Genomic DNA, 57671 nt, shown 5'->3' with positions numbered 1-57671 from the left:
CGCCATGCGTATAACCTGTATGGGTGAGAAAGCCGACCAGCGCCTTGTTGAGTTGCACGCGCTCGGGGCTTTCCGGGCCGTCGGCGGATACTGCGCCCTTTGCTCCCTGCGCCGAGATGGCTCCCGGACCGTTGGTGAGCAGCAGACCGACGAGCGTCTTGAAGGCGAACAGATCGTTGGGCTCCGGCGCGAGGTTGAGCAACGCGGCAAAACAGATTTCGGTCAGGCTGCGTTCGTTCAGCAGCGCTTGCGTGGTAAAGCCGCAAAAGCCGTCGGGACAGTGTCGCGAGGCGTCCGCCGATGCACCGATCAGCGTCCCGAACAACATGGTCCACCAGGGCAGGCTCTCGGCCGTGACGCGCGAGATGCGCTTGCGCATCAGCGGTCCCCACGCGAGCGTCATGGAGATCGCGGCCAGAACAGCGTCTGCCGTCGGGTGAGCGGGCTGAGACGTGAGCCAGCGCACGAGGACCGATCTGACTCCACGCTCGGCGAGTCCCGCAAGCATCGCTTCGGCGCGCAAATCGCGCGTGTCGGCAAAGAGCGGCTCGCAGCCGCTGACGTCGATCCGGGCGATGTCAAAGTTCTCGTCGAGCGCACTCGTAAGGCCGGCTGCCGAGAAGCGTTCGATCATGCATTTCGCGGCGTCCCGCGCCGCGCGCTGACGATTCGGCCCGATGATCGAGGTCGCGGCGGCCAAGATGGCGTTGGGTGCATTGCCGGCCTCGCGTGCGGCTTGCGCTGCCGCGAGTTCCGGCGTTCCGTGCAGATTGACGGACGCAGCGATCGCGACATCGATGAGCTTCTCGTCGTTTTCTCCGCCGAACTCGTGAAGCAGGGCAAGGCTGACGTTCGCTTCGAGCGAATGCGTCGCCGCGTCGAGCATCGAGGCGCCATACAGGCTGCTCACTTGCGTTTTCGCGTCCATCTGCGATGCTCCCGACGCATCCTTCAACGCCTGACGTGGCGCAATCGCACCGACTTGTCGATTGACCTGCAAGACTTGCTCGTCGTAGGGCGCGACTGCTCCCACTACCGGGATCGCAAGGTCGGACGGAAGCCGAATTCCCTGGTCGGAGCCGAACCACGGCTTGAGCGCAAGGCTGCCTTCGGGCTCGAAATCAGGCAACGTCGCGTTGGCGCGCATGACGGCGGTCAGCGCCGCCGGGATATGCGCGATGTTCGTGACGACCGCGCCCTTGGCGGAGCAGCACGGATCGTCAGGCGTGAAGAGGCGGTCTACGCCGAACATTTCCATGAACCAGCGCTCCTTGGCTTGCGCGTCGTCGGAGCCGCCGGCCATCGCGCCCGCATGGCCGACCGCACGCGTGAGGCGGCTCTTCCACCGGCCCACCACACAGGCGACCACCGGTTTCGTGAAGGTCGCATCGGCCTCGTAGTAGCCACCCGGTTCGCAATAGAGCACAGCGGCCTTGCTTCGAGCATCGTTGGCGAGTGCGAACGCAAATTCCGGCGCGGCATAGTGGATGTAAACGTCCTTGCCGCTCGAGATGACGGTCGATGTGCCCCAGCCGCTCATGCGCAGGTACTGCGCGATCGTCGTACTGAAGCCACCGGAGTTCGAGAAGATGGCGATCGATCCCTTGCGCAATGAATCGTCCGGACTATCGCCGCCGAGTGCTCCGCCGATTCTTACGCGATTCCACGAGTCAGCGACGCCGAGCCCGTTCGCACCGAAGATGTCGATGCCCGCTTGCTGACCCATCGCGCGAATTTCGCGGGCGTCGTGTACGGTGATCTTTTCGGTGATGATGAAAATCTTCTTCAGATCGGGATTGACGCGGATCAGTTCGGCGACGCCGTCGCGGGCCGCCGATGGCGGCAGATAGACCACGCCGCAGTTGAACCGATGCCCCGCTTCCAGACCCTCACGAACGTTGTTGTAGACCGGGATATCTCCGATCGATGTGCCGAGCACTTGCCCGCCTTTCCCCGGCGCCGTGCCGAAGACAATATTCCCGCCTGAGAACGCGTGACTGACGGGCGTCACGTCCGAGGACTCACCGCCCAGGATATTGAGCACGCACACGCGATCGTCACGCGTGGCGATCTGCGCGAGCGAGTTGACACCCACGAAATACTTGAAGTGACTGCTGTTTTGCTTATACACGTTGCTCTCCTCAGGCTTGAGCCGTTTCGGTTTCCGACGCGGATGCGCCGACCCGTGCTGCGACCTCGGCCCGGCCACCGGCGCGCATCCAGGCGTCCGCCTGACGTGCGTACTGGATGACCTCGCTGATGTCAGAGTCGAATCCGAAGAGCCGATAGGGCAGACCGAGCGAGTCGCATGTGTCCCTCAGCGCGGCCATCCCGCGCACGAGGTTCGGACCTCCCCGGCCCAGCACCACGTAAAGTGGCGTCGGCCCATGCTCGCTGAAGTGTTCACGAAGAGCGTCGGCCATCGCTCGCAGCGTCTCGAAGATGTCGGTATTGTTCGACTTGCCGCCGATGATGAAGAGCACGTTCGACTGCTTGAGCCAGTGTTTGAAGCAGATACGGGCCACTTCCTTCATCTTGGCGTACGGGGGATTGCCGCCGAAATCCGACGAGATGATCGCGGCGTCGCCGAGCATTTCGGTCACGAGCGAGTTGGCGCCGCCGCCGAACGTCGGCGCGAGAATCGTGCCTTCCTCGTTGATCACATACACGTCGCTCTGGCCCTGGTGCGTGCGCAACTGATTGATCTCCTGCTCGAAGTCGGAGTAGTCCGCTGCGAACAGGTGTTGCGGCAGACCGAGGCGCGTCCATCGCGGATCGTCGCGATCGAAACCGCACTTAAAGTCGCAGGCGACAGGTGTAAGGCGCCCCTTATTGTCCTCGCGCATGCGGATCGGATTCAACTCCAGTGTCGTCATGCCGAAATCGTGGAAGAGCTCCCAGAGTTTCGGCAACTGCTGCACGAGCGGCGAGATGATCTCCTTCGGCGCACCAATCTCGCTCAGCGCGTTCGCCACGACAAACGCCTTTAAACCCGTCAACGCGTCGAAGGGCACCATCGCCACATGCTTCGGGTTGACCTCTTCGATATCCATGCCGCCCTTATGCGAGAGCGTCATGGTCGGCGCACGAAAACGCGTGGAGTCGGTGATCGAGAAATAGACCTCATGCTGGGCCGGAACGCCGGCTTCGAACGTCACGCCATTCGACTTTGCTTTCAGGTGGCCGACGGAATGCTCGGCGAAGTACAACCGCTCTTTTTCGATCAACGCCGTCTTGAGATCGGTCGCGCGGCCGAGTAAACCCGCCTTCCCCTTCTTTCCCACTCCGCCTTTGAAAACGGGTTTGATGAATATCTGGCGATGACGATCGATCAAAGTCTTGATCTCCTCCTCGCTGGCGCTCGGGCCGAGGATCTCACTCGCCGGGAATCCGACGAATTGCAAGAGGCGCGCGCCGTGCAACATACCGGTGATTTGCATGAAGTTGTCTCCTGAAGGGCATAGCGATATAAATAGAAACGGGTGTTCGGATTGGTCGTTAGGCGAAAGCGCCAGGCGTGACAAGCGGCCGTGACGCCGATGGCGTTCGGAATGCGTGGCTGATGTGTGTTGAGTTGTCCGGTGCTCGAACCGGCTGGGGCTCGAGACTACCCGCCCAAGGGGCGATCGTTAGGCGCTCCAGGTGCGCCTTGCGTTGTACATAGCCCTGTCTCCGATGCGTTTTACTTTCGTTCCAATCTCGCTGGAATCTTGAGTACAGATACTCACGCAAATGGAGTTACGCGATAAGTGCATTTTTTCGAAGCATTGATGTTTAGATGTTATCAATGCAGCTGGATGAAATGTGGCATCACCGCCACGTTCCTCTGCGCTGCCTGTCGGGGCAGACGGGTCAGCGGTCCAATCTGTGATGTGACTTCAGTTGATGGTCCGTCATGGGCGAATGAAGGGACGTTCGACATATGCAAGAGACCGTCCGTTCAGGGGCGGGTGCCGCCCTTCGCGACAGGCAGCAGGCGGAGAGACGCACACGTCTGGAGGAACTTGGCAGCGAGTCGCGCGCTGATGCACAGTGCAATTGCGTGGAATTTGCTGTGGGACGCGTTTCGCTCGGACCGCAAACAGTCCCTTTTTAGACACGGCCTCCGCCATGACCGGACGTTCAAATAGCCTAAAATTTACAGGAGACGCACCGGCTCGACGCTCGCTGGGTGATGCAGCGCGGCTCTAACGCGGAGCCGGCATCGCAGTTCCGCGCGCGGTCCGACTTGACCGCGATGGTACCGCATAAGAACGATCTCGATCTCGGAAGAAGTCTCGCCTTGCGCTTTGTCGCGCAAGAGTTGCCTGCGCGTTACGACCAGGTCGAAGGATTTTTCCGACGGCAAGGCGCTTACTCGCGCTTCAAGGATCTGCTGCAGCGCGAAGGCGTTCTGGAAGCCTGGTATACGTTTGAAACCGACTCTGTCGAAAGCGCGCTGAGGCAATGGTGTGCCGAAAACGGCATCGAGATTCTTGAGACGTGACTGGCGGTTTAGTCAGCGCGCGGTGAAATCGTGCACTCGGACCGCACGCCACTTCGGTAACCGCTGACCTACAATAAAACCATGGTCGCGACCTAATAAGGAGGCTGCCATGACCCAGTCTATGATCTACTTCGTTGTTGGCTTGGCGGTCTTATTGGTTGCCGGGTTGATGGTGGCACAACGTTACAGGCGCGATCACACCGCCGAGGGGATGGCCCAGTGGCTTGATTCGCACCATATGGGTTGGCTGCACCGGCACAAACATTGATGCGGCATCGCAAAATGAAATGCCCCGCAATCCAGCGCGGCTTCGTGCAATATATCGCAGCTCACAATCAGCAGCAGTGGTTTTCACAGCGGTGATACCCTTCCTCCTTGTCGCACTTCCCGCGACCCCGTGCGCGACAATCATCATCGTTCACAGCCATCTTTGCTGGGGTGGCACTTATGTCACGATATGAGCCGCACTTCGATTTCGGTCGCGACTCGGGCAGGGCACGCACCAATCACCGGCCCCGTCACGAACAGAGTACGGAGCGTGACGATGAGAGACTTCAACGTGCCGGACACCCGCCTCAAACGCTTTGAAAGAGCGGCCTGGGCATGGACCTCGCGTTCCTTGTCGACACTCTCGCTCGTCGTGTTGATCTTCACACCGGGGCTGTCATCCACCGTTGCCGCCGAGGAGCGCATCATGACCCTAACCCTAACATCGCAAGCCTTCCGACAGAACGGCGAGATTCCCGCGCAGCATACCTGCCAGGGCGCCGACGTATCGCCGCCGCTCGCGTGGTCCGGCGTGCCCGCCTGCGAGTAGCGCCGCTGGCGTCTGAGCCCCCCGCGCGCGAGCCGGATCAAGGCAATCCATACTGCACAGCCTTCTTTTCATCCTTGAACGCACTGACCGCTTGCGCACCCAACCGGATTGGCGCAAAACACGCTGCCTCCACATAGGCCGTATCGAAGTAAAACTGCAGACTTCCATCTGTCCGTACGGCCAACGTAAACGCCTTCGACATCAGATACTCGTCATTAAACGTCGACGCATCGAGGCAATCAGGTTTCCCAGCATTAATCCGCTTGAACTCAGCCATCACGGGGACAACCGATGCCTTGGTCAGAAACAGGCTACCGCTATCGCGATGTCCTACTGCATACACCTCGTTCAGATCGAATCGCTTGCCATCCTTGATGCGATATGAAATACCGTACTGGTACGCATTAGGATGCGCGCCGTCGCACTGCGAACCTCCGGTCACTTTGAATCCCACGATGCTCTGAGTCTCAACCGTCTTCTTTATATCGGCATGATATTGCGCCGTTGCGCCCATGCCACTCGCGTTGTCTGCACATTCCTTCGCGTCCTTAAGAATGCCGGCGCGCAACGATCGTAACGAAGCGTCCAGCGGCGCAGTGTGCTGCTTCAGCGACGGTATCGCCGATACTGACGCATTCATACCGTCGGCGTGCGCGACAGGAGTGAGCGAAGCGAGCACAACAGTCAGAGACGTGGCTATAAGGTTTCGACAATTCATGAGATGTCCGGATTTCTGGCTGGGGATCAAGAACGTTGAGGAGTGTAGTCGACTTGCACCTGAGTGCTCGTGGTGGCCTGGCCCCAGGTCGGCGTCTGGTGCGGATGAGTCACGATACGCTGTCGCGTGACAGTCACCGTACCGGTCGCGTCGGTGGCGGTCGTGTCGGAGCGATACCGGAAAATGAAGGCCGCATATTGCTGGCGATCGTTGTATCCGTTGCCCCCACCATTAACCAGAATCGACATTCTGCCCACCGACTCGGTCGAGATGCCGTCATCCGCTACGCGGTGAATGTTTGAGTGCCCCATATAGTGCTTCCAAACCCAGAAGAAGCCGGCGCTATCGCAAGCATTAAAGGTATCAGTTGCGACGATACCGTCCGGAGATTTGGCCGCGTTGACGTGCTGGTCAACAACGCGGGCAACTTCTATGGGGGTTTCTTCGAGAAGCTTAGCCCCGCCCAGGTGCGTAGCCAGCTCGAAACGCTTCTGTTCGGCCCGATGAATGTTGCCCGCGCCGTATTGCCGGTGATGCGCAAGCAGCGCTCTGGCCTGTTAGTCACGATCTCGTCGACGGCTGGCATTACTGCTGGCGTCTTTTGCAGTGCATATGCCGCTGCAAAGTTTGGCGTCGAAGGATGGATGGAGTCACTTGCCCAGGAAATTGCTCCCTTTGGCATTCGCACCATGCTGGTAGAACCAGGTTTTTTTCGAACAGATCTCCTCAGCGCTGACTCGACTACCTACGCCGAACTCTCCATTGATGACTATGCGTCCCGCACTCAGGAGACCGTGACTGCGCGGAAAGGCATGAACGGCAAGCAGGGCGGCGATCCGGCCAAACTTGCCGCCGCGCTAGTGGAGTTGACGGCACAGGAAGAGCTGCCCGCTCGCTTCGCTGCCGGCGCGGATGCAGTTGAAGCTTTTGAATCCAAGGCGAACACCTTGCTCGCTCAGGCGAATGCCCACCGCATGGGACTTGCACACCGGAGGTGCGATCGTAAGTGACAAACTGGACAAGATGTTCACCACCTGGGGCGATATCATTATCAAGAATGCAGACCTTCAGGCGGGCAAGACGGAGTCTCCTGTCGCTTCCTTAGTTGGTTTTCAACGGGACAGTCCCATTCGCACTTATAAGGATTAAGCGATGCGCCTGGTCACGTTGTTCCTTTTCGTCTCGCTTTCTCTTCTGACCGCCTGTTCCCACAAGGAGGATGCAGTGTCTTCTGCACCCGACATGGCTTCCGTCCGCGCAAATCTTGCATTTACCTGCGTACATGAAGCAGATAATCTTCCGCAACTCGATCCGGACGCGGACAAACTCTTCAAGTACGGTCGCTACCTGCAGACAGTTGACGGTCCTAAGGATTTTGATGAAATAACCCGCCTATACCGTATCGCCGCTGCCAACGGCCACTACAAGGCGAACGGTAACTTGCAAAAACTGCTCTCCGAGGGTTTTGCGAAGTCACCCGATGCTCAAACTGAATCGGTTGACCTAGCCGAACAGTTGATTAAGCAAGGCGTGCCCGGTGGTTACTACGACATGGGGCACTATCTTGAAACGGGTTATGGCGTAAAGCAAAACACGGAAGACGCATTGCGCCATTTCCGCAAAGCGGCCGATCTGTGCAATCCGGAAGCGCAATACTACATCGCGGAATTGCTTGCTCCGGCCGATAAGGCGCCGGAAATCGCAAGGCAAATGCGTCAATGCGCCGCCGATCAGGGCCATGGTGCGGCAGCCACAAAGCTAGGCGTGAACCTTCAGAGCGCCTCACTCTATTCTGATGCCGTAAAGGCATTCCAGAAGGGAGCAGCAGCAGGGGATGCGAATTCAACCTCATTCTTGGCCAACGGCTTTACAGGTCCGTCGGCAAGCAATCGGTTGTATTTCCTTGCGTTGTCCAATGACCCTGAACGCACAAAACGCTATGGTCTTGTGGGCGATTTCATCACCCGCAATGAGGGCCGCAACCCGAAGGTTCCGGACATCGACGGTATTGTTCCACTACCACCAGCGAAGCTACCGACTTGGGACGGCACATTCCAGTGGGAAAAAATACGCGCAGCGGCTACACCTCCGGAGAGGCCAACAGATGAGGTCATCGACAGGTTAAGCAAGGAAAAGAACCTCGATCCGGCTACGGGCCTGCCGTTGCCTGGGATGTCGGGTAAGACATCGCAGAACGAGCAGTCGGCAAATGTCTTGGCACGTGTACCGCTCGGTACTGTGGCGCGCACTGGTGAGCCGTGCCCCGAAGACGGCGTATGGTGCGCGAAACTGACTGGCGACGCGCAACGACGCTTCTTGAAGGGCGACGTGCTGCCCTCGCTCAACGTGCATGAACCTCGGCAATTAGCGTTCATTGACCGCTGGATGGGCACACGCCAGCACACTACGCAGGTGACATGGGAACTCGTCGGATATATCGACAAGACCTGATCCGGAGAAGCGCGGCCGAGGCCATGCAATCCATCCGAGCCCTATCGCCCGATCAACCACGCTCGAATTGCAAGGGCGGCAAATTGCGCGCGAAGGCGATGACGTCTCGTGCCCAGCGTGCCACTGGACCGGAAAGATCTAGTGCGCTGGGCCGCGTCTACCGATGACTGGACCTGACGGTCAACGGGCGGCACTGAGTGACGACCTGCGCATCTGCCAGCGCACTCCACCGCCGAAACTGGTCGCGTCTCAGAGTTCGGCTTCTATCGAAGTCTGACTCTGTAGGCTCGTAGATCGTCTTCCACCTTCACCTACCACTATGCGTGGCAAAAACCCTCAGTCCCAACAGATGCCGGCCGCGGCACCTCGAATAGAATGCCCCGTTCCCCTAATCGGCCACAAACACAGGCTTGCGATGTTCCCTCTCCAGCTTTCTGGGTAAGCTGACCATCACGAGATAGATGCGGACGAGCAGGCCAACAAACCAAAGCGACACTGGCATACCCAACACCGCCAAGACGAACAACACGCCGTCCGGCCCGAAGTTTGACGACAGTAGCCGATCCAGTATCAGATAGAGCGGAGCGATACCGAAGACGATATAAGAATAGATTTTTGGAAACGGCGAACGCTCTTTATTGAGCCGCTCGAACAGCGCCATTCCGGCTTGGGTTCGATAACGAAAGTCAGATGCGTTCTCTTCGAAGGCCCGTTTGACGAAAGAGGTTTTCGTGATCGTATGCATTACCGTTTGCCTCAACATGACTAACCAGTACAGCGTCAACGCAATTCCGCCCAGAAGACCCGGCCAACGCAGAACGGATGACATCGGTGCAAACACGAAATAGTAGAAGTAGGCAAATATGCCGAAGAAGAAATACGTGGCAAATGTCGCAATCGATAATATCAGGCCGCATACCCACAGCAAATTCGAACGGCGGTACATCATCGAGACAGCGAACGGTACGAAGAGGCAAACCAGCGTGACCAGTAGTCCGATTTTCCACGGCCATCCAGAAACCGCGAGATCGTCAGCATATGCAGCGTACGAAACGCCGGTGCCTAGTAAAGGCAACAATAGATTCATCGGTGCGGCTTTCTTCGTCATCTCCCAGACCGAGTCTTTCCGTTCTACCGGCAACTTCGTCGTCGGTTTTGATTTCGGCATGGAGGCTCACTTTCCGGAGATGCGCTGGCACGGCATGGACTTCATCCGATAGACATCGTGGAATTTGAGTATCCGCTGTTCAGGTATTTGGCCGTCGCATGTACTGTGAACTTGCCGCGCTCGAAACCTATCCGATCAGAACCACGGGTTTGCCCTGCGAACGCTCAAGCGTCAATGGAAGATGAATCATAACCAGGTATTGCCTTACCAGCAGTCCGGCGACCCACAGTGAGACAGGAAACATGATGACGGCTCCCACGAACAGAGCGCCATGTGATCCGAAGTATGGGGAGAGAATGCGGCCTAACACCAGCGAAAATGGCGCGACAAGCATGACAAGCCACATATGTAGCTTGCCCGAAGGACTTCTTGCCTTGATGAACGCCTCAAGCTTTGCCATATTTGCGAGTTTGTAGTGAAGTGCGTCGCCCACGTCTTCAAACGACTGTCCAACGAACTTCGAAGTTGCGAGTGCCTGGCGCACATCCCGTCCAGTCAACGTCATCCAGTACGCAGTCAACGCCAAACCGCCCCCAACACCTATCACATGAAAAATCATGGGCATCGGCGCAAACAGGAAATAGAAATAGTAGAAGGTCACCCCAAACGTGAAATAGACCGACCCAGTAGCGAAGATTCCGGCCAGACCCGCGAAACGCAGGCGAGATGCTCCCTTATCAGCAAGACCGAACACAACCGGAAATACGATGCAAGCAACAAGCATCACCACCGCCAGTTGGCCAGGCATGGGCGATGTTTTGAAAACGCGGTCGTAGAAAAAATATGCGATTGCTGCGCAGAAGACATTCAATACGATCGATATTGGAACAGACCGAAAGATTAGTTTCCAGACTTCACTGCGCGTTTTGGGCGACGTCATATTCAGGGTACAAACATCATAGGATAGCCATCGTAGTCTTTCGGGTAGTGTTCTTCAAGGTAATTCGCCGCGCTTCTCAGCGCTCCCGCCAACCGCTTCGTTATGTGAAATTCGTTATCAGCCATGCTGACGAAATACCCGATGACAATCGTCACTCCGACAGTCGCGGCGGCAATGGCCCACACTGGTGCCGTCGCGATCGCACCCGTAACAAGCAATGCCGTGGTGGCAAGTCCAACTACGGCGGTGGCTACTGCAGCCGTTAGGCCAGCCGCGATGAGATCGACGCCGATTTTGGTGAAGAGGTCGAAGAAGTCCTTTGTTGGGCGTCCATCCGGGCCCCTCTGCTCGTAGTCGTGGTACCACTCTGCCGTATCTAGCACGATGGTGAAAACTAGCGCCAATCCCCCCGCCTTTTTGAACGCGCCTTTCGTTGCCTCCCAGGAAGCTGCAGTTGCTGACTCGAGCGTACCGGTGCCTGCCGTGATCGCAAGAATCTTGGAGCTTTTCGCACCGTATCGCGTCCCTGTAATCACTTTCCTTAGAGCGCTGTTGCCCTTGAATGCGACGTAGGTCTTCACGCCGGCTTTCGGATGGGTCATCTTGATCAGCCTGAAACTTCGGTTCCAGAGGTCCCGCAACTCGCCAAAGTTATCCTTCGCGAACGCCGTACCACCGGCTAACTGACCGATCAACCAGTTGCGCGTGGCCACCTTGTTTGTATCGATTGCGGTATCTTCGCCCCCGCTCCCCAATGCATGCCAAACCTCAGCGGGCGCCGTGGACAGTTCCACCTCGAATACATGAACGACCGTCTCCTCTTCCGCGTGGCCTCGCGCGGCGGCAGGCGGGTTCGCGCTCGCCTGAGTTGGAGAACTGGGCGGAGCTAGCTTCAGGGGTAACAGTGGATTCCACCATGTACCGTCAACGCCCGCCGGATTCGCGCTACTACAGATAAGCGGAGCACTCTGGCCGAACATGCTCCCGGCCGTCTGCGATGTCGCAAACGGAGTAGAGGCGGTGTGTCCCGCGGCAGCGCTCGGATGCGACCCCAGTGTCAGAATAATCGGCGCAGGCTTTGCCTTCGGATCCGAACTGCCCTCCACAAGGTTCAGACCAGCCATCGAATAACGCTGCAGGACAACGCCGTTCAGTTTGAGCAGTAGGTGACCCTTGAAATCCCTGCTAATCCAGATGTGATAACGCTGACCGTCCTGGAACTGTCCCTGCTTGACGCGCTTTTTCTTGGCCACGTCGTAAATCCAGTCCTCAGTTGCTTCGACGGTATAGGTCGCACCCTTTTTCACCTGAATATCGAAGATCACGTCGCGGTGCTTGCGTAGCAGAACGGTGATATCAGTCTCGGCCCAGCATTCGACCGGTTCACCCGGTAAATCGATGCACACGGTATGTTGGATCAGGGGACGGTCGCCCATTGTTATTCTCCACTTCGCTTGACTTGGTCTGCCACGAACTTGCCGAAATCGATGCCCTTCAGTTCGCCTTTGCCCTCGCCATCGAGAACGACGTTATGCAGCGCGCCATCCTCCGACGCGAGCTTGATCGGTTCACCTTCGGGCACTTTGCCCTCCGCATCCATGTAGCGGATGCGCATGTCGGCTTTCTTGCCTTCCGCGTTGTAAGTTCGATCGAGACTCGTCGGGCCGCTGAAAGCGTGCTGGGCTCCTTTGATGTCAATCTTTCCCGGCGCATGAATCTCGATGTTGCCGCCGGAAATGCGCACGTACGCGCCACCCGACGTGAGAAGAATTTCCTGCTTGGCGGCCGCATCGATTTTCTCGGTCGCGGAGAGCAACTTCAGCGACTTCTGGGCGGTGATTTCAAGGTTATCGCCTTGCGCCTGGATTTCGACTTTTCCTTTCGCCGCAAAAAGCTTCATGCCCGCGTTCTGTGCGAACAGGCTGATCTTTTCGGCAACGCTCACGAGCAGCGACTTGCCTGTCGCAATGTGCGTGCTCTGGCCGCTGACGAGGTTGACATGCTCGGTCGCGGCGATGTGTGCTGACCGTTGTGTCGACATCCCGATGCCCGACGGCGTCGCGAACAGCATGATCGGCTCCTTGAAGCCGTTGGCGTTGCCAGTGCCACCGCCTGCGGTATTGCCACCGCTACCTGTTGCGCCCGCTACGCTGCTCTGTGTCGCATCGGTAAAAGTTTTGAGCGAGTCGTGACCGTCTTTCAGGCTTTCTGCCTGATGGGTTTCGCTTGCCTGGCTTAGCGCTTCGATCACGCTTTCCGAATTGACCAACTGATTACTCGCGTCACGGACGTCGAGAGGCTGGCTTGATGTCCCGGTCGTTGGATGCGTCGACACATACAAGCCTTGCCCCGCCCGGACCGCACCATACGCATCGGACTTCAGATCGAAGCCGCTGCCGAGATAGGCGCCGCGCGAGTTGCCTGTTTGCGCGATCAGATATCCAAGATGCAGTTGGGAGTCTGCGCTCGTGCTGTAGAGCTGCACCCGGTTCTGGCCGGTGGCATCGTCCATCACCATCTGGTTGTAGCCGCTGCCCTGGTATTCCTTCGACTTATATCCCGACAGGATCCCATTCGAATGCCAGTCGGGAGTCTTCGCACCGTTATAGACGCGGGCGGTGACGAGCGGCTTGTCGCAGTCGCCGTCGAGGAACGACACAATGACTTCTTCGCCGATGCGCGGTACGTGTACGCCGCCATGCCCGCCACCAGCATGCGATTGCGCAACGCGCATCCAGCACGACGCGTTCTCATCGCCGGGGTTCAGGCGATCCCAGTGCATCTGCACCTTGATGCGGTTCAGCGAATCCGTGAAGACTTCCTCGTTCGCCGGACCCACCACGGTCGCCGTCTGCATGTGCATCTCGGGCTTCTGATACTCAAGTGGACTCCGGAACGGGATGACCTTGCGCTGCGCTTCGACCGTCGCTATGAAGAAGCCTTCACTGCCGTCGCTACCTTTAACGACGAGCGTCTGATCGGCTCCATGCTGAGCCCGCGCCGTGGTAATCGTCTGTTTGAGGCTATGCGGGAAATCTGTCGTGCCACCCGAGACAGGCAGGTTGTTCTCGACGACCCATTCGACGTCGATCACAGCAAACTGCCGGTCCTGCTGACTGCCAGTGTCGTGCTCCGGGTGGTTTTGCAGCTCGAACCAGCGGCCTGCGTCGATGCGACGGACCGCGCCTACGCCGTGGAAACGCTTCGCGCGCGACTCCCACTCTTCCATCCTTACCTTCGAGAGATGGTCGCCGCGGTCCTGCTGTCCGTACGTATACGCGCCCGTGTACTCATACACTTCGGCCTGCTGCGGCAGGTTGCCCTGCGTGGTCATTGTCGGGATCGTCGTGCCCTTGGGATTGGCAGACGACGCCGGCGACTTATAGTCGAATGTCCGCGTGGTGAGCGTAGTGCTTTGCAGCGTGCGCGTGCCGCTCCACTGCACGAAGGCATCGGTTTCGCTGTTGGTGCCCGAACGGTAGAAGTCGACGGTTTGTGGCGAAAGCGGTTGCAGGCTGCCGATATCGTCGGTAATCACCAGCGTGTGTGATTTGCCATCGGCAGCCTGTTCGACGTAGCCGAACAGGCCTTCCGTTTCCATCAGCCGGTGACAGAAATTCCAGTCGTCCTCGTACTGCACGCAGAACGAGCGCTGCGGCAAAGGATTGCGCAATGCAAAACGGAATGCACCCTGCGCCTGGGGATGCATATTGAATACATCAGTGAGAATTTCGTCGACGGCTTTATTCTGCCAGATCCGTGCATCTTTTCTGAAACGCAGAAAATGCATCCACGAAACAAAACCGATCTGATAGCTGGTTATTGCGCTGTCGGAGCCTAAACGGCGGGCGGTATGAACATAACCGTGATGCGGGGCATACGACTGGTCGGTCTGCTGGATCCAGAGCGTGACCGGCTGGGCGATCAGGGTCTTCAGCTCGATATTGTCGTTGGTTGAAACCGCATCCAGCGTGAACTCGTAATCCCGGCCGAGGCGCGAATGGCCCAACAGCCTCTGCGGCAAAAGGACGTTAGTACCCAGTGGCGTATCGAGTTTCAGCAGCCGGTCGCTTTGCAACAATCCGCCTTTTATCGCCGCGATAATGTCCTGCGCGCCCATACCGCCTCTCTTTTATGCAAATTGCGCCCCCGCGCTATCGCGCGATAATACAAAAGATCAGACGTTTACAGCAATCCATTCAATGGAAACAAGTGTTAAATCGGAATTTGTTTCGCCTTTCACCGATGCATTTTTGGAATCGGTAAAAACAACATTTCGGCACATAAGTGCTGCCGCAAGAAAACTCCTCGGCATTTCAGGGAGGGGATCCATTAAACATCTCGGGCTTGAAGCAATCATTCAGACTTCGACACCGTTATGGAACAGAAAGGCGCGCAAACACCGAGGGCAGACTCGTGCGGCTCCTTCCAGCAATGCTTCCCCTTGTTCCCCCTGCTTCAACCGACAGGTCGACGATGTCAAATCGATTCCTGGGCCAAACCTCTTACGCAAATAGTCAGCTTCAAACCAGAAGACATTTTCATGCTTGTCAGATGCGAGGATGGTTTTAATCAATGGACTGCCTGGAAGCATGCCACCAGAATCAATTGCGTTAGCAATCTGCGGTGAAGTTCTCTTCAGACGTGCAAGGCCGTGTACTGGGCAGGAAAGAACGCCCTCCGACACATTGGCGTCTTCAGCAACGAGCGACGTGTCGAAAGCGCTTTCCCGCGAGGTGACCTGCACGGGTTGCTCCTCGGAGCGCACCAACAATTCGTCGAGACAGCGTGGGCAGACCGGAATCAAAGACCTTTCGATTGCGGCTATTGACGGAACGTCTTTCAGATGAGCGGTCTCTTCTGCGCAAGCGATGAGGTGTGCATACTCGGCCAGTTCAGCCCGGTGCATCCAGACCTCCCTGCTGCGCTTCGGCCTGTCGAACGACACCTTGACTAGCTGACCTGCAGCAAACCGCCCCCTTGATCCGATGCGGGCATCGACATCCTTTGACGATTCGATGTACCCCTGGAAACCATGGCGGGAGCAAAGTCTGGGTGAATTCATCTTTGACGTGATCCCGCATGTCGCACTGATTCATCCCGCTGCACTATGCTTCTACGGACATCATCTGCTGCGAGGACACAAGCCGCGGCGGCGGATGGCAACCGCATATACATAGATCGTCACTTAACGCAGCGTGCCTTCCGTCCGGCGCGGTCATAACCTGGCGCGGTCCATCGCACTGGATTTTCCCCGTTGTATTGCAAGCGGGGCACGCCACTGGATCGCCCTCGTGGGCGACGTCTTTATCGCTCAATTGAATAGAGGTGGGGACTGCCTGAACGACGCCGTTGGCTGTCGTCTTGTCGCCATTCAGAATCAGATATCGTTTCATGATGCTTCCGAGGCTTGAAATTTTCGCGCACTCAACCCTGTTTGACGGGGCTTCATGTCGGCCGCCTACGCTTTTTCCTCTGTGTACGCGACGCTTGTCATGACAATCATTGAGCGCAGGTCGGCGTGCACAGTAAGCGTTCCCCAATTGAAGACGAACGTGTCCGCGCCGATCGTGGAAGACACACAAGGCGATTGCGCTTCGGATGCGATCAACTTTGACAGCTTCTTCTTTTCCTTCACAAGATCATCCTCAGTCGCCGACCAGTCGATCATTTTCGCCACGCCGTCCATCCAAACGAGGTCGACCATTGCGAGTCTTTGCTTGCAATATCGGACCGTCACACCGAAGGTCTTTCCCCAAACCTTCACATTCGCGATGCCATAGTTTTCCCAGTCGCCGTACTTCGCCAGTTCCTTCGCCGCAGTCAACGGCAATTCCTCAGGCGACGGTCTGCCGCGAAAGAGGCTCGTCGACTCATCAATGCTCAACGTGCCCGTTAAAAAATCAAACGTGGCCATCCAATTAACTCCCAAACTTCAAAACGTTGCCGCCAACGAGGCTGCCCTTGTCGGCGCTCGATACGAAATACTGAGTGCCTCCGCCCTTGCCCAGATTGGGATTGGCGAGCGACTGCCCCTTCGCTACGCAAATGTCCTTCGTGACGACGAACGCTCTCAGTTGGCTTCTCATCGGCCGGGCGCCGACGGTATTGTCTGCGTGCGAAATCTGCGTCATGTCGTTGTATTCGCGCGCTGACCCACCCGTGTTGAGAATGGTGCGAGCGTCGGAGAAATAATTGCCGGGCAACGCAGTCGCGATCTTGTCAGGCGGCGCATACGGATACAACGTGTACAACACTGTACCGCGCTTCAAGACCGTGTTTGTGTAAGAGTCGACTCCCGGATAAGGGTCTTTGCCTTGCCAGCTTCTAGCCTGCGCAGCGGGATCTTTTCCGGCACAGGGATCTTTCTGGCAGCAATCCTTGTCTGGCGTTTGTGCCTTCTTCTTGAGCCCCAGCGGATCGACCCAGCCAGTCGGATTCGGCGCGTACTGGTACACGTTCCCGCCACCCAACAGCCCAATCGGGTCTTTGGCCGTAAACCGTCCAGTACCCGGATCATAGTAGCGATGCCGGTTATACGCGAGGCCGGTCTCTTCGTCGAGTTGCTGCCCTTGGAAACGGATTGGGTTGCGCGGCGCGCTGAGTGTCGCCTTCGACACCCGCGTTATCACATCCCGAGCTTCACCCCACGCCTTGTATTTTGCCTCCCAGACAACTTCACCGAGTTCATCGGTAAGCATCTGCGGCGTGCCGAGCTGATCGCAGTGGTAGTAAAAGACGTGTGCGGGGGAGGGGGGGCTTACAGGCTTCAGCAGCGGATCGTCTTCCGGCGCGTAGCGATCGGTCTGCTTCCACTCGGGTGTAGCAATACCTGTAATCGCGCCGGAGGCAAACTGCGCCAGAGGCACGAAAGTCCCCGCTTCATACACATAATGCGTGCTACCTTCGTCGGCACTTTCGTACGCTAGGGTGTCGCCGTCCCAGCCGAACGTCGTGCGCGTACCGTCGACGTCTTTACCGATGCGGCGTCCCAACGCATCGTAGAAATAGAGAACCTCATGCCGACGCGCCGATTCACGGACACTGGCCGCTGTCATTCGGTTGAATTCGTTCCACTCGTAGCGCTGCTCTGCTCCCGGCGAGCGCTTCTCGATCAGGTTGCCCCGGGCATCGTAGGTAAAGTGCGTGCCGGCGTAGTCCCTCAAAAGATTGCCTAACACTCTCGGCGTCTGCGCCGGCAAGGTATTCAATTGTTGTCGGCCTCCGCTGCGTGCATTCGCCGGACTACCCGGATCAACAATATTGCTAGCTGGATCAAATGCGAAACGTTCGGTCGCAATAGGACTCACCGCTTCTATCAGCCTGCCGACGGGATCGTACTGATAACGTGTCACGCCCTGCCGGCTGTCATCGATCTCTTTTAGCTGTCCCACTGCATCGTACTGATATCGGCGTGCCACGATCGGAGCGGGTGCTCCCGCACGCCGGAGCGCCTGCGATTCCATCCGCCCGACCGGGTCGTAACGCGTGTTCTGCGCGATCCGGTTCGATAGCGTGCGCTGTGTTTCACGATGCAGGTCGTCACGCTCGAACTGGATCAGTTCTCGGCCGTCGACCTGCAAGCCGTGGACATGGCCCGTCCCATAAACCAGCCAGTCGACCGCATGGCCATCCGGGCGCACGGTTTTGGTACGCGTGCCGATCTCGTCGTATTCGTGCCGCCACACGTAGCTGCGACGCTCATCGAACAGCTGCTGCGCGTGATGTTCGCGCACCAGATTGCCGACTGGGTCGAAGAAATGCTGCACCCGGCTGATTGCATTTTGCGCGTCGATCAGACGGCCACTTCCGTCATACATGAAGCGCTCGTCGCTTGCACCGGCGACGCGCCGCGCAAGGCGTCCACCGCTGTCGTATTCGAGCTGAGTCGTTTGTCCCGCTTCATCGACGGTTTGCAACTGGCCAGTCGCTGCGTCATAAGCGTAGCGGGTCGTCATCCCGTCGAAGGCAATTTCCTCGAGGAGTCGGCCGACCGGATCGTAATGGAACTGGTAAGTCGCGTGATTCGAATCAGTGAGCGTGCTCAGGCGTCCGACCCGGTCATAGCGATACGTCAGCAGTTCGCCCGATGCATCGCGTCGATTCGCGATCCGCCCGGCGGCGTCGTATCCATAGCGCGTGACGCGGTTCAGCGGATCCGTATGCACCAGGAGCCGGCCCTCGGCGTCGTATTCCAGCTTCTCGATTCCCGCAGCGGATTGGACTTTGGCCAGTTGGCCGTTGCCACCATAACGATAGACGACACTCCGGCCGCCTGCGTCCTTGCTCTCGACCAGACGGCCCTCTCCATCGTAGGTCCACTGCGTTTTCTTTCCCGAGCAATCGGTATAGCTGACAAGGCGCCCCGCAGCATCATAAGCGAGTGCTTTTGCCCCGCCTTTCGCGTCGACGATTTCGGTTGGTTGCCCTTGATCGTTGTAGCTGTATTGGGTTTTGTGACCCAGCGGATCAATCTGCGTCGTGACATTGCCCGCGTCGTCGTATTCGCGGGTCCAGCGATACGTTTGCGGATCGATGATCACAATCATCTGATCCTTTGCGTCGTACTCCATGCGTACCACGCTGCCATCCGGACGGGCCTGCTCGATCAGGTTGCCGCGCTCGTCGTAGGTGAAACGCTCGACGCTGCCGTTCGGATAAATATGCTGCGTCAGATTATGTTGGGCGTCGCGGTAGAACCATTCATTGAGGCCGTCCGCATAAATGATTCGATACGTGTAACCGTCGATATCGAAGTAATAGCGGGTGACGTTGCCGAGGGCGTCACTCACATCGACGAGACGGATGTCCGGATGCCACGCGAGGCGTGTGTCGTAGCTCCCGTCGTCCGCGTATTCGCGCACGCACTTCGCCTTGGGTCCGGAGCCATCCCACTCCAGATTCATGCCACGGCCGGTTCGATCCGTGTATCGGGTCACGAGGTGATGCGTGTAGGCGTACTCGCGACGATTGCCGTGGCGGTCGGTTGCCGCAATCAGGTCGCCATGCTGGTCGTACGCGTAACGCACCAGCGTGCCGATCCGTTCGCCTTCCTGGTCGATCTCCACCGCTTCGATGAGACGGCCGCCTGCATCGTGTGAAAACACGACGATGCTTTGCGAGGTAATCAGCCGGGTGAGTCGATGTGCGTCGTCGTAGTCCAGCGTGACCTGACTGCCGTTGCGATCCTTCAGGAAAGCGAGACGGAAGGCGCCACCGCGCTTTTCATACGCTTCAAGCAGTTCATGGCCGCGCGTGAGCGTGAGCCACCGATCATCGAGTTGCGCGAGCGTGAGATCCTCAGCGAGGTCGTCGTGCGTCTCGCCCGCCTTGAGCAACGGGTAATCAAGACTGCGTCCACTCGGATCGTGATACACAAGCTTCGCCGCGTAGATATCGAAGCGCGTGGTGTAGGGAGTGATCCAGCGCGCACCCAGATTGCTTTCGTCGTAAGCAGAGAGAAAAGACCGGTAAGTACGTCGCCAGACTACCGGCATTGCGCCGGGCAAGACGAAGTCTTCGTGATCGAAGCGCTCGTCGCCGAGTGCATAGCCGATCGAGCCGCCGCTGCGTCCCAGACCACAGCTCTTGCAGTCGCTCGCCCCCGGATGCTTCGCCTTCGCCTGCGTGCCGATCGTCTCCAGTTCGCCTTCGGTTTTTTTCAGCTCGGCCTCAACCTTGCCCGCCGCCTTGATGCCGACAGTCTGCTTGTGTTTCTGCTTTTCCTTCCATTTACCCACGGCCGTCATGAGCGCGTCGAGCATCCAGATCAGGCCGCCCACATCCGCGCTGTTCAACCCTTTGATCTTCTCCGTCACCATCGGAATCGCATGGCGCGCTTCCGTGGCCATCTGGTTGAGCCGCTGATTTGTCGACGGCGAGATTTCATTCGCTGCGCGCGAGGCGAGATTCGCTGCATCCTTAACCAGTACCTTTGTGCCGTCTTTCAGATACGACCACAGGTTCTCGGCAACCTTGCTCGCATCATGGGCGGCAAAGCCGTCGCCGACTTGCTCCAGATGCTTTTGAGCCGCGCGATAGTTGCCCGACGTGTCGAAAAGCTTGCCCGACGCCGCACCTTCAAAAATCTGCGCAAGACCTTCGAGCAGCTTCTTCGCATGATCCGCGCAGTCGTTCAGCATCTGCGCGAGCTTCGCCTGCACTTCCTGAATGAATTTCTCGATGTCGCCGGCAAACTTCGCGCTGATGTGCGCCACTAGCACCGAGATGATCGTATCGGCAATCATCTGCGCGCCGCCCTCCGCGACGGCTTTCGCGCTTCTTGCGAGCTCCTCGCGGGCCAGCTTCATCAACGGCCGCGCACCCATGCGGAATTCACCCATCACCGGCGGCAGCGGAATGACGCCGATCAGGTCAATGCCCAGGTTCAGATAGTCGAAGAAGTCTTTAGACTCCGCTTCGATTAGCCGCTTGATATCCATCACGACGTCGATCGCAGACAGAATGTTCGAGACGACGGGAATGTAGTTCGCCAGTTGCTCGACGCGATCGAGGGTGATGTAGCCATCGCTGACGCTCTTCAGCCACGCATCGAATTGCTCGAGTGCGGAACCGACGTCCTCCTTGGCGATGGTGACGAGCGGCGCGATGGCGACTTCGGTTCGGACGACGGCGGTGGTCTGGGCAGCGGCTGCGCTCATGCTGGGTCAGGTCGGTTTAGTTGCTATTGGTAAAGAGTTTGTCGTATCCGCATCCGAGCAGAATCCAGCCCGGGCTTTCGTGCTGATCGACAAGCAATCTGATTTCCTTCTTGCCTACCGTCTTGCGATAGTCGACGCCCCGCCATTGAGCGGATTCGCGTAGTGCGACAGTGCCCGCACCTTCACTCATGCCGCCGATCCTTGCGGCCCATTGTTTTGCGACGCTGATTTCGTCGCCTTCGGGCGCGGGAATGGCGAGCAGCATCTGCCTTGGCGACACGAGCGACACAAGGTTCGACGACGTGCCCCAAGCCTGAATCGGCCTCTGCGTTTTCCACGCCAGATCGACCGCCTTTTCTTGCGACGGCTGACTCGTGAGACCCGGCACGGCACCGCTGTCGACGCGGTCGATGAACCTGTCGATCTGGCGCGCGTCGAGCTTGCACTCGACGAAGCGGGCGATCGTCTGCAGATCGGTTGTCGACTGGGCGTGCGCGCTTGTGGTAATCACAACGCCGCACGCCGCACCCATGAACGCCCGAACGAATTTCATCACGAACTTACTTGACCTTGCAGTCGGTCGCTGCCGGATAGCTGGTCGAGAACGCGCCCACACAATGAAGCGTCGCCTTCTGCCCGACGCGCGAGCGGATCTTGTCGACGCTTGCCTTATCGGCAAATGTCACGCGCACGGCGGCGTCCGAATCGTCACCGAGCTTGCCGATAACGTTGTCGGTCAGACCGGAATCGAGGGACAGCAGCTTGCCGGTTAGCGCGAGCGGTTTGTCGGTGTATTTCGACGCAGCGTCGGCGTCACTCGCATATTGCGAGGCCATCGCGGCTGCGGATAGTTTCAGTTCGGTTGCGCCGAATGCCGTCGAAGTTATTACGAACGCGAGCGCGAGAAAGGCTGTTTTCTTCATGATTGGACTGTATTTATTTGAAGTCGAATGATCAGCATCGAGTCAGACGATGCCCTTGATTGCTGGCAGCGCACTGCGCGCAGATTGCGCGATGCTGCTGATTTCCTTGGCAGCACTAGCGGCCTGGCCTGCCTGCGAAAGTGCGGCGCTCGCTTCCGATGGCAGCGCCTTTGTGAGCGCGCTTTGGGCGAGCCCCGTAGCTTGACCTTTTGCCATTGATGCGAGTCCGCTCGTGCCTTGCGAGGCCATGCTAGCGAGGCTCGCGAGTTGCGATGCTCCGCCTGCGGCCGTGCTCATTGCACCGGTTGCCGCGCTGGCCATCGTGCCTGCTGCACTCGCTGCGCCAGCGGTTCCGGCCGCGGCGGTTGCGCCCGACGCGTTACCAGCTCCCGGCAGGAACGAAGCCATTTGCGAAGCGGCTGCGGTGTCGCCTGAAGCGCTAGGCGGCTCGACCGGCCACTTGATGCTTTTGAAATAGTTGGCCGGCTGGGACGGATCGCGAGGATCGTTGCCGAATTGCACTTGCGCGACGCCTGGGGGCAAGCCGCTGACGGTCATGCGACCGTTTGCATCGAGCGCGCCTTGCCGCAGGAGTCCGCCGTTGGCGTCCAGCACCGAGAACTGTCCGCCTTTGACCGGCTCGCCATTCGCATACTGATGCAGCAACTCAAGTTGTCCCGGTTGATCGGGACGCGCGGCCGGCAGCGGATAGCCCTGACTGGTCGGACCGTTGAAGCTGTGCTGCGCGCCTTTGACATCGACCATTCCCGGCGCATGGATGTCGATGTTGCCGCCAGATATGCGGATGTATGCGCCACCGCTCGTCAACAGGATTTCCTGATCGGCGGCCGCTTCGATTTTTTCGGTTGCGGAAAGCAACCTGAATGTTTTCTGTGCGATGAATTCGACGTTGTCCGACTGCGCTTTGATTTCTACTTTGCCCTTAGCCGCGAAGAGCTTCATACCCGCGTTCTGGACGAACAGGCTGATTTTCTCTCCGACGCTTGCAAGCAGTGATTTGCCGGTTGCGATGTGCGTGCTCTGGCCGCTGACCAGGTTTATGTGCTCCGTTGCCGCGACGTGGGTCGATTTTTGCGTCGACATCGCGATGCCCGCGGGCGTCGCAAACAGCATGATCGGCTCTTTGAATGCATTCGCGCTGCCGGTACCGCCGCCTGCTGTGTTGCCGCCGTTGCTTGCAGCGCCTGAGATGCTGTTCTGCGTCGCGTCCGTGAAGGACTTCAACGAGTCGTAGCCATCTTTCAGGCTTTCCGCCTGATGTGTTTCGCTTGCCTGGCTTAGCGACTCGATCACACTTTCGGAATTGACTAGCTGAGTACTGGCGTTTCGAACGTCGAGAGGTTGGCTCGAGGCGCCCGTTGACGGATGCGTCGATACGTACATGCCTTGCGCCGCCCGGACCGCGCCATACGCGTCCGACTTCAGATCGAAGCCGCTGCCGAGGTACGCGCCGCGTGAGTTGCCGGTTTGCACGATCAGATAGCCGAGATGAAGCTGCGAATTTGCACTGCTGCTGTACATCTGCACACGGTTCTGGCCGGTGGCATCGTCCATCACCATCTGGTTGTAGCCGCTGCCCTGATACTCCTTCGACTTATACCCCGACAGGATGCCGTTCGAATGCCAGTCTGGTGTCTTCGCACTGTTGTAGACGCGTCCGGTGACGATCGGCTTGTCGCAGTCGCCGTCGAGAAACGACACGATGACCTCTTCCCCCACACGGGGCACGTGGACCGCGCCATAGCTGCCACCCGTGTCTGACTGAACCACTCGCATCCAGCACGACGCGTTTTCATCGCCCGCGTTGAGCCGGTCCCAGTGCATCTGCACCTTGATGCGGTTCAGTTGATCCGTGAAGACTTCCTCGTTCGCGGGGCCGACCACGGTCGCGGTCTGCATGTGCATCTCGGGCTTGTGATGCTCGAGGGGGCTGCGGAACGGGATGGCCTTGCGTTGTGCTTCGACCGTCGCCATGAAGAAGCCTTCGCTGCCGTCTGCTGACTTGATGAGCAGCGTAGGATCGCTTGCGTGCTTTGCCCGAACCGCGGCAATTGTCTGGTTGAGGCTGTGCGGGAAGTCCGTCGTGCCGCCCGAAACCGGCAGGTTATTCTCGATCACCCACTGAACGCCGATGACCGCGAACTGCCGGTCCTGCTGACTGCCGGTGTCGTGCTCCGGGTGGTTTTGCAGTTCGAACCACCGGCCTGTATCGATTTGACGTACCGCCCCTACGCCGTGGAAACGCTTCGCACGCGACTCCCACTCCTCCATCCGCACCTTTGACAGGTGATCGCCGCGGTCCTGCTTGCCGTAGGTGTAGGCGCCAGTGTACTCGTACACCTCGGCCTGCTGCGGCAGATCGCCCTGCGTAGTCAAGGTCGGGATCGTCGTGCCCTTCGGGTTCGCGGCGGAGGACGGTGCCTTGTAGTCGAACGTGCGGGTAGTAAGCGTCGTGCTTTGTAGCGTGCGCGTGCCGCTCCACTGTACGAACGCGTCGGTTTCGCTGTTGGTGCCCGAGCGGTAGAAATTCACCGTTTGGGGTGACAGCGGTTGCAGGCTGGCGATATCGTCGGTGATAACCAACGTATGCGATTTACCGTCGGCCGCTTGGTCGAAATAACCGAACAGCCCTTCCGTTTCCATCAGCCGGTGGCAGAAATTCCAGTCGTCCTCGTATTGGACGCAAAACGAGCGTTGCGGCAGCGGATTCCGTATTGCAAAGCGGAATCCGCCCTGTGCTTGCGGATGCATATTGAATACGTCGGTGAGAATTTCATCGATGGCTTTATCCTGCCAGATACGTGCATCTTTTCTGAATCGCAGAAAGTGCATCCATGAGACAAAGCCGATCTGGTAGCTGGTAATGGCGCTGTCGGAGCCCAAGCGACGGGCGGTGTGGACATAACCGTGATGCGGGGCGTAGGACTGGTCGGTTTGCTGTGTCCAAAGCGTGACGGGCTGGGCAATCAGCGTTTTAAGCTCGATATTGTCGTTGGTGGAAATGGCGTCCAGCGTGAATTCGAACTGGCGGCCCAGTTGCGAATTCCCGACTAGCCTTTGCGGTAAAAGCACGTCAGCGCCCAGCGGCGTATCGAGTTTCAGCAGGCGATCGCTTTGCGCAAGTCCCCCTTTTATCGCCGCAATAATGTCCTGCGCGCCCATACCGCCTCTCTTTTATGCAAATTGCGCCCCCGCGCTATCGCGCGATAATACAAAACATTACGGGCCTATCGCAATCGCATATCCAAAAACAAATGTTAAATCGGAACTAATTTCTGTATCTCGAGTGGGCTGGCAGATATCGGTATGAATGACGTGGAAACGATCGAAATTATGCGTACGTCATAACGGAAGGCAAGGTATCTCGAAGCTCGCTCAAAACTTGCGGCATTCGGGGCGCGGTGTGCGATGCGGTAACGGGCGAAGTATCTTCCACCGACTTCATGAGGAGCCTTGTTGGCAACGGTCTTGGTTGTCGGTTACACGACCTGGGCGGTTGAAGTTTCTCCGAGCCGCCGAGAACCGCGCCTTTCTAATCACTCTCGCCGTTAAACAGTGGTTTGCATCCGTCCGCCTTGATGACTTTCTTCTTGGCCAGCAAATCCCACACACCTGGATGGGAGTAGATCGCGCAATCCATTGACCCGTCGGCGCTAACGTACCGCCCATCGGGCGAGATTCGACCAGGCGACGACTCGTTGTAACCGAACCCCTCTTCTTGAATCTTTTGCATGTCCTTCCCCGATGTGTACATACCAGGAAAATTTGCAATGGGATGTGTATCCCCGAGCTTGGCTACCGTGGCTGCGTAGCTTGACGCTCCAGCAGTCACAGCATCAAGCGACAGATAGATACGCTTTTTAAGGTTCACGTCGACAACGAACCCAACGCGATCAGGAATATGTGCGGAAGACACATTACCATTATGGCACGCGATAGCGTCGTCGACGCTCAGATAGTCGACGTCAGTCAAAAGAACGACGCGCTTGTTCCAATTAAGCCTAGGTGAAACGTCTTTGAGATTTTTCTGCAGAACACACTGCTTAACGCTGTTGTCTGGTTCAGTGAGAACGATTGTATTACTCGCCTCAATATATTTGACCGATGACACTTCGTCTGCTCTGACATAGGTGGCGAGCAGCATGCATCCGGACACAAAAAAAAGACCAATTTTCAATTTATGACCTTTAGCGCTTTGATGGTTTCATCATACCGTCGTTCCTTCTCTTTGTACGCACCGTTAATCGCGTAAGTAACCTCATCAGATATCGCCGCTTCCTTCGCGTTGTCTGCTTGGGAGACGGGTACCTTGCCGGTGCTTTTGTCGATACCTGGCTTCACGTGTGGGCGAGCGAACGTAATATAGAAACCACCGCTGTCCATACAGTTGTACGGATTCGCAATGATTCGGTCTGGGTCGTCAATAGGCGCTGGCCGTCGAGTCATTTGCGAAGGAGTTCTGTGAACGTAAGCGGGATCATCCCACCAGTGATCATCGAAGTCCGTGCTTTTTAACCAACCTCGGTAAACCCAATAGCCTGCGTAATTTGACCGGCCTGTGAGCTGCTTGAAACCCCGCCCGCGAAACTCCTGCGCATCAATGTCGCCCACGTTGCCATTGCTCCAACTGTACGAGCCCGCGATCAATCCGCCATGACTGTTGTACTTCACGGAACTGAAATAGCTGTCGAATTCGCCGGTGTCGCGACCATACCAATGACCCAACTCAGCTTCGGACTTCACGGAGGCAGGATTCTTGTGATTCCCCGCCATGCTCGCCTCTTGCATCTCCATCAAACGTGAAGACTCAACGGCACCTTGTCCAAAGAAATGGGCCTGTCGGATCGGGTTCGTTATGACATATTTCTGCATCACCTGGTTAAGCGCGACACGATACCTTTCCCGGACATCTTCCGGAGTGCTGTCGTAGATCTTTGCAAGTGTTGTTTTATCTATCCATGCGCACTTCCTCATCCAAGTTATGAATTCAATCGGATGGAAATGCCATAGCGTTGACGGCAGCGGTAGCGCAGCCGCAGTCCACCATTGAAGTTCAGTCGCGTGTGCCTTAAATGCCGAGTACTGATCCTGCGTCATTGCAGCTCGAGGCGTATTGTCGCCCCAAGTACCGTCTTTCAGTAGAAAGTTGTACGTCGAATCAAAATTCGCCTCTTCCCATTCTGTCCGGAACTCGCAGACCATTCGCCGCATCTTTCTCCGTACTGAATCATCGCGAAGGCGGCTTTGCGCTTCCTGCTCGGTAACATTCCCGTCGCCGTTTTCATCGAGCAGATCCAAGATCGCTTTTGCGTCACAACGCCCGTCTGCTGTTGTCGAGGTACCCGTCGCGCCTTCTTTAACTCGCTGCCAGCCGAGAAATGCCGGAAAATCCGCGTCAGACAACTTTACGATAGTGCTCGCGTTAAAGTTTACATACCCTCTGCTACCCGGCGCGTAGGCAACATACTGCCAGTTCTCCACATCGGCCGGGACTAAAGCGTCTTCCCCAACGACCCGCCCGAATCTGAGCAACTCGTAGGCAGCGCTGGCCGTCGTCGGCGCAATAGATTTGGCAAGCGCGTGCATGTTGTATTCGTACTCGGAATCAGGGTTGTCGGCACTATCTACAGCCTTTCCATTTTCCTCGAATGTGCTTGCCTTGCAGCCGCCCTTAGAAAAACGAACGCTAAGACACAGATTTTTGTCCGTTTTGCCGACGCTTGTGCCTGTCGTTGGTGGTTCAGCTTCAGGGAACGGCTGCGCTTGCGAGGCACTGGGGTCCAAATGCTTGTGCGCTTGCCGCGCCTGCCTTAGAAGCGCTTGGATCCGTTTATGCTCTGCTTGGTCATGCTTTGCTTTGCGCTTCTTCCATTCGTCGTGCTTGTGCTTTGCCTGGGTGGGTGTCTGATCAAATATCTCCGTTCCAGCCGGCATCACAAAGTGCATGTCTCCCCAAAGATCTGGGTCACCTGAGTTGTCGGTAGCCTTGAAAATCTTATATGGCTGATCGACACGCTTGATCAACGCATCGACGCCCTGCTGATTCGTGAAAATTTCAAAGTGAATCGACGGGTCGCCCGCGATCTCACCACCTTGCCCAAGCACGTCTTTGCGACTAACTTGATCTCCAAGCGTGGTCTTGACCGTTGACAGGTGCATATAGACTGACCAGAAGGTAAGGCGCGTATCCTTCCCTGTCTCCGCACTATGCTCTATCACCAGGCAGCCGTTGTCCGTCCAAGTAGGAACGCCTCCGTCAGCACTTCCATAGTTCAATGGATCTTTTTCGTTGTTGTTCTTTTTCTTGCCGGCTCGCGCAAAGACTATTTTTCCATCCGCTATGCTGCGAATCGGCTCCGATCCATAGCGCAAGTGAATTCCTCCATGCCACCGGAGGTGCGCGCTCAACGGATAGGCGCCAGACCCATACGGCGGATCGGGAAACCAGTGATCGGAGTATTGAGTGTCGTGATCCAGGTCGCCGAGCGAGGCGTCCAGCGTAAGTATGGGATAGCTGATTAGCATGCGCGCTTATAAACTTGTTTATATTGCAAAACGATTCTTGTCCGCAACACGATCACTGCGAAAAGACGAATTTTCCGGGCAATACGAGATCCCCGTTTGGCAATTGTGGAAGCGGATAGTTGCCTTGGGTCGGCCCATTAAAGGTGTGCTCAGATCCTTTAATGTCAATTTTCCCCGGCGCGTGAATTTCGATGTTTCCATCTGCGAGTCTTATGTACGCGCCTGCTGACGTCAACAAGATTCCCTTTGCCGAAGCGACGTCGATTTTTTCAGTGGCTGAGAGGAGTTTGAGTGTTTTCTGGGCGGTAATTTCGATGTTGTCCGAGTGGGCTCGAATCTCCACCTTGCCTTTCGCAGCGAACAGCTTCATGCCCGCATTCTGCACAAACAAACTGATTCGCTGACCGACGCTCGCAACTAGCGATTTTCCAGTTGCAATGTGCGTACTTTGCCCGCTAACGAGATTGACTTGTTGATCTGCCGATATCTGGGTCGACTTCTGCGTCGACATCGCAATACCCGCCGGCGTCGCGAATAGCATGATCGGTTCCTTGAACCCGTTTGCGTTGCCCGTGCCGCCTCCTGCTGTGTTGCCGCCGTTACTTGCCGCGCCGTGCACGCTATTCTGCGTCGCGTCAATGAAAAACTTCAACGAATCGCTGCCATCTTTCAAGCTTTCCGCCTGGTGCATTTCGCTTGCCCGCGAGAGCGCTTCGATCACGCTTTCCGAGTTCACCAATTGGCTATTGGCCTCACGGACCTCGAGCGGCTGGCTCGATGCGCCCGTTGACGGATGCGTCGACACGTACAAACCTTGCCCCGCCCGGACCGCGCCATATGCATCCGACTTCAGATCGAAACCGCTGCCGAGATACGCCCCTCGCGAGTTACCCGTCTGCGCAATCAAATAGCCTAGATGTAGCTGTGCGTTCGTGCTCGTGCTGTAAAGCTGCACGCGGTTCTGCCCGGTCGCATCGTCCATCACCATCTGGTTGTAACCGCTGCCTTGATACTCCTTCGACTTGTATCCCGACAAGATCCCATTCGAATGCCAGTCCGGCGTCTTCGCGCCGTTATAGACGCGTCCAGTGACGATGGGTTTGTCGCAGTCGCCATCAAGGAAAGATACGATCACCTCTTCGCCGACACGCGGCACATGGACCGCGCCATAGCTACCGCCTGTATCGGACTGAGCCACTCGCATCCAGCATGACGCGTTCTCATCGCCATCGTTGAGACGGTCCCAGTGCATGCGAACCTTGATACGGTTCAGTTCATCCGTAAAGACTTCTTCATTCGCCGGGCCGACCACGATGGCCGTCTGCATGTGCATTTTTGGCTTGCGGTGCTCGAACGGGCTGCGGAACGGGACTGTTCTGCGCTGGGCTTCGACGGCTGCCATAAAGAAGCCTTCGCTGCCATCGCTCGCTTTGACGATCAGCGTTCCGTCCGCACGGTGCGCGGCGCGGGCGGCCGCGATGGTTCCGTTCAGGCTATGCGGGAAGTCCGTCGTGCCGCTCGACACCGGCAGATTGTTCTCGATCACCCACTCAACGCCGATAACGGCAAACTGCCGCTCCTGCTGACTACCCGTGCTGTGGTCGGGATGGTCGGCCAGTTCGAACCAGCGACCCGTATCGATGCGGCGTACCGCGCCCACGCCGTGGAAACGCTTCGCGCGCGACTCCCACTCTTCCATGCGAATCTTCGACAGCTGATCGCCTCGGTCCTGCTGTCCGTACGTGTAGGCGCCCGTGTACTCGTACACCTCCGCCTGCTGCGGCAGGTTGCCCTGCGTGGTGAGTGTGGGGACCGTCGTGCCCTTCGGATTCGCACCCGTCGATGGCGACTTGTAGTCGAAGGTCCGCGTGGTGAGTGTGGTGCTCTGCAGTGTGCGCGTGCCGCTCCACTGCACGAAGGCATCGGTTTCGCTGTTGGTGCCTGAGCGGTAGAAATTCACCGTTTGGGGAGCTAGCGGTTGAAGACTGCCGATATCGTCGGTAATGGTCAGCGTGTGCGATTTGCCGTCGGTCGCCTGCTCGAAATAACCGAACAGTCCTTCCGTTTCCATCAAGCGCTGACAGAAATTCCAGTCGTCTTCGTATTGCACGCAGAACGAACGCTGCGGCAATGGATTGCGCAATGCAAAGCGGAAGGCGCCTTGCGCCTGCGGATGCATATTGAAGACATCGGAGAGAATTTCATCGACCGGTTTATCCTGCCAGATGCGCGCATCTTTTCTGAAACGCAGAAAATGCATCCACGAGACAAAGCCGATCTGATAGCTGGTTATGGCACTGTCCGAGCCTAAACGGCGGGCGGTATGAACATAACCGTGATGCGGAGCGTAGGACTGGTCGGTTTGCTGAACCCACAGGGTGACGGGCTGGGCGATCAGCGTTTTGAGCTCGATACTGTCGTTGGTTGAAACGGCGTCCAGCGTGAATTCATAGTCGCGGCCGAGGCGTGAGTGCCCCAGCAGCCTTTGTGGCAAAAGGACATTGGCGCCCAATGACGTATCGAGTTTCAGCAGCCGGTCGCTTTGCAACAAGCCGCCTTTTATCGCCGCGATTATGTCCTGTGCACCCATACCGCCTCTTATTTATGCAAATTGCGCCCCCGCGCTATCGCGCGATATTACAAAAGATCAGACGTTTACCGCAATCGAATTAGTGAACGAAAATGTTAAATCAGAAATTTTTTCTTACGAAGACAATGCCTTTTGAATAACGGTAAAAATAACTGCGTTTTCCGCGTGTACTAACGGTGGAATACTGCGGTTCAAGGAAAACGGTCGGCGGTTGCTCACGGCATGGTTCGCGTCACCTACCGACTCTCCGCGACCTGCATCACGACGCCATCCGCCTTCCGCACTTCAATACGGACATCCCTTCCAGACGCCGCAGCCAAAAATGCAACGGGACCTTTAGTTTCGACCAGTCGCAAAACGTGACGCGCTCAGCTCCGATTTGTGCGGGGATTTGCGCTCTCAGTGACCCGTCGACGTTGACTATATAAGCCCGATTGGTCGAAAGGTCATACGGAGCCTCAACGACTGCAATACCGCTCGCATCATCAAGAAGTCTGCCGATCACACCTGCCAAGTTGTGAATGCTGTACGGAACACCGCTCGACTGCCAGGCGAGCGCGACAGGCGTCAATTCTGCGATGGTCAATCGCTGCGGATTGTTTCGTTGTCTTAACCGGGGTTACGCTCGACGATCCGAAAGTCCTCAATCTTTCTTAGGGTGGTCATTGAATAGGCCTCGGCGCTCGGATTGGAATTAATTCCTTCCCGATCTGAATGGTTTGAGATCTGTACCCACAGCCGTTGCATTGTGCCTGCGCTCTGCCGCGCTCGATATGTCGCGGCGGTGCTCCTCACCTAGCGCGAACCGTTGCACTGTCGACCGGAGCGTGATCGGGTTGCGCGCGTGGACAAACACGTCACGTGACCCAACCATGCCTGAACATCGACCCTCACTGATGTCGATGCCATGCGTGATCAGCACTGACTCGAGGCTCGACTGGGCGGCGGATGCCCCAGTGCAGGCGGAGGGCTCGATTCGCTTGCGTCAGGGACGAGGAGGCAAAGGCGCGCAACAGGTTGGCACTTCGGGCCCGTTACCGCTCGTCGGAGTTTGCCGACTCTGATCTACCACTTCCCGGCCACACGACAGCGCGGCCAAATAAATAACGCAGGCATCAAACCGCCCGCTCTTATATCATCACATTTTATTGAGATAAGGACGACGCGGCCCCTTCGAGCAGGGACGCCTCTAGTGCCCTATTTCACCCCGCAAGACCGATCCGATTAGTTATCCCCAGCCGTCTAGGGGCACCATCACTCGAAGAGATTTTGAGATGCAAAGTGACCTTGCTAGCTTGCGCGACCTCGTTCGTCAGTTTGCGGATGAGCGCGACTGGGACAAATTTCATACGCCGAAGAATCTAGCGACGGCGTTGAGCGTCGAGGCAAGTGAGCTACTGGAGCCGTTCCAGTGGCTGTCCTCCGGAGATAAGAGCGAACTGGACGACGGCAAGCAAACCGCCATTCGTCACGAAATGGCGGACGTATTGCTATACCTCGTCCGCCTTGCAGACAAGCTTGATGTCGACCTCTATCAAGCCTGTTTAGAAAAAATGGATGTCAATCGGACGAAATATCCCGCCGAAAAAGTCCGGGGAGATTCGCGTAAGTACTCCGATTACCAAGACTAAGAATCAAACCAGAACTAAAACGAAAATCAAAGACCGATGCGACTGTACGCAAACCATTGCAAGACATTCATCGAAGACTGCGAGCGCAACCAAATCGCAGAGAAACTACGTACCAGCTTCCAGCTATACGCCAAGAATCCGTCGCCCAGTGAATTCCAATCCTGGCAAAACTCCCTGCGCGCGCTCGCGCTCATTTTTTCGCGCGCCGGGTTGACCAACCAGGGAGTCATGCTCGAATTTCAACTGCCGACGAACTCGAAGCGTATCGACTGCTTGCTATGTGGCTTCGCGAAAGATGGAACGCCGACGGCCGTAGCAATCGAGCTGAAGCAGTGGCAGACATGCGAGGAGTCGGCGGGAGACAACGAAGTCTCAACGTTCATTAATGGTTGCGTCCGCGACGTACTGCATCCCTCAGCTCAGGTAGCACGATACGCGTCCTATCTTCGGGACAATCATGAGGCTTGCTACGCGGACGAGACTCCGATTGAAGTCGCTGCTTGTGCCTATCTACACAACTACCATTCGCACCCAGCTGATCCGCTCCAGGCGCCTAAATTCTCGGCGTTGCTGGAGGTGGCACCGACGTTCAGCGCCGACGACGTAGACGAGTTCGTCAAGTTTCTGGTGGAGCGGGTCGGAGGCGGCGACGGTCTGGAAGTGCTGAGTCGCATGGAAGAAAATCGCTATCGCCCTAGCAAGAAGCTGATGGACTATGTGGCGTCCGTGATTAAAAACAACCCGGAGTACACGCTGCTTGACGAGCAGCAGGTGGCGTTCGACGCCGTGATGACCGCTGCGCGTCGCGGGGTACATGACCGACAGAAGCAGATCATCATCATCAAAGGCGGCCCAGGTACCGGCAAGTCGGTGCTGGCGGTCAACCTCGTCGCGAGTTTGTTATCAAGTCACTACTCGGCTCACTACGTGACCGGCTCCAAGGCGTTCACTGAAACGCTGCGGACGATCATTGGTTCGCGAGGTCAGGAGCTGTTTACGTACACGAACGGCTACGTAGACGCTCAGGCTGATTCAGTGGACGTGCTTGTCACGGACGAAGCGCATCGTATTCGAGACGTGAGCAGCAACCGCTTCACGCCGGCGAACAAAAAATCTGGGCTAAAACAACTGGAGGAGTTAGTCGCAGCCGCACGTGTTTCGGTATTTTTCATCGACGATCATCAGGTCGTACGCCCTGGCGAGATCGGCTCCGTCGCCTACATTCGGGAGTACGCTGAGAAGCACAAGTGCGCAGTGCACGAATTCGAACTCGAGACACAGTTCCGCTGCAACGGCTCCGATGCGTTTGTTCGCTGGATAAACACGATGTTGGGCATCGGTGACCATCCGCGCTTCGAATGGAACGATCACGACGCTTTCGATTTCCGGATTTTTCAGTCTCCGGAAGCATTGGAAAGCGCGATAAAGGATGAGGTCCAAGCGGGTGCGACGGGGCGGCTGGCGACCGACTTCTGTTGGCCTTGGTCCGATCCTAACAAGGACGGTACGCTGCAGGCACGACGTCGTGCTCGGAAACTTCAACCGTCCGTGGAACGCAAGGCCCGATTCGGGGCGGCTTGCTGTAGGCATTCCGAAATCGTCGTTTTGGGCGTATCACCCGAACGGGATTAACCAGGTCGGATGCGTGTATACCGCCCAAGGTTTTGAGTTCGACTACGCGGGGATCATTTTCGGACAGGACCTGCGCTTCGATCCATCTCAGGACGCGTGGGTCGGAGATAAAACCAAGTCGCACGACACGACTGTGAAGAAGTCGAAGGACGACTTTACACGGCTGGTCAAGAACACATATCGCGTCCTGCTCTCTCGCGGCATGAAAGGCTGTTACGTCTGCTTCGCGGACGCTGAAACGGAGGCCCACTTCAGAAGACATGTTGCTGAAGCATTGCAGTAAATAGCGTCTTGGCTTGGGGGGAACTGGATCGGTTCGTTTCCCCAACACCGATAACGCATTGCGCCCCTATACCTGATAGTTCACAGACGTCCCTTCCAACTGACTCGTGCGAACGTCGGTCGGGCTCGACATGCTCAATCTCATGCGACGTCTGTCAGGGCGAGTCTGTCCAAAATCTCGCGATGAATGTTTGCCCTGTTTTGTGGTTCATCGAGCGTTCGACGCTGTTGCACAACCCTCGACAATGCGCGAAAATACATCGGATGCCTAACAACATAGCCGACAATCACGACGCGTTACGTTTATAAAGCATCACTGAACGATTAACTCGTTGGAGGGTACAAGAGGACGCGAAAGCGCTCGAACCGAGCATCAAGGAGAACGAGGAAGGAGATGAAGCGCGGGACGCATGGGCTGCCACCCACACGACCCGCTGACCACAACCAGCTCACGCTAGGAGTTGATCATGGCTGACGCCAATCATAAAGCAGTTGCGCCTGTAACCCAACGCATCTTGACCATTTCGTCACAAAGACGCCCGCGGCCGATGAAAGTTTTAGGCCCTGAGAACTACGAGTTTTATAACGACTTGCCGCCGGCGCCTTGGATTCGGCTTTCGGGGCGGTGGCTCGAAGAGGCGGGATTTGAGATTAGTGGGAGGATTCGGGTGGAGGTGGGGAGAGGAAAGCTGGTCATAACTCCCGCGTGACCCAATGCCATAAACCCGGCCTAGGTCGGGTTTTTTAATTTAGGGCCGATTGCAACACCGTTTTCGTTCGGTGCCAAGTAATCTGCATCGACCTTGTTGATATAGTGCGCAATGACGTGAAAGGCACTGATTCCATCCATATTCAACCGCCAGATCATAGCCAGCATAGCCGGCGACTCTGATGCCGAATCGGCCAGAATAAATTCAAGCTCATGACTTGTCGCAGGAATATGACTCAGCTCCTACGCATCCAACTCAAGGAATTGGTTTGCCTCCCACGATTGACCCGATGGAGTGCTTACTCTATTTACCAGCTGCACTGTCAAGGATCACCAGTAAACTGCCTATACATCCATGTTCCTCTCCTAGGGAGCACCTTCCTGCGCTGCGCTTCGGAATCGTGCTTTCGCAGGAAGGCGTATCGTTTTATCTTGCCACGCTCGAAAAAAGAGATCGCTAGGCGATAATCATCTCAACAATCATGCCGGGCGCTCGACTTGAGTGACACATTCTATAACCGCGGGCTGCGCGTCTATGGAACCTGTCTCGCGCACTATGCTTCGTGCGCAAACTTGAACACTGGCCTAAATTCTGATCCATGGCTAATAAAATCGGTAAGCGGGTCGTTGATGAATTGTACGTCCATCTCTCTGGGCTGGACCAACTCGATGACTTTGTGCAAAAACGGCGTATTTCGGATGCGATACGTTATCTGTCTACGCCCTCTGATCACGTCCCCAACGTGGCAAAGTTCAACCTGAGGACGGGCCGCCTCTCCCTGCTCGCTTACAGAGAATTCGACACCGATCCATTCCCTGAGCTCTTAGCAAGTTGGACCTTCGCTCCTGGCTCGACCGACACGCCGTCATACCGGATCTATACCGATTCATTGAACCCGCCGATTCTGCACCGGAAGGAGCTACTCGTGCCGGAAACGTACCCAAGCCGAGAAGCATGGGGGCGGCTCACTTCCACTGCCGAGTTGCTTGGTCTCTTTGATGACACGACCACGATCGGCTTCAAGCGTAACTGGGAAAAGCTAGTCGCCAGCAAGGGTTACCGCCTAGCTGGCAACGAATTTTTGCCACTCGGTAACGAGACCTATAGTGACGACGCCGCGGCGCCGTGGCATTGTGATAGTCCAGTCCAGAGGCACCTGACCGCACTAACCCGCAACGGCCTTTCGGCACCTCTACAGCTCTTGATGAGACATGGTTTGTTGTCGCCGGGCAGCACCTTCTTTGATTACGGTTGTGGTCGAGGAGGCGACGTGGCTAATTTGAATGCAAATGGCTTTGACGCGCACGGGTGGGATCCTCACTTCGCGGCTGATCAACCGATCCTTGAGGCGGACGTTGTTAATCTCGGCTTCGTAGTAAATGTGATCGAGGACCCGACCGAGAGGGTGGAAGCCATGCACAAGGCGTTCAAATTAACTCGCCGGGTCATGGCGATCGGCGTCATGCTGCACGGAAACGAACCGGCCGGTCGACCTTTCCGAGATGGGTTCATCACCTCACGCAACACATTTCAGAAGTACTTCAGTCAGGCCGAGTTCAAGGATTACGTCGAAGACGTCTTACATCAAGACGCGTTTATGGCAGGCCCGGGCGTGGCCTTCGTGTTCTCAGATAAGGACAGTGAGCAACGTTTCCACGCCGGCCGTTTCCGCAGCCGTGGAGTCGCCGCGCGTCTGCTGAGATTGAGAAATCCGCGCGTACGTGCGACCAAGGAACCCATAGAAAGGCATGTCAAGCCGCCACGGCCTTCGAACTCCGAAGTGGAGTTCATGAAGGCACAGCGCCATCTCGACTCATTATGGGCTACCGCGCTGGACCTAGGGCGCCTGCCCGAGCACGACGAAGTGACCGATCTCGAGGAGATTGAATCCCGGTGTGGCAGTCTGAGAAAGGCGATGCGCTTGCTCGCGCGCCACTATGATCAGAGCCTGCTCGCCAAAGCGGCCACCACTCGCGCTGACGACGTGCGTCTCTACCTAGCTGCGCAGCAGTTTTCACGGCGGCCCGCCTATCGGCAGCTCGAGCGACGCCTACAGCGGGACATCAAAGCATTCTTCGGCGACTATCGCACAGCGCAAGAGTCTGGACTGAGGCTGCTTCGCGATGCAGCAGACCCGGAGCAGCTCCTAGAGGCCTGCCAGCGCGCCGCGACTTCTGGGTTGGGATGGCTCGAAGGTGAGCGCTCAATGCAGCTACATATGTCGATGGTGGAGCGACTGCCTGTGCTTCTACGTGCCTACGTGGCCTGCGGATTGATGCTCTGGGATGCTATCAGCGAGGTTCAGCTTGTCAAGATTCACATCGCTTCGGGCAAGCTCACTCTCATGGAGTTCGACGACTTCGATACAAATCCACTTCCGGCGCTTCGCCGCCGCATCAAAGTGAACGTACGCAAAGTCGACTACGACCTTTTCGATTACGGGAGTCCTGAGTATCCAAAACCGTTGCTCTATCGCAAGAGTCGCTATTTAGATGAGGACTACCCCGGTTACGTCGAGCAGCTTGCATTTGACGAAGCGCTTGAAACCACTGGCATCCTCACCAATTCAGATTTCGGTCCATCAGCAGATCAATTGTTCGAGGAGCTGGAGGCCCGGCGCCTCGCGATAAGTGGGATGCTCCTACAACGCAGCAAGCGCGTGCCAGAGCTCGACCAGGCATGCGGCACGACCTTCACCTTCCGATCGTTCATCGAGTGCGGCGAAACCCAGCAACGCCTTGGGCTCGCAAACCTACCGATAAACCCAGACACATACAATGCACTGTACGACTTGGCGACAGAGATCCTTGATCCCGTTATCGAATACTTTGGCGCTATCCGGTTGACCTATGGCTTCTGCTCGCATGAGTTGAGCAGACACATCACGAAGCGAGTAGCCGCAAGGTTGGATCAGCACGCAGCGCTTGAAACCACCCGGACAGGTAAGTTGACCTGCGAACGCGGCGGAGCTGCTTGTGACTTTTATGTCGAGGATGAAGACATGCGAGACGTGGCAGACTGGATCATTGCCAACACCCCATTTGATCGCTTGTACTTCTACGGGTCAGATCGCCCGATCCACGTAAGCTATTCCTCTCGAGGAAGTCGGCAGGCTTTCCAAATGACGGAAACAAAGACGGGGCACCTAATTCCACGCCAGTATAGGCGCTAAACGCACGATGGCTATTCGGCGGAAGCGCCTCACGGACGATGTGTCCTGCGCTACCTGGTCCGTCCTGAACAATTCGGTTTGCCGACCACCGGCGTTACGGCGATGGAACTGCAGCAATGCGGCGGTTAAGCAAGGCAGCCAGAATAAAGACGCAAAGAAGCCGCAGCTTCCTCAGAATCATCCGGAGGTTGTGACCGGCGCCGCACAGCACTGCGTGCATTGCATCGCCGAGCGTGCCTTTGAGCCAGTTCCGATCGAGTTTTCCGTCTGTTTTCATGTGGCCGATGGCCGGCTCGATTGCGCTGCGCCGTCTGATCATCGCGCGTATGTCCGCGTGTGATGCCCCGCCGCAAGCCCGGGTGGTAGATCTTCACGCCGTCGATCGCGACACCCTTGTAGCCACGGTCGACGACGGCGACTTCCGGCGTGGCGTCGCACAGGATTGCCGCGCTGTTCCAGCGCTTCAGCCAGCGTATGACCGTCGTACGGATTGCCCGGCATCGAGCGCATGCCAACTACCAGTCCTTCCTTGTGGGTCGTCGTGATCGACACTTTCACCCCGAATTCGTACGGCTTGCGGGCCTTGCCCTTGGCCAGACACTCGACTTCCGGCGCGTGTAGCGCATAAAGCTTGTTCCTGTCCTTCGGCTTCTGCGCCAGGATGCGCTTCGTGCGGCCAATCAGCTCCGTTAATGCAGCACGGCCTGGGTCTGCCACCTGGGCGACCTGTCGCTCCACATCGCGCATCACCCGCCCAACGCGCGAACGCAGCGTGCGCAATGCCTTCCTCATACGCCTGTACTGCTTCGCGTGAGCGTAGCGGCCAATCTGCAGCCCCAGACGCGGCGCCTCGCGGTTGTAGTTCTGCCTCAGCTTCAGGCCGTGCCGCGCCGCGGCCTTCACCAGATGTTCGCGACACCGCTCGAGCAATCGTGAATCGGTTGGATGGGCAATCGCCTTCTCCATGACCGTCGTGTCAACAATCACGCGCTTCACGCTCGAGGCCTTGATCACGCCGGCACGTTTGGCTGCTTCGATCGTCTCGGCCAGCAACTCTTCGACGCCGGCTTCGCCTAGCCGCTTGCGCCAGCGCGTCAGGCTCGACGGGTCAATCGGCGGCTCGGTCTGCAGGTACGTTTCGCCTGTGAACACCTGATCGCGGTAGGAATACCGGTTACCCGATACCCCCCGCACAGATCCGAACGTGCCCAATTCAGGCATTCGGCTCCCACCTCGGGTGATTGACGGCAAATCGGCGATCCGGCCATGCATGAAGAATCTGCGGTTGGGGTAGCCACTCGTCTGCCAGACGCTGGATACGCTGCCACGTCATCCCGTCCTTCTGGCTGCGCCGCCGAAGCGTCCGCCGCCAGATGTTCATGATGCCGTGCCTGAACGCGTGTAGCGCCCGGATATTGGTCGGGACCGCATGGTACGTAAAGTAGCCCCGAACGATCTGAGCAAGCCAGCGCCCTTGTGAGGCGATTGGCTCGTGCATCCGGCGGTGCATCTGCTCTTTAACCTGCTTGAGCTTCGCGCGAAGCCGGTCCTTGCGGCTCTTGCGTTTGAGCTGGAAAGCGCCATTGCGTGACCTGCCACTTATGTGGGTGAAACCCAGATAAGCAAACGTCTCCGGCTTCTCCATACCCTTACGCTTTCGCCGCTCGGCGGCATACCGACCAAATTCCAGCAGACGGGTTTTCTCCGGGTGCAGCGTGAGGTCGAATTCCTCCATGCGTTGCCGCAAGTCCTTCATCAGCAACAGCGCATCTGCTTCGTACTGGAAACCCACCACCGTATCGTCCGCGTAACGCGACACTATGACCGTGCCACGTGCCCGCTGACGCCGCCATCGCTCTATCCACAAATCAAACACGTAGTGCAGGTAGATATTGGCGAGTAGTGGGGAGATCACCGAACCCTGGGGTGTACCAGCCTGTACCGACATTAGCCGGCCATCATCCAGCACCCCGGCATCGAGCCATTTACCGATCAGGCGGATGACTCTTGGGTCCGCCACCCGATGCTTCACGAAACGGATCAGCCATTGCCGGTTGACGGTGTCGAAAAAGCTTCGGATGTCGGCATCCAGAATCCAGTTCGCAGGCCGCCACTGAATCGCTGCAGCCAATGCATCGAGCGCATCATGCTGGTTGCGACCCGGACGGAATCCGTACGAGAAGCCGAGGAAGTCTTCCTCATAAATGGCGTTCAGAACATCCACCATTACGCTCTGCACAAGCTTGTCTTCCAGTGCAGCCACACCCAACGGCCTGAGGCCTCCATCGCCCTTGGGTATGTACCGGCGCAGCACTGGCAGGGCACGGTAGCTCCCTGTGTGAACCCGCCTGTGCAGGTCCCGGAGATTGCTCTCCAGTCCTACTTCGTAGCTTTGCCACGTCACGCCGTCGACACCCGGCGTCGCCTTGCGTTTAAGCGCATAGAACGCATCGCTTAAACGCTCGACCGTGACGTGGTGTAGCAACGTCGTGAAGCGCATCTTCTTATGCTGCTTCGCCAACTGCCGTACGCGCTCCAGCCCCTGTGACACGCTTCCCCGGTTCTGCGCCCGGCACGTGTGAGTCTGATTCGCGTTCCCTTTGGTCCCCGCCCTTGGCTCCACCCACTCCGCAGCCGGTTTCCCGGCGTTGTTCGCAGGCTTCGTCGCTACTATGGCGGAGTCTGACTTCTCACGTCCGTACATCATCGGCTTCGGCTCCTCACCTTCCCGACGCGGGCCTGGCCAATGCTACTGAGCCAGGTCAGACGTGAGATCTCCCGGTTCCCGCGCAAGGCGCTTGCGTGCATGCCAGGTTCTACGACCACGCCGGATCGGCAGGCACTCGCGATGTCGCGCCCGCTCGTATTGCCTTCCGCGTACTGGAGCGCGTCGGCATCCGGGATATAAACCATTTCGTGGCTCCATGGCTGGCCTGCACATTCCCCTGCCGACGCTTCGCTGACCTCCTCACGGATGCCCGCGCACGGCTCGGGGGCGATGTGGCTCGCTATGCCTTCATCGTAGTGGACTCTCACCACCTACTCCTTGCCGGTCTCCCGGCGCACCCAGTACGGGTTCTCCACCCATTGCCAGACGACCTCTTCGTCCGACAGATCGAACGCATGCTGCAAATACAGCAGCCCCGCAATCAGGCGCGGCGAGCTCGCCGGTCGACCTTTGCTGGACACGAAGCTCTCGCTCATCAACACGCCCAGCCGATCCCAGTTGATCAGCTCGGCCAACCGCACCAGCGGATGCTTCAGGTTGATCTGTTCGCGCAGCGGTTGCCGGAAGGAATCTCCCTCCGTCACAGGCGTCTTCGGACCCATCGGCACCTCGTCGAAAAATGCAGGATTCTCGCGTTAATGTGCCAGGTTCCTGCAAATCTCACAACACCATTTCGGCCTCAAAGCTCCGTCGCACGCGCCCCTCCGGGATATTCAGGGCCGACGAAATAGGCTGGTCATCACTCCCGCTTGAGTGGCAATAGAAAGAACCCCGCAAGATGCGGGGTTCTCACAAAGCCCTATCAATATCGAGGGGCCTAAGTCTTCTAACGTTCTAACACGCCTACTGGTTCTCTGTCGCAGACAGTCCAGAGAACTCTATAAGCTCTAAGATGCTCTTTGACTTGCGCAGCCTATCGATGCCGTTCTCGATATGACTTGCTATCACGGTAGACACTGTCTTGGCGTCGAGTGCTCCGTGAACTTCGCGAAGCATACATTCGAACAAACTCGCGAATTCCCCATATAAAGTGGGCGCATTGAATTCGCTCCCACTTTGATCGACCTGTTTCAGGCCGCCGGCCGCACCGTCTTCAAGCGAGAGAATCAGTGCGATTCGGCATACGATGTTGGGTGTCAGTCCAGTTTTACCTCTGAGTGCCTTGAGCACATCGGTGGCCCCTTGCGAAATTCTTACGCGTTTAGGAAGCATGCGCAAACCCCTCGTCGTTCTTCCAAAAATATCCTTCTTCTACGTGCGTGGCACCTTCATCACCATCGAAAGACAGGTGGTAGGCATGAGAAATGGACTTCTGCAGTCCAAGGTAGAACGGCAGATCAACTTCCGTGTCAGTCGACAACAAAACGACCTGGTGGCTGGCGACCGGGAAGTAGGCTTCAACGAGTTTCGCTCGATGCTTGCTATCAAGTCGCCCCAACGGCGTATCAATGATGATTGGCAAGTTTCGACCCGACGCTTTGGCCAACGCTTCCAACATCGCTATGGCATAGATTTGCTTCTCGCCAGCCGACAGCCTCTTCTTCGGCACATCCCTCCCGGCGTGATCTAGGAGCGTTACAGAGAAGTCGTGTGCATCGATGCGAGCATCGTGCACGATGTCGTCCTTGCGTGAAAGTCTCCGGAAAGCGGACACGAAAAAGTGGCGCAATGTTTCGCATTTTTCTTGCGCGGCCATCGAGTTGAAGTCAACGATCATTGACTGCAACGCTTCCGCCACGACTTCGCCCTTTTCGACTCCGGCATCTTCGATAACGCGAGCCTCAAGCTTTTTCAGTTTTCGAACCAAATCGATACAAGCCCACGTTTTGCGACGAAGGTCCTCGATAAATACCCGTCTTTCAACCTCCAACTTTGCGACCACTGCCGCAGCCGCACTCATCGAATCAAACGCTTGGCGTATTGAATCTTCGGATGGCGCGTGTGCAAGCGTTGACTGTATTTGGTCTTCCTCACGCGCTATCGCAGTAGCGCGACCGTAATTCCCTACTACTTCCGCCGACGCAATCGGAGTTGCACGTGTAAGGGCCTCGGTTACTGATCTTGAATCACTTCCGGCAAGACCGTGCCGGACAACATTGGATTTTGTACTTTTCGACGGTGCAGGAGCAAGTTCCTTCGCCCAACTGTCAATGCACTTGATCAATTTTGACTGATTGGCTCGCAATCCATCTAACGTAGCGATACGCGCCTTCAGACTCTCTACGTGTTCAGTCACCGCCCTGGAGAGGGCCTGTTCTTCGAATGTCTTCTGTTCCAATTCAAGCGAGGCGAGAATTTTGGGCGCGGCTTTCTTTGCTAGTGAAAAAATCGCAATTCCACCAAGCTGCTCTCGAAGTCTGTCTTCCAAGGCAGTGCGTTCGGCCCGCAACAGGTCCAGTTTCGCTTCAAGTTCACCGCGATCCACAGCCCAAGCACCACCGTTAGTGGACAGGTCGATGCGCTTTTGCTCATAGTCGTTCCGTGCCGCGTCGAGCGCCGGCGTGAGCTCGTTAGTGAGTTGCCGCTCGCCTGCCTCTACTTCCGCATTTGTGGCGTCAAGTTTCGCTTGAAGCTCCATAAGCTCTTTGCGAATTTCGTTGTCGGCGCGATTTGCTCTTAAATTACGCAGGTACACGTTTAGATCGCTACTGAGGCGATCGGCCAAGTCGAGCCCGAGCAAACGGCGGATAGCATCGGCCAAAACTGCATCCGAGTCATCTTTTGCTAGCGCGGCTATCTTCTCACCGTCAAAGAAGAAGAATTGCGCGACACCCGCAGGGATCATCTGATTTAGAAACGCTTGCGCTTGCTCATCGACGAGCGGTTCATCAACTTGCCCTGTACGGAAAAGCTGCAGCTTTTCTTCAACCGAATTGCTTCCGCGCTCCTCCCAAGACCGCAAGATTTTGTATCGATCTTGCACTCCAAAGCGCGCGTAGACAAATTCCAAGCTGATCGACGCTCTATCAGCGCGTACCAGCGCATGCTTTGGGCGATGAATTAGCTCGCGCAAATATCTCTCATATTGCTTTTGCGTAGCACCGGATTCGGTTGACTGTCGACCATACAAGGCGAGACGAACGGCAGTAAGAAAGGTGGTCTTGCCAGCGCCGTTCAAACCACCGAAAAGGATCACCGGCTTCTTTGCGCCATAGCGCTTGCGGGGCGTCAGTTCAAAAACCTGCCGTCCACTATACGTTCCGACGTCTTCAAGAATAAGTCGCTCAAGCAACATCGCCGATCACCTTTCCTAATGTTTCATAGCGCTTGTGCAAGCTTTTCTCTTGCTCTTCCCTAGCTCGCACAGATGCACGCTTTTCGCGCTGACGGCCGACACTTGTTTCGGACGCGTCCCAGTCCCGCACTAGCAAATCCGAAAGTTTTTCCTGCAATTTTGACCGACGAGTCAAACCGCCCAAAGAGAGTTCAAGCTCGATTAGCTTCATGAACAACTCCTTTGGCAAACCGTGGGTTTCGCAAAGCGAAGCTACCAGCCGTTCCTCGTTCGCCGAGAAGACGAAATCGTCATTGACATCCCATTCGGGGCGATCGCCTATGACCTCTTCGTAGATGCGGGGCACGCAATCTTCCCAGTCCGGCTCATTGGGGTCCAGTCGCCATTGCACGCGAATTTGTTCCAACTCGGCGAGCGTAATTAGCTCAAAGCGCGGCCCAGGATTCTCGGCATCGATCAGCTTTTGCGTTTCCAAAAGCTGCCGCAACATCTCCTTGCGGAAGTCCAACTTGTAGGGACCGAGGACATGCTTGTCTTCGCCGGTAACCTTGTTGGTAATCACAGTCACCGTACCATCGCGTCGGCGGTTACTGCGGAATTTCGCCTTGTTTTCAGGACGCGTCGTGTTATACAAACCGTCCCGGAACTGCTTCAGTGGGATCATCCAGGTGTGGCCTGTTTCGATAAGGCCTTCCATCGCACGATCATGTTGCACGACTGTACAAACCCAGCACCCGAACCGCGAGTTCCCGCACGAGGGTGTGCTTTTGTCGATTACCAGTGGACACTCGCCTGCGTTCGAACCTTTGTACAAGTCGAATAGGGCTTGATGGTCGCCGCCCCAGGGAGCGTCTCCACTAAATAGGTATTCCCACACGTCGTCAGCCGACCATTGATCGATCGGCGTAAACACATACGCGTTTGGAAGGCTGGTATGCCGAGACAAACGTGAACCTTCGATTCGGTGTTTGCGCATTACTTGCGCCCGAGAGGAGCTTTCTTCCATCCGCGAGCCGAGAACAACCACCACCTCGCCATAAGCGGCAACTTTGCTTCGAATGAACTCGCTGACCGGATCAATTTTCATGCGCTCAGTGCACCAGCGAAATTGTCTTGTCGGCGCCGGGTACCCTCGCCCAATCAAATTGACCCAGAACGTCTCGTCCGCTTTGGGCGTCACGGGAGGTGCAACAGTAATAGGCAGCCCGTATTTGAGAGCTGCTTTGCCCATCTTGTCCATAGTCTCTTGTATGAGAGTAACGACAAGCGGGGTCTCTACTAATGTATCGGACGAAACTACAAAGACTGGCTTTACCCGCTCTGCTTTGGGCAAGGACATCAATGCTTCAAATACCAAGCGCGTGACAACGGTCGAATCTTTCCCGCCGCTGTAGCCAATCACCCAAGGGCGGTTGTCGCTCTTATAGATGCGTAGAATGTCTTCTCGCGATAGTGGGAGATGTTCCATCAAATATCCTTGTACTTTGCGTTATTGCTGAGACGCTAATGAGTTTTCCAGCAACAACTCTTCCTCGGTCAGTTCGAGCCCAAGCTTCTGCTTAAGTAGGTTTGCAGTGAGCTGCAGGTTGACGGTGGCTTTGCTTATTCGACCGTGAGTCATGGCGCGGCCTTCCCATATATCGGTGCTTGCTCGTGACCAGTCTATCTTTCGCAATTGCTTGAGTGCTATTCGCCAGCTTTTCGGGTTCTTCGATAGTAGTGCTGCGCCAGCAATTCCAATTGCCTGCATTCCGACTCCATGTGCATGAATGAACTCTTGGCGCAGCTCGGCGCTTGAGACCTTGCGCGCCCGTGCACGGCCCCAATCTGGAATCTGTTCAGCCACAGCCTCCCAAAACTCCTTCGCAAGGAGGCGCTCTTCCGGAGTAACGCCTTCTCGCGCTTGTTTTCGTAACAGCGCTCGGTTTGCGTGCTTGATACTGCTTAGTGTGAACAATTTGGTCGAGCGATTGGAGATAGTGGATTTCTCCATTTCGGTCAGCCCCTTAAACGTGGTGCATTCGGACGCGAGATATCTTGCAAGGTCTGAACCAGGGTCTCGGTGGTCGTACAGCGTAGATAGTGAATAGCTCGGCCTGACCGCGTACTTATTAAGATCGGCGAACATTTGCTGACTGCGTGCCAGACTTTCATCCACAAAGAATAGAACCGGAATGTTGTCTTGGCCCAATTCCGGGCGGTCTTTGATCGCTTCCTCGATTGCCGCACGACGATGTTGGCCATCGTTAATCAAAATACGGGCGTCCATAGGGATTTGGAGTAGCCCAAGCGAGGTCTGCTTACCTAGCTCTGATGGAAGAAACTGTACCTTTGCATCGACAGACGCGGTCAGAGCCGAAAGGATGTAGCCGGTGGGATTAGCCACCAGATAGCGAGAAATCTCCGGAACCCGGGCCCTGTTCAACGTCCGCTGGGCGCGGAGTTCAGGTGGAACCTCTTCCTCATCAAATACGAATAGCCTGGGGATCATTCGCAGCGGGCACATGGCAATGTAAAAAGTGTGGCCCGCCTGCCGACCTTGAACTGCCGGAAACGTATGGAAGTATCCTTGGTCGTCCATGGCGTGTTGTTAGTACCTTAGGAAGTGATTTATTATAACTTCCACCCAGGTGTGTTGCAACGCTTGACGAGCCCGTCACGAAAATGGCGCGATGCAGCATCCGGGCTCGTGCTAGCGCGACATCGGAGGCTGCGTAGCCGTTACGTCGAGGCAACGGCTCACCGTCGCTTGCTTCAACAGCAATCGCCGCGGGTTGGAAATGCGGCAGCAAACGATGCACGAGGAAGGAGTGAGGAAGCCGTACGAGTCCGGTCTTCCTTATAAACGGCGCGCGTAAGGACTGTTACAGGGCTGGGACGCGGATATCAGCAGAAACTCCGAGAGCTGCAATTTGACGGCTGCATCTTTTTTGATCCGCGCGCTAGAGCGTGTTAGGCACTTTGAAGAACTGGCACCGCGTGAACGAGCATAAGCATTGCGAAGACCACGAAATGAAGTCCGGCAAGCGTTTCGGGTAGTCGTTCGTAATCACGTGCGAGGCGGCGGAAGCGGTTGAGCCAGCCAAAGCTGCGCTCGACCACCCACCGCCGGGGCAGCAGTACAAAGCCCTTTTTCGCCTCCTCCAGTTTGATCACCTGCAGTTCAATGCCTTCATCGAGTGCGGCCTGCGCTGGCTCTTTGCCCGTGTATCCCTGATCGGCAAATGCCACCTTGACCGTGTGTCCCGTTACCTGCTGGACCTGACGTGCAAGCTCTGCTACCTGTGCACGCTCCTGTTCATTGGCCGGTGTCACATGTACCGCCAGCAACTGTCCTAGGGTGTCCACCGCAATGTGCACCTTGCTGCCGCGCTTGCGCTTATAACCATCATAGCCCGCACGCGGGCCGCTCTCGCAGGTCGACTGTATCGTGCGGCCATCCAGAATGACGGCGCTGGGCTGTCCCTGCCGTCCCTGTGCCACGCGTATCACCGAACGCAAGTCGCTGACCATGTGCTCAAAACAGCCTGCCTGTAACCAGCGTTGGGTCTGCTGATACACCAGCTCCCACGGTGGGAAATCATTGGGCAGCATCCTCCAGGGCGCGCCGGCCCGAGCCATCCAGCGCAATGCATCAAACATGTCGCGCAGTTCGTATTTGCGCTGCGGCGCAGTGACGTCCATCAGCGTCAGATACGGTGCCGCGAAGCTCCATTCTTCGTCGGATACATCGCCCGGATACCCTTTGCGGTCTGCTCTTTTCATCCCGCCAGGATACCAGGTCTCACACAAAGTGCCTAACACGCTCTAACGAAACGCACGATATCGAAGGCGAAATCGCTATGCAGCAGGAAGGTCGGCAAACAAGCAGATTCCGCGAACTTCGGACTTGACTACTGTATATGCCTTAGTCTGAGATAGGTGTATTCCGTTGGGTACACCTATTCGTCGCTTAAATCAGATTTAATTGAGAGTATCGACGATCCGATCAAATGCACGCCCGGCAAAGTCTTCGGGCTTTGCAGCTTGTGATGCCTGCCCTTGAAGCGAAATTAGTCCATGGACGACACGCTGGGGGTCTTTTGTGAGTCGACCAATGAGATAGGCGAAATCCTCAACACATTGCAGGCACTCCTTCGCTACCGATTGACTGGGGTGCTGAACACCATGAGTCAAAACAATTTTGTTCCTAACAAAGATCGTATCGTTCACTCGATGTATGATATCTTTCATTTCGACCGGAATATGATTTTTAATATTATCTAGAACCGAATCCCAAATTTTAAAAATCCCCTCCGGCGAGCCCCCCGAAGTCATTTTAAGACCGTATCGCTCATCTATAGTCATCGTACCCATATTCAAGGACCATAGTGTCAGACAGCAATCTAAAGCGCGAACTGAGCAACATACGCTCGCAGCATAGGATCCGTCTGCCAAACAGAACGCAGCCATTCCGAGAAAATACGCAGCAAGCCACGAAAAAAAATGGCACCACCTCTTGGCATAAACGTCGCCCAGACAGCGTTTACAAAGTTGCTCACCGATGCTTAAAAATTCGAGCTGTGGAGCAATCTGCTTTTCTAGCGATTTGTTAGCAGCAGATATTTTTCGCGTATGATTAATTAATTCGGCAATGAAAGTTTTCCAGTCTGCCAGATTCTTCAGGTCCGCTAACTCAGCAATTTTTTCGGACCGGGGATGGCTGTAAAATGATATTTTGAGTTCTAAAAGAATTATGAATAGGCGAAGCTCCTCGGCGACGGGTGCTGCATATTCGCTGAGTCCTTGTTGCGCCCACGCTCTAGTGGCTCTCAATAGAGTAAGGCTTTGACGACTTCCAGCGTACGAGTAAGAGGTTTCTGCGAACAAAGAAAGGCCCGCTGCTAGATATTCGAATGGATATTCGTGCACGTCCAGCTTTTCAGTAATTCGAATTGCAGCTGAAGTATCCAATTTTCCTCTGAAAGCCAGGCACGCCACAACAGCAAAGATGTCCTGGACCCGACTGTGATGATAGGATTTGACCCAGTATATTTTCGTCGAAATCGATGGCGCGACGGAGAAGGGTTTCCTGTCTGAAAAGACAATCGCACTCGAGAACTTCCTTGCAGAAAGTTCTGCAAGGAGTAGTTCCTCATCCATCTGCGCATCACCGCACGAAGTTATATCAGCAACAAGCATTTTTCAGATACCGTTTTGCTCTTCTTCGCTCTCTTCCTCTTCTAGTAGGGAGACGGAAATTATTTCACTTTGATAGTTCAGTAAAAGTTTCAAATCGAGCAAGGCATTATTCAGTTCCGATTGGACATGGGTTTCGACACGTTTTTCGAATTCTTGCGTTGCCTGAAGAAGATCCGGTTTAGCTGCCAACCCAGCGCGGACGGCAAGCTTAACGTCATTTTTCTTCTTCTCGGATTTAGCGAGATCCTCGCGTTCGGCTTGAGCAATCGAAAAATCTTGACCATAGTTTGCAACGAAATCGGCAATGCGCTCTCGGCGCAAGTGGCCCGCGAATGCTGTGGCCGCATCTAAGCCGACAGTCACAAGCTGCTTTTTTAGATCGGTATTCTCAATCGCCCCGAGATCAAGCAAAAATTTATCAGCGACCGCTTCATCTCCAAGCCCGGCGGTAATCAAGTTTCCAAGAGCCTTGCGCGTCCCCTCAGTCGGCCGAATATTGCGTGCCTTAAAAACTGAATACGACATATAGCTCCGCTCCATATCAAAAAGACCTCGTTTTTTCTGCAGAGCAGAATTTACAAGTCCAATGTAAGCGGAAGTAATAGCTCGAATATCGAACTCGTCGTTCGAACGAAGAAGTTGCACGAAATGAAGCCATCGACCGATGAAAGCACTCTGGAATACCCCATACCTAATAATTACGTTGATTCCGGATTCATATTTTTGCGTTATTTCGCGGAAAAATTGCTTTTCCTTAGCGTCAAATTCTACGTTGCCTTCTTCCAACGGCTTATAATCAAGCAGGTGTTTTAGAACAGCAGCGCTTGACTCAAATCCAGGCTCGTGATTCGCGACGATTTTCCTATAGCGATCAACAGTCTCCTCGAGAATTTTACGCGCAGTCACGAATTCTTCGGTTTCAAAGAAAAGGCGTAATACTCCCTCCTTAATCACCAAATCACGTATCTGTTTTTCGAGCACCAACCGTTGATTTGGGGAAAAACGATCGTATTGGACTGGTTGAGGATAATCGTAATCGGCATCTTTTGGATAGAGCGTGGATTCGATAGAAACCAAATCCAAGAGATATCGCAATAGTCCTGAATTTGCTTTTCCCGACAACGATTTCTTTAGCGCCGCCTCTATGACGCCGATACTCGTTAGTGAGTAAGGTCGTCGTATTTGAGTTGCATCTTTGGGATTGCGCACATTCCATTCGACAGCCGCCAGGCCTATATCGCCAAATTTTTCAAGTACTTGCTCGCAAAATATTCTGGCTGACAACTTGCCGACGTCCGAGTCGGCGAGCAACGTACTGAAGTGGCCGCCGACCGCAACTGCATTTTTATTAACGTCCACAAACAATTGACGGAACACTTCATAGACCGGCCTAAAATTTTCAGGTGCGGTTTCTTCGATCTGCTTCGTGGAATTTGGCGACCATACGAAACAGACGGGCACGCTAATTTTCGAAATAACTTCCTTCTTGTGTTCGGCAAGCAGCAATAATGCACTTAATCGATGCTGGCCATCAAAAACAACCAGGCGCACGCCTTCCGAATCGCCTAACTCGGCAGATTGCCGAACATCGATTTTGACTGGTGAAACAATATCTACGAAAACTTGCCGTCCGTCGTCAGTGGTGTAGGTTTTTCCGGCGTCGGCACCAAAATATGAAACGCGCAAGGAGGTGCCCCACGCCCGTTGTAAATATTCCCCCTCCTCGCCTTCAATCGTACCGAATGAGACGGTGGCATCCGGAAGATAGCGGAGAATGGTGTCAGCCGTGGTGGGGATAACTGCAACAAGCAAGGGTGGGAAGAAGGTTGGGCGTGAAAGAAGTTCCCCACTCGTCGAGCTATCGTTGTCCGGGCTCAGGTATTTCATGATTTGTGACTTAACGCGTCCTTCGTCAATGTCACGCTGCATCATGAGCTCGAAGTCTCGTTTTTCTGGATTAATATCGCGCGCAAGAGCGAGCGCCGACAGGTCTTCTATCGAAAGCGATGTTTGGAGGTATTCAACGGGCAGTGATTTTTGAGTCTCGAATGTTCCGAACACGCCCCACTTTCCAAAAGTGAACTGTCGTTTTGCTTTAGGTCTATTAATTTTCATTAATGCTCCGAATTATCGAATGCTCAAAATAGGGGTAGTCATCGCCTGAAGGTGTCTTTCCAAAGTCGGCAAAACGACCACTTCATCCACCATGCCCTGGAAAGGGATGCAAGTGAACATTACGTCGTCCCACTCAACACCTAACGCCAGCAATCGCCCGCCAAAGGTATTGCTATCTACGGCCGAATGGTAGTCCGCCTGATGTTGCTCATAGCGCTCACGAAGATTCTGCTTTTGAGTAATTCCGACATAAACAGGAGGATTTAGCATGAACGACGCATGCAAAACACCTGCGTAATTGCGGACGGTATCGAGGGGTATTGAAGCTGCCTGACTTTCGAGAAAGGCCGGTGGTATAGGCGACGCTTTTATACTAAATGACCTCGTGAGATGAGGGTGTTTCTCACGCTCGGCGACCGTTCCGATGAGCTCCATGGAGTTTAAGATTTTAGCTTGCCGATCGCAACGATCCACTAGGGTGGCCCTTGCTTGAGTCAGACGTTCGACTGTCCATGGACCTTTTCCCGATAGCCCGATCTTGGCAGGCGAAACGAGGTCAAGAAAGAACGCATAGATGCCCTGAGTTCTCGGTATATCCTTCGCGCCGGATGCGGGATAGCTTGAAATCGACATGATTTGTACGCAAAGTTGGCGAGCAGGGACTTATTGACTCGCGCTATCTTATATCGCAAAGCAAACGTCTTCGACTTTACCAACGATTCTTTTTGTCCGCTTCTCATTGATAGCGCGCCGAGATACCAGCAGACTTCGCGGCTAACGCGGGGAGCAAGACAGCCAATTGAAAGCGAGCCTCTGCCGTTCTACACGGCAGAGGCTCGGCAATAGGACCGTCGTTCAACACCAGCTATTTCGTGACCAATGTCGTCGTTTGAATGTAAATCAGACGTCGATATTCCCCGCTCGAAGGGCATTGGATTCAATGAACGCTCTGCGCGGTTCAACTTCATCGCCCATGAGCGTAGTGAAAATCCCATCCGCCGCAATCGCATCCTCGATCTGAACTCGCAGCAAACGCCGAACCGCTGGGTCCATCGTCGTTTCCCAAAGCTGCTCAGGATTCATCTCGCCCAAGCCTTTGTATCGCTGCTTCGAAATATTGCGCTCAGCATCGGCAATCAGCCACTTCATCGCGCTCTTGAAGTCGGTAACGGCCATGCTCCGCTCGCCACGCTTGATGACCGCCCCCGGTCCAATCAAGCCTTTGAATGTATCTGCCGTGTTGATGAGCTGTCGATAGTCAGCGGTCAGCTGAAATTCCTGGTCAAACACCGACACCTTCTGGTTGCCATGATGCGTGCGCGAAATGTGCAGCGAACGGAGCTCGCGCACTTCGTCATACCTAGTCGTCACACGAACGTCCGGTTTCAACGGATCGTCACGCAGCTTCGCCTCCAGTGCCTTCGCAGAAGCTTCTGCTGCTTCTTCGCTCGACAGGTCGATCACTATTCCGTCCATTATCGCTTCAAGCGCCCCAGCATCGTACAGTCGGCTCAACCGGTCAACGACCGCCTGCGACAACAGGTACGACCTTGCCAAACTGCCCAACGCATCGCCCGTGATCGGCGTAGCATTTTCGGCCGGCACGAGCTCTGACCCATTGAGCGCCAACTTCAGCATGTGAGCGTTCAGCTCAGACGCGTCCTTCAGATACCGTTCGTCTTTCCCCGCCTTGATCTTGTAGAGAGGCGGTTGAGCGATATAAATGAAGCCGCGCTCAATCATCTCAGGCATTTGCCGGTAGAAGAAAGTCAGGAGCAGCGTGCGAATGTGCGCACCATCAACGTCCGCGTCGGTCATGATGATGATCCGGTGGTAGCGCAGCTTATCGACGTTGTAGTCTTCCTTACCAAAGCCGCAACCCAATGCAGTAATCAGCGTCACAATCTGCTCCGAAGAAAGCAGCTTGTCATACCGCGCCTTCTCGACGTTAAGCACCTTGCCGCGCAGGGGCAAGATCGCCTGAAACTTCCGGTCACGCCCCTGCTTCGCCGAGCCACCTGCCGAATCGCCCTCGACGATATAAATCTCCGACTTCGCCGGGTCCTTCTCCTGGCAATCCGCCAGCTTCCCAGGCAAGCCGACGCCATCCAGAACGCCCTTACGACGCGTCATCTCACGCGCCTTCCGAGCCGCATCCCGCGCCCGCGCCGCATCAACGATCTTGCCGCAAATGATCTTCGCGTCGTTCGGCGTTTCCAGAAGGAATTCTTCGAGCGCCTTCGCGACCACATCCTCCACCGGCGCGCGCACTTCCGACGACACCAGCTTGTCCTTGGTCTGCGCGCTGAACTTCGGCTCGGGCACTTTCACCGACAGCACGCACGAGAGCCCTTCGCGCATGTCGTCGCCGGACGTCTCGACCTTCGCTTTCTTCGCGACTTCGTGATCGTTGATGTACTTGTTCAACACGCGCGTCATCGCCGCACGCAACCCGGTCAGGTGGGTGCCGCCGTCGCGCTGCGGAATGTTGTTCGTGAAGCACAGCACGTTTTCGTTGTAGCTGTCGTTCCACTGCATCGCCACTTCCACGCCCACGCCGTCCTTCTCGCCGCTGATGTGGAAAATGTTCGGGTGCAGCACGGCCTTGTTCTTGTTGATGTACTCGACAAAACCCTTCACGCCGCCCACAAACGCAAAATCTTCTTCCTTGCCCGTGCGCTGGTCGGTCAGCTTGATGCGCACGCCGTTATTCAGGAACGACAGTTCGCGAATCCGCTTGGCCAGAATGTCGTAGTGATATTCGACATTGCCGAAGATCGTTTCGTCAGCCAGGAAGTGCACTTCGGTACCGCGGTTTTCGGTGTCGCCGATCACCTGAATCGGCGAGACAGCCACGCCGTCGACCTCTTCGAGCACGCGGTTCTGCGGCACGCCACGGTGGAATTCCATGAAGTGCTTCTTGCCGTCGCGGCGAATCGTGAGGCGCAGCCACGCCGACAGCGCGTTCACGCACGACACGCCCACGCCGTGCAGGCCGCCGGACACCTTGTAGCTGTTCTGGTCGAACTTGCCGCCGGCGTGCAGCTCGGTCATCACGATTTCAGCGGCGCTGCGCTTCGGATCGTGCTTGTCGTCCATCTTCAGGCCGGTCGGCACACCGCGGCCGTTGTCGGTGATCGAAATCGAGTTGTCCGCGTGGATGATCACCTGGATATCGTTGCAGTGCCCGGCCAACGCTTCGTCGATCGAGTTGTCCAGCACTTCGAATACGAGGTGATGCAGACCGGTCCCGTCCGATGTATCCCCGATGTACATCCCGGGACGCTTGCGCACCGCCTCCAGACCTTCAAGGATCTGAATCGACGAGGCGCCGTAGCTGTTATCGGGTTGCGAATTGTTCAGTTCAGTCATGGATTTTTTCCGGTTCTGCGTTACTGCAAGGTTGCTGCTCGGGACTTTTCAAAACACCATAAAAACGCCAAAGGGGCGCTGCGCCCCTTGGTGTGTTCTTCGTTTTTGGACGCGTTAGATGCGCATCGGCATCACGACGTATTTGAATTCGTCGTTCTCGGGAATCGTGATCAACGCGCTGGAGCTGGCGTCGCCAAGGCTCACTTGCAACATGTCGACCTTCAGGTTCGCGAGCACGTCGAGCAGATACGTGACGTTGAACCCGATATCGACGCTGTCGCCGTCGTACGCGATTTCCAGTTCTTCTTGCGCCTCTTCCTGATCGGCGTTGGTCGACATGATCTTCAACTGGCCCGGCTCGATGATGCAGCGCACGCCCTTGAATTTGTCCGACGTCAGAATCGCGGCGCGTTGCAGCGAGCGCTGCAGTTCTTCACGGCCGATCACGAACTGATTCTTGTGCGACTTCGGAATCACGCGCTGGAAGTCGGGGAATTTGCCTTCCACCAGCTTCGACACCAATTCGACCTGGCCGAAGGTGAACTTCACCTGCGTCGGCGCGATGTCGATCTTCAGCGTGTCGTCGATGTCTTCCAGCAGACGCTGCAGTTCCAGAATCGTCTTGCGCGGAATGATCACTTCCTGGCGCGCGAACGAGCCTTCAATCTTCATCGACGAGAACGCCAGACGGTGGCCGTCCGTTGCGACTGCCATCAGCTGGTCGCCGTCTACCACCAGCAGCATGCCGTTCAGGTAGTAGCGGATGTCCTGCTGGGCCATCGAGAAATGGACCATGCCGAGCAACTGACGGAACGTCTTCTGGGGAACCACCAGGTTCGCGCCGTAGTCTTTAGCCTGAGCGACGGTCGGGAACTCGTCGGCCGCCAGCGTTTGCAGCGCAAAGCGGCTCTTGCCGGATTGCACGGTCAAACGCTTGTCGTTCAGGGTCAGCGTAACTTGCCCGTCGGGCATCGCGCGCAGAATGTCGAGGAGCTTTCTTGCTGCCACCGTGGTCGCGACTGAATCGCCGCCCACGCCGAAATCGGCACGCGTGGTGATCTGCAACTCGAGGTCGGTCGACAGGAACGACACATCAGGGCCGTTCTTGGTAATCAGCAAATTGGCGAGGATCGGCAACGTATGGCGGCGTTCGACGATGCCGCTCACAGTTTGCAGCGGCCTGAGGAGGTTATCGCGTTCGGTCTTGACCAGTTGCATAGAGTTCCTTCGTTGATATGACGGCCTGCGCGCCTTGCCAGGCAGCTTTCCAGCACGCAGCCGTGGCCCCCCGCCGGCGCCACGCAGCGCCTGTCACGGCGTGAAATCCGCCCGCGGCCGCCGGGCGGTTAAACCTGTATTGTGCCTGAAAACGGAACCGCCCCACTAAAATGGGGGCGAGTTTAGAAATAAACAGGTCGATTTTTCGGTCCAGCCTGCTTAACCCTTCAGCGTTTGCTCCAGCACGTGCAGTTCGTGGTTCAGCTGGGCATCCGTGCCGCGCTCGGCAGCGATCTTGCGCACCGCGTGCAACACGGTGGTGTGGTCGCGCCCGCCGAACAGTTCGCCGATTTCCGGCAAACTTTTCTGCGTCAGTTCCTTCGCCAGATACATCGCGATCTGCCGCGGCCGCGCGATGTTCGCCGGACGCTTCTTCGAATACATATCCGCGACCTTGATGCTGTAGAAGTCGGCGACGGTCTTCTGGATGTTTTCCACCGAAATCTGGCGGTTCTGCACCGTCAGCAGGTCCTTCAGCGCTTCTTTCGTCAGTTCAATCGAGATTTCGCGGCCGTGGAACTTCGAGTACGCGAGGATCTTGCGCAGCGCGCCTTCGAGTTCACGCACGTTCGAGCGCAAGTGCTTGGCGACGAAAAACGCGACGTCCTCGTTCAGGCTCACGAACTCCGATTGCGCCTTGCGCATCAGAATCGCGACGCGCATTTCCAGCTCGGGCGGCTCGATCGCCACCGTCAGGCCGGAGTCGAAGCGCGAGATCAGGCGATCGTCGATGCCGGAGATTTCCTTCGGATACGTGTCGCTGGTGATGATCACCTGCGCCTTGTTCGCGACCAGCGCCTCGAACGCGTAGAAGAATTCCTCTTGCGTGCGTGACTTGCCGGAGAAGAACTGAATATCGTCGATCAGCAGCAGGTCGAGCGAGTGGTAGTAGCGCTTGAAGTCGTCGAACGCCTTGCGCTGGTAGGCCTTCACCACGTCGGACACATATTGTTCCGCGTGGATGTAGCGAATCCGCGCGCCGGCCTTGTCCATCAGAAGCTGGTTGCCGATCGCGTGGATCAGGTGGGTCTTGCCCAGACCCACACCGCCGTACAGAAACAGCGGGTTGTACGAGATGCCCGGGTTGTCCGCGAC

Annotated in this window: 42 protein-coding genes and 3 pseudogenes (1 of these 45 running past the window's edge); 10 read left to right on the top strand and 35 right to left on the bottom strand. The window is 56.4% G+C overall.

Annotated features, from left to right (window positions below; translation table 11 throughout):
• Positions 1–2131, bottom strand: partial view of a CoA-binding protein gene (locus AC3WOG_RS00225; RefSeq protein ID WP_492576087.1) — the 5' portion only. 569 nt of this gene lie to the left of the window's left edge; only the first 2131 of its 2700 coding nucleotides appear in the window; its start codon is at positions 2129–2131; its stop codon lies beyond the left edge, outside the window.
• A gap of 10 nt (positions 2132–2141) precedes the next feature.
• Positions 2142–3440: an ATP citrate lyase citrate-binding domain-containing protein gene (locus AC3WOG_RS00220; RefSeq protein WP_492576086.1), complete on the bottom strand. Its 1299-nt coding sequence runs from the start codon at positions 3438–3440 to the stop codon at positions 2142–2144.
• Positions 3441–4228: 788 nt separating this feature from the next.
• Between AC3WOG_RS00220 and AC3WOG_RS00215 the strand changes: the two genes are divergently transcribed.
• Positions 4229–4486 carry a hypothetical protein gene (locus AC3WOG_RS00215; RefSeq protein WP_492576085.1) on the top strand — a complete coding sequence of 86 codons (258 nt, stop codon included), beginning with the start codon at positions 4229–4231 and terminating at the stop codon, positions 4484–4486.
• Positions 4487–4595: 109 nt separating this feature from the next.
• Positions 4596–4754, top strand: a complete 159-nt coding sequence (locus AC3WOG_RS00210; protein WP_492576084.1) for a hypothetical protein — start codon at positions 4596–4598, stop codon at positions 4752–4754.
• A gap of 182 nt (positions 4755–4936) precedes the next feature.
• On the opposite strand, the gene AC3WOG_RS00205 is transcribed toward AC3WOG_RS00210, so the two are convergent.
• Positions 4937–5182: a hypothetical protein gene (locus AC3WOG_RS00205; protein WP_492576083.1), complete on the bottom strand. Its 246-nt coding sequence runs from the start codon at positions 5180–5182 to the stop codon at positions 4937–4939.
• Here AC3WOG_RS00205 and AC3WOG_RS00200 point away from each other — a divergent pair.
• Complete coding sequence (locus AC3WOG_RS00200) at positions 5181–5303, top strand: hypothetical protein (protein ID WP_492576082.1); 123 nt, start codon at positions 5181–5183, stop codon at positions 5301–5303. The two genes, AC3WOG_RS00205 and AC3WOG_RS00200, sit on opposite strands and share 2 nt — an antisense overlap.
• A gap of 37 nt (positions 5304–5340) precedes the next feature.
• On the opposite strand, the gene AC3WOG_RS00195 is transcribed toward AC3WOG_RS00200, so the two are convergent.
• Together AC3WOG_RS00195 and AC3WOG_RS00190 are read right to left on the bottom strand one after the other, a co-directional pair.
• Positions 5341–5943, bottom strand: coding sequence for a hypothetical protein (locus AC3WOG_RS00195; RefSeq protein WP_492576081.1), 603 nt, complete (start codon positions 5941–5943; stop codon positions 5341–5343).
• A gap of 104 nt (positions 5944–6047) precedes the next feature.
• Positions 6048–6332, bottom strand: a complete 285-nt coding sequence (locus tag AC3WOG_RS00190; protein ID WP_492576080.1) for a hypothetical protein — start codon at positions 6330–6332, stop codon at positions 6048–6050.
• Between AC3WOG_RS00190 and AC3WOG_RS00185 the strand changes: the two genes are divergently transcribed.
• Both AC3WOG_RS00185 and AC3WOG_RS00180 read left to right on the top strand, forming a co-directional pair.
• A complete protein-coding gene (locus tag AC3WOG_RS00185) occupies positions 6324–7031 on the top strand; it encodes an SDR family NAD(P)-dependent oxidoreductase (protein ID WP_492576079.1) in 708 nt (235 codons plus the stop codon). The two genes, AC3WOG_RS00190 and AC3WOG_RS00185, sit on opposite strands and share 9 nt — an antisense overlap.
• Positions 7032–7173: 142 nt before the next feature.
• Positions 7174–8472: an SEL1-like repeat protein gene (locus tag AC3WOG_RS00180; protein WP_492576078.1), complete on the top strand. Its 1299-nt coding sequence runs from the start codon at positions 7174–7176 to the stop codon at positions 8470–8472.
• A gap of 388 nt (positions 8473–8860) precedes the next feature.
• Here the strand turns inward: AC3WOG_RS00180 and AC3WOG_RS00175 are convergent, their stop codons facing one another.
• The 15 genes and pseudogenes from AC3WOG_RS00175 to AC3WOG_RS00105 form a co-directional block, all read right to left on the bottom strand.
• Entirely contained in the window at positions 8861–9640 is a 780-nt protein-coding gene (locus AC3WOG_RS00175; protein WP_492576077.1) for a hypothetical protein, read from the bottom strand.
• A 127-nt stretch (positions 9641–9767) separates the two neighbouring features.
• Positions 9768–10520, bottom strand: coding sequence for a hypothetical protein (locus tag AC3WOG_RS00170; protein ID WP_106356094.1), 753 nt, complete (start codon positions 10518–10520; stop codon positions 9768–9770).
• Between the two features lie 2 nt (positions 10521–10522).
• Positions 10523–11956: a hypothetical protein gene (locus AC3WOG_RS00165; RefSeq protein ID WP_492576076.1), complete on the bottom strand. Its 1434-nt coding sequence runs from the start codon at positions 11954–11956 to the stop codon at positions 10523–10525.
• Positions 11957–11958: 2 nt separating this feature from the next.
• Positions 11959–14640 carry a type VI secretion system Vgr family protein gene (locus AC3WOG_RS00160; protein WP_492576075.1) on the bottom strand — a complete coding sequence of 894 codons (2682 nt, stop codon included), beginning with the start codon at positions 14638–14640 and terminating at the stop codon, positions 11959–11961.
• 57 nt (positions 14641–14697) lie between these two features.
• The gene (locus tag AC3WOG_RS00155; protein WP_492576074.1) at positions 14698–14853 is read right to left on the bottom strand and encodes a hypothetical protein; all 156 of its coding nucleotides are present in this window, start codon (positions 14851–14853) and stop codon (positions 14698–14700) included.
• A 27-nt stretch (positions 14854–14880) separates the two neighbouring features.
• Entirely contained in the window at positions 14881–15585 is a 705-nt protein-coding gene (locus tag AC3WOG_RS00150) for a hypothetical protein (protein WP_492576073.1), read from the bottom strand.
• A 43-nt stretch (positions 15586–15628) separates the two neighbouring features.
• The gene (locus tag AC3WOG_RS00145; protein WP_492576072.1) at positions 15629–15916 is read right to left on the bottom strand and encodes a PAAR domain-containing protein; all 288 of its coding nucleotides are present in this window, start codon (positions 15914–15916) and stop codon (positions 15629–15631) included.
• 65 nt (positions 15917–15981) lie between these two features.
• Positions 15982–16437 (bottom strand): hypothetical protein, encoded by a 456-nt coding sequence (locus AC3WOG_RS00140; RefSeq protein ID WP_492576071.1) that lies wholly within the window; start codon positions 16435–16437, stop codon positions 15982–15984.
• Between the two features lie 4 nt (positions 16438–16441).
• Complete coding sequence (locus AC3WOG_RS00135) at positions 16442–21181, bottom strand: RHS repeat-associated core domain-containing protein (protein ID WP_492576070.1); 4740 nt, start codon at positions 21179–21181, stop codon at positions 16442–16444.
• A 16-nt stretch (positions 21182–21197) separates the two neighbouring features.
• Complete coding sequence (locus AC3WOG_RS00130; protein ID WP_492576069.1) at positions 21198–21734, bottom strand: hypothetical protein; 537 nt, start codon at positions 21732–21734, stop codon at positions 21198–21200.
• Between the two features lie 7 nt (positions 21735–21741).
• Complete coding sequence (locus AC3WOG_RS00125) at positions 21742–22104, bottom strand: hypothetical protein (RefSeq protein WP_492576068.1); 363 nt, start codon at positions 22102–22104, stop codon at positions 21742–21744.
• A gap of 42 nt (positions 22105–22146) precedes the next feature.
• Positions 22147–25287 (bottom strand): type VI secretion system Vgr family protein, encoded by a 3141-nt coding sequence (locus AC3WOG_RS00120; protein WP_492576067.1) that lies wholly within the window; start codon positions 25285–25287, stop codon positions 22147–22149.
• A 370-nt stretch (positions 25288–25657) separates the two neighbouring features.
• Complete coding sequence (locus AC3WOG_RS00115) at positions 25658–26302, bottom strand: hypothetical protein (protein ID WP_492576066.1); 645 nt, start codon at positions 26300–26302, stop codon at positions 25658–25660.
• On the bottom strand, positions 26299–28650 hold the full coding sequence (locus AC3WOG_RS00110; RefSeq protein ID WP_492576065.1) for a hypothetical protein: 2352 nt from the start codon (positions 28648–28650) through the stop codon (positions 26299–26301). Before AC3WOG_RS00110 ends, AC3WOG_RS00115 begins: the two co-directional genes overlap by 4 nt.
• Before the next feature lie 106 nt (positions 28651–28756).
• Positions 28757–31240: pseudogene (locus tag AC3WOG_RS00105) on the bottom strand (type VI secretion system Vgr family protein); the annotation flags it as partial.
• A 1274-nt stretch (positions 31241–32514) separates the two neighbouring features.
• Here AC3WOG_RS00105 and AC3WOG_RS00100 point away from each other — a divergent pair.
• The 4 genes from AC3WOG_RS00100 (at position 32515) to AC3WOG_RS00085 (ending at position 35495) form a co-directional block, all read left to right on the top strand.
• Positions 32515–32871, top strand: a complete 357-nt coding sequence (locus AC3WOG_RS00100; protein ID WP_492576064.1) for a nucleotide pyrophosphohydrolase — start codon at positions 32515–32517, stop codon at positions 32869–32871.
• 36 nt (positions 32872–32907) lie between these two features.
• Entirely contained in the window at positions 32908–34503 is a 1596-nt protein-coding gene (locus tag AC3WOG_RS00095) for a DNA/RNA helicase domain-containing protein (RefSeq protein WP_492576062.1), read from the top strand.
• Complete coding sequence (locus tag AC3WOG_RS00090) at positions 34397–34786, top strand: DNA/RNA helicase domain-containing protein (RefSeq protein ID WP_492576061.1); 390 nt, start codon at positions 34397–34399, stop codon at positions 34784–34786. Before AC3WOG_RS00095 ends, AC3WOG_RS00090 begins: the two co-directional genes overlap by 107 nt.
• 466 nt (positions 34787–35252) lie before the next feature.
• Positions 35253–35495, top strand: a complete 243-nt coding sequence (locus AC3WOG_RS00085; RefSeq protein ID WP_492576060.1) for a SymE family type I addiction module toxin — start codon at positions 35253–35255, stop codon at positions 35493–35495.
• 20 nt (positions 35496–35515) lie between these two features.
• Here the strand turns inward: AC3WOG_RS00085 and AC3WOG_RS00080 are convergent, their stop codons facing one another.
• On the bottom strand, positions 35516–35662 hold the full coding sequence (locus AC3WOG_RS00080) for a hypothetical protein (protein ID WP_492576059.1): 147 nt from the start codon (positions 35660–35662) through the stop codon (positions 35516–35518).
• Positions 35663–36093: 431 nt separating this feature from the next.
• Between AC3WOG_RS00080 and AC3WOG_RS00075 the strand changes: the two genes are divergently transcribed.
• Positions 36094–38667, top strand: coding sequence for a DNA phosphorothioation-associated putative methyltransferase (locus AC3WOG_RS00075; RefSeq protein ID WP_492576058.1), 2574 nt, complete (start codon positions 36094–36096; stop codon positions 38665–38667).
• A 94-nt stretch (positions 38668–38761) separates the two neighbouring features.
• On the opposite strand, the pseudogene AC3WOG_RS00070 reads toward AC3WOG_RS00075, so the two are convergent.
• From AC3WOG_RS00070 to dnaA, 14 genes and pseudogenes are all read right to left on the bottom strand, one after another.
• Positions 38762–39822, bottom strand: a pseudogene (locus AC3WOG_RS00070) (IS5 family transposase); the annotation flags it as partial.
• A 58-nt stretch (positions 39823–39880) separates the two neighbouring features.
• On the bottom strand, positions 39881–41374 hold the full coding sequence (gene ltrA, locus AC3WOG_RS00065; RefSeq protein WP_492576057.1) for a group II intron reverse transcriptase/maturase: 1494 nt from the start codon (positions 41372–41374) through the stop codon (positions 39881–39883).
• Between the two features lie 359 nt (positions 41375–41733).
• Positions 41734–41997 (bottom strand): annotated as a pseudogene (locus tag AC3WOG_RS00060) (transposase); the annotation flags it as partial.
• Between the two features lie 241 nt (positions 41998–42238).
• A complete protein-coding gene (gene dndE / locus AC3WOG_RS00055) occupies positions 42239–42607 on the bottom strand; it encodes a DNA sulfur modification protein DndE (protein WP_492576055.1) in 369 nt (122 codons plus the stop codon).
• On the bottom strand, positions 42597–44630 hold the full coding sequence (gene dndD / locus AC3WOG_RS00050; RefSeq protein WP_492576054.1) for a DNA sulfur modification protein DndD: 2034 nt from the start codon (positions 44628–44630) through the stop codon (positions 42597–42599). The genes dndE and dndD overlap by 11 nt, the downstream gene beginning before the upstream one ends.
• Complete coding sequence (dndC, locus tag AC3WOG_RS00045) at positions 44620–46098, bottom strand: DNA phosphorothioation system sulfurtransferase DndC (protein ID WP_492576053.1); 1479 nt, start codon at positions 46096–46098, stop codon at positions 44620–44622. The genes dndD and dndC overlap by 11 nt, the downstream gene beginning before the upstream one ends.
• 21 nt (positions 46099–46119) lie before the next feature.
• The gene (dndB, locus tag AC3WOG_RS00040) at positions 46120–47211 is read right to left on the bottom strand and encodes a DNA sulfur modification protein DndB (RefSeq protein ID WP_492576052.1); all 1092 of its coding nucleotides are present in this window, start codon (positions 47209–47211) and stop codon (positions 46120–46122) included.
• A gap of 371 nt (positions 47212–47582) precedes the next feature.
• Entirely contained in the window at positions 47583–48395 is an 813-nt protein-coding gene (locus AC3WOG_RS00035) for an IS5 family transposase (RefSeq protein ID WP_492576051.1), read from the bottom strand.
• A gap of 198 nt (positions 48396–48593) precedes the next feature.
• Positions 48594–49772, bottom strand: coding sequence for a hypothetical protein (locus tag AC3WOG_RS00030; protein ID WP_492576050.1), 1179 nt, complete (start codon positions 49770–49772; stop codon positions 48594–48596).
• Between the two features lie 42 nt (positions 49773–49814).
• Positions 49815–51926 carry a ParB N-terminal domain-containing protein gene (locus AC3WOG_RS00025; protein ID WP_492576049.1) on the bottom strand — a complete coding sequence of 704 codons (2112 nt, stop codon included), beginning with the start codon at positions 51924–51926 and terminating at the stop codon, positions 49815–49817.
• A 12-nt stretch (positions 51927–51938) separates the two neighbouring features.
• Positions 51939–52559, bottom strand: a complete 621-nt coding sequence (locus tag AC3WOG_RS00020; RefSeq protein ID WP_492576048.1) for a hypothetical protein — start codon at positions 52557–52559, stop codon at positions 51939–51941.
• 267 nt (positions 52560–52826) lie between these two features.
• Positions 52827–55298 carry a DNA topoisomerase (ATP-hydrolyzing) subunit B gene (gyrB, locus tag AC3WOG_RS00015; protein ID WP_492576047.1) on the bottom strand — a complete coding sequence of 824 codons (2472 nt, stop codon included), beginning with the start codon at positions 55296–55298 and terminating at the stop codon, positions 52827–52829.
• Positions 55299–55412: 114 nt separating this feature from the next.
• A complete protein-coding gene (gene dnaN / locus AC3WOG_RS00010) occupies positions 55413–56516 on the bottom strand; it encodes a DNA polymerase III subunit beta (RefSeq protein WP_028197661.1) in 1104 nt (367 codons plus the stop codon).
• 219 nt (positions 56517–56735) lie between these two features.
• Positions 56736–57671: chromosomal replication initiator protein DnaA (gene dnaA / locus AC3WOG_RS00005; RefSeq protein ID WP_492576046.1), on the bottom strand; the 936-nt coding region annotated here is incomplete at its 5' end.

The sequence above is a fragment of the Paraburkholderia sp. FW306-02-B genome (genome assembly GCF_058782725.1).
The sequence above is the reverse complement of the archived record's forward strand: the minus strand, read 5'-3'. Positions and strand labels throughout refer to the sequence as shown.

What these genes read in the sequence shown, in the direction of transcription:
- AC3WOG_RS00020 (WP_492576048.1), bottom strand. Translation starts at nt 52,559, where the DNA reads ATGTCGATTTCAAGCTATCCCGCATCCGGCGCGAAGGATATACCGAGA.
- AC3WOG_RS00120 (WP_492576067.1), bottom strand. Translation starts at nt 25,287, where the DNA reads ATGGGCGCGCAGGACATTATTGCGGCGATAAAAGGGGGACTTGCGCAA.
- ltrA (WP_492576057.1), bottom strand. Translation starts at nt 41,374, where the DNA reads ATGATGTACGGACGTGAGAAGTCAGACTCCGCCATAGTAGCGACGAAG.
- dnaN (WP_028197661.1), bottom strand. Translation starts at nt 56,516, where the DNA reads ATGCAACTGGTCAAGACCGAACGCGATAACCTCCTCAGGCCGCTGCAA.
- AC3WOG_RS00180 (WP_492576078.1), top strand. Translation starts at nt 7,174, where the DNA reads ATGCGCCTGGTCACGTTGTTCCTTTTCGTCTCGCTTTCTCTTCTGACC.
- AC3WOG_RS00165 (WP_492576076.1), bottom strand. Translation starts at nt 11,956, where the DNA reads ATGGGCGACCGTCCCCTGATCCAACATACCGTGTGCATCGATTTACCG.
- AC3WOG_RS00075 (WP_492576058.1), top strand. Translation starts at nt 36,094, where the DNA reads ATGGCTAATAAAATCGGTAAGCGGGTCGTTGATGAATTGTACGTCCAT.
- AC3WOG_RS00135 (WP_492576070.1), bottom strand. Translation starts at nt 21,181, where the DNA reads ATGAGCGCAGCCGCTGCCCAGACCACCGCCGTCGTCCGAACCGAAGTC.
- AC3WOG_RS00035 (WP_492576051.1), bottom strand. Translation starts at nt 48,395, where the DNA reads ATGAAAAGAGCAGACCGCAAAGGGTATCCGGGCGATGTATCCGACGAA.
- AC3WOG_RS00095 (WP_492576062.1), top strand. Translation starts at nt 32,908, where the DNA reads ATGCGACTGTACGCAAACCATTGCAAGACATTCATCGAAGACTGCGAG.
- AC3WOG_RS00175 (WP_492576077.1), bottom strand. Translation starts at nt 9,640, where the DNA reads ATGCCGAAATCAAAACCGACGACGAAGTTGCCGGTAGAACGGAAAGAC.
- AC3WOG_RS00100 (WP_492576064.1), top strand. Translation starts at nt 32,515, where the DNA reads ATGCAAAGTGACCTTGCTAGCTTGCGCGACCTCGTTCGTCAGTTTGCG.
- AC3WOG_RS00080 (WP_492576059.1), bottom strand. Translation starts at nt 35,662, where the DNA reads ATGCTGGCTATGATCTGGCGGTTGAATATGGATGGAATCAGTGCCTTT.
- AC3WOG_RS00210 (WP_492576084.1), top strand. Translation starts at nt 4,596, where the DNA reads ATGACCCAGTCTATGATCTACTTCGTTGTTGGCTTGGCGGTCTTATTG.
- dndE (WP_492576055.1), bottom strand. Translation starts at nt 42,607, where the DNA reads ATGCTTCCTAAACGCGTAAGAATTTCGCAAGGGGCCACCGATGTGCTC.
- AC3WOG_RS00030 (WP_492576050.1), bottom strand. Translation starts at nt 49,772, where the DNA reads ATGGATGAGGAACTACTCCTTGCAGAACTTTCTGCAAGGAAGTTCTCG.
- AC3WOG_RS00110 (WP_492576065.1), bottom strand. Translation starts at nt 28,650, where the DNA reads ATGCTAATCAGCTATCCCATACTTACGCTGGACGCCTCGCTCGGCGAC.
- AC3WOG_RS00085 (WP_492576060.1), top strand. Translation starts at nt 35,253, where the DNA reads ATGGCTGACGCCAATCATAAAGCAGTTGCGCCTGTAACCCAACGCATC.
- AC3WOG_RS00150 (WP_492576073.1), bottom strand. Translation starts at nt 15,585, where the DNA reads ATGAATTCACCCAGACTTTGCTCCCGCCATGGTTTCCAGGGGTACATC.
- AC3WOG_RS00200 (WP_492576082.1), top strand. Translation starts at nt 5,181, where the DNA reads ATGACCCTAACCCTAACATCGCAAGCCTTCCGACAGAACGGCGAGATT.
- gyrB (WP_492576047.1), bottom strand. Translation starts at nt 55,298, where the DNA reads ATGACTGAACTGAACAATTCGCAACCCGATAACAGCTACGGCGCCTCG.
- AC3WOG_RS00155 (WP_492576074.1), bottom strand. Translation starts at nt 14,853, where the DNA reads ATGGATCCCCTCCCTGAAATGCCGAGGAGTTTTCTTGCGGCAGCACTT.
- AC3WOG_RS00140 (WP_492576071.1), bottom strand. Translation starts at nt 16,437, where the DNA reads ATGGCCACGTTTGATTTTTTAACGGGCACGTTGAGCATTGATGAGTCG.
- dndC (WP_492576053.1), bottom strand. Translation starts at nt 46,098, where the DNA reads ATGGAACATCTCCCACTATCGCGAGAAGACATTCTACGCATCTATAAG.
- AC3WOG_RS00160 (WP_492576075.1), bottom strand. Translation starts at nt 14,640, where the DNA reads ATGGGCGCGCAGGACATTATCGCGGCGATAAAAGGCGGATTGTTGCAA.
- dndD (WP_492576054.1), bottom strand. Translation starts at nt 44,630, where the DNA reads ATGTTGCTTGAGCGACTTATTCTTGAAGACGTCGGAACGTATAGTGGA.
- AC3WOG_RS00025 (WP_492576049.1), bottom strand. Translation starts at nt 51,926, where the DNA reads ATGAAAATTAATAGACCTAAAGCAAAACGACAGTTCACTTTTGGAAAG.
- AC3WOG_RS00220 (WP_492576086.1), bottom strand. Translation starts at nt 3,440, where the DNA reads ATGCAAATCACCGGTATGTTGCACGGCGCGCGCCTCTTGCAATTCGTC.
- dndB (WP_492576052.1), bottom strand. Translation starts at nt 47,211, where the DNA reads ATGGACGACCAAGGATACTTCCATACGTTTCCGGCAGTTCAAGGTCGG.
- AC3WOG_RS00170 (WP_106356094.1), bottom strand. Translation starts at nt 10,520, where the DNA reads ATGACGTCGCCCAAAACGCGCAGTGAAGTCTGGAAACTAATCTTTCGG.
- AC3WOG_RS00190 (WP_492576080.1), bottom strand. Translation starts at nt 6,332, where the DNA reads ATGGGGCACTCAAACATTCACCGCGTAGCGGATGACGGCATCTCGACC.
- AC3WOG_RS00125 (WP_492576068.1), bottom strand. Translation starts at nt 22,104, where the DNA reads ATGAAGAAAACAGCCTTTCTCGCGCTCGCGTTCGTAATAACTTCGACG.
- AC3WOG_RS00145 (WP_492576072.1), bottom strand. Translation starts at nt 15,916, where the DNA reads ATGAAACGATATCTGATTCTGAATGGCGACAAGACGACAGCCAACGGC.
- AC3WOG_RS00130 (WP_492576069.1), bottom strand. Translation starts at nt 21,734, where the DNA reads ATGAAATTCGTTCGGGCGTTCATGGGTGCGGCGTGCGGCGTTGTGATT.
- AC3WOG_RS00205 (WP_492576083.1), bottom strand. Translation starts at nt 5,182, where the DNA reads ATGATGCGCTCCTCGGCGGCAACGGTGGATGACAGCCCCGGTGTGAAG.
- AC3WOG_RS00195 (WP_492576081.1), bottom strand. Translation starts at nt 5,943, where the DNA reads ATGAATGCGTCAGTATCGGCGATACCGTCGCTGAAGCAGCACACTGCG.